General features: G+C 38.5%; 53 protein-coding genes and 1 riboswitch (2 of these 54 cut by a window edge). Of the genes, 22 read left to right on the top strand and 31 right to left on the bottom strand.

The window, feature by feature from the left end; genetic code table 11:
• A protein-coding gene (locus J2Y03_RS19660; RefSeq protein ID WP_310197140.1) for a 2-hydroxyacid dehydrogenase crosses the window boundary here: on the top strand, positions 1-742 show its 3' portion. The gene continues 221 nt to the left of window position 1, outside the view; the window shows 742 of its 963 coding nt (coding positions 222-963); its start codon lies off the left edge, out of view; it ends in the stop codon at positions 740-742.
• Between the two features lie 129 nt (positions 743-871).
• Here the strand turns inward: J2Y03_RS19660 and J2Y03_RS19655 are convergent, their stop codons facing one another.
• From J2Y03_RS19655 to J2Y03_RS19610, 10 genes are all read right to left on the bottom strand, one after another.
• Entirely contained in the window at positions 872-1,006 is a 135-nt protein-coding gene (locus tag J2Y03_RS19655; RefSeq protein WP_310197138.1) for a hypothetical protein, read from the bottom strand.
• A 78-nt stretch (positions 1,007-1,084) separates the two neighbouring features.
• Entirely contained in the window at positions 1,085-1,738 is a 654-nt protein-coding gene (locus tag J2Y03_RS19650) for an MOSC domain-containing protein (protein WP_132091529.1), read from the bottom strand.
• A gap of 90 nt (positions 1,739-1,828) precedes the next feature.
• Entirely contained in the window at positions 1,829-3,058 is a 1,230-nt protein-coding gene (locus tag J2Y03_RS19645; RefSeq protein WP_310197134.1) for an ATP-binding protein, read from the bottom strand.
• 151 nt (positions 3,059-3,209) lie between these two features.
• A complete protein-coding gene (locus J2Y03_RS19640; RefSeq protein ID WP_396954230.1) occupies positions 3,210-3,992 on the bottom strand; it encodes an SPOR domain-containing protein in 783 nt (260 codons plus the stop codon).
• 85 nt (positions 3,993-4,077) lie between these two features.
• Positions 4,078-4,986 (bottom strand): DMT family transporter, encoded by a 909-nt coding sequence (locus J2Y03_RS19635; protein WP_310197129.1) that lies wholly within the window; start codon positions 4,984-4,986, stop codon positions 4,078-4,080.
• Positions 4,987-5,153: 167 nt separating this feature from the next.
• Positions 5,154-6,362: an aminotransferase gene (locus tag J2Y03_RS19630; protein WP_310197342.1), complete on the bottom strand. Its 1,209-nt coding sequence runs from the start codon at positions 6,360-6,362 to the stop codon at positions 5,154-5,156.
• The gene (locus tag J2Y03_RS19625; RefSeq protein WP_132091518.1) at positions 6,362-6,865 is read right to left on the bottom strand and encodes an Lrp/AsnC family transcriptional regulator; all 504 of its coding nucleotides are present in this window, start codon (positions 6,863-6,865) and stop codon (positions 6,362-6,364) included. The genes J2Y03_RS19630 and J2Y03_RS19625 overlap by 1 nt, the downstream gene beginning before the upstream one ends.
• A gap of 30 nt (positions 6,866-6,895) precedes the next feature.
• Complete coding sequence (locus tag J2Y03_RS19620; protein ID WP_310197126.1) at positions 6,896-7,042, bottom strand: hypothetical protein; 147 nt, start codon at positions 7,040-7,042, stop codon at positions 6,896-6,898.
• A gap of 33 nt (positions 7,043-7,075) precedes the next feature.
• Positions 7,076-7,606, bottom strand: coding sequence for an NUDIX hydrolase (locus tag J2Y03_RS19615; RefSeq protein ID WP_310197124.1), 531 nt, complete (start codon positions 7,604-7,606; stop codon positions 7,076-7,078).
• Between the two features lie 97 nt (positions 7,607-7,703).
• Positions 7,704-8,120 carry a VanZ family protein gene (locus tag J2Y03_RS19610; RefSeq protein ID WP_310197121.1) on the bottom strand — a complete coding sequence of 139 codons (417 nt, stop codon included), beginning with the start codon at positions 8,118-8,120 and terminating at the stop codon, positions 7,704-7,706.
• A gap of 117 nt (positions 8,121-8,237) precedes the next feature.
• On the opposite strand from J2Y03_RS19610, the gene J2Y03_RS19605 reads away from it, so the two are divergent.
• The 3 genes from J2Y03_RS19605 to J2Y03_RS28965 all read left to right on the top strand — a co-directional run bounded on the left by J2Y03_RS19605 (position 8,238) and on the right by J2Y03_RS28965 (position 10,185).
• Positions 8,238-9,131, top strand: a complete 894-nt coding sequence (locus J2Y03_RS19605; RefSeq protein WP_310197118.1) for a GNAT family N-acetyltransferase — start codon at positions 8,238-8,240, stop codon at positions 9,129-9,131.
• A 110-nt stretch (positions 9,132-9,241) separates the two neighbouring features.
• The gene (locus J2Y03_RS19600) at positions 9,242-9,535 is read left to right on the top strand and encodes a hypothetical protein (protein WP_310197116.1); all 294 of its coding nucleotides are present in this window, start codon (positions 9,242-9,244) and stop codon (positions 9,533-9,535) included.
• Between the two features lie 278 nt (positions 9,536-9,813).
• Positions 9,814-10,185 (top strand): DUF5658 family protein, encoded by a 372-nt coding sequence (locus J2Y03_RS28965; RefSeq protein WP_396954232.1) that lies wholly within the window; start codon positions 9,814-9,816, stop codon positions 10,183-10,185.
• 47 nt (positions 10,186-10,232) lie between these two features.
• Here J2Y03_RS28965 and J2Y03_RS19595 read toward each other — a convergent pair whose 3' ends face one another.
• Entirely contained in the window at positions 10,233-10,715 is a 483-nt protein-coding gene (locus tag J2Y03_RS19595) for a sigma-70 family RNA polymerase sigma factor (protein ID WP_310197113.1), read from the bottom strand.
• A 382-nt stretch (positions 10,716-11,097) separates the two neighbouring features.
• On the opposite strand from J2Y03_RS19595, the gene J2Y03_RS19590 reads away from it, so the two are divergent.
• The 3 genes from J2Y03_RS19590 to J2Y03_RS19580 all read left to right on the top strand — a co-directional run bounded on the left by J2Y03_RS19590 (position 11,098) and on the right by J2Y03_RS19580 (position 13,403).
• On the top strand, positions 11,098-11,619 hold the full coding sequence (locus J2Y03_RS19590; protein ID WP_310197109.1) for a DUF6241 domain-containing protein: 522 nt from the start codon (positions 11,098-11,100) through the stop codon (positions 11,617-11,619).
• Between the two features lie 195 nt (positions 11,620-11,814).
• Positions 11,815-12,285, top strand: a complete 471-nt coding sequence (locus J2Y03_RS19585) for a hypothetical protein (protein ID WP_310197107.1) — start codon at positions 11,815-11,817, stop codon at positions 12,283-12,285.
• Positions 12,286-12,431: 146 nt separating this feature from the next.
• A complete protein-coding gene (locus J2Y03_RS19580) occupies positions 12,432-13,403 on the top strand; it encodes a ring-cleaving dioxygenase (protein ID WP_310197104.1) in 972 nt (323 codons plus the stop codon).
• 182 nt (positions 13,404-13,585) lie between these two features.
• On the opposite strand, the gene J2Y03_RS19575 is transcribed toward J2Y03_RS19580, so the two are convergent.
• Positions 13,586-15,625, bottom strand: coding sequence for a molybdopterin oxidoreductase family protein (locus J2Y03_RS19575; RefSeq protein ID WP_310197101.1), 2,040 nt, complete (start codon positions 15,623-15,625; stop codon positions 13,586-13,588).
• A 456-nt stretch (positions 15,626-16,081) separates the two neighbouring features.
• Between J2Y03_RS19575 and J2Y03_RS19570 the strand changes: the two genes are divergently transcribed.
• Positions 16,082-16,684 (top strand): energy-coupling factor transporter transmembrane component T family protein, encoded by a 603-nt coding sequence (locus tag J2Y03_RS19570; protein WP_396954231.1) that lies wholly within the window; start codon positions 16,082-16,084, stop codon positions 16,682-16,684.
• A gap of 23 nt (positions 16,685-16,707) precedes the next feature.
• Here J2Y03_RS19570 and J2Y03_RS19565 read toward each other — a convergent pair whose 3' ends face one another.
• Positions 16,708-17,457 carry a C39 family peptidase gene (locus tag J2Y03_RS19565; RefSeq protein WP_396954229.1) on the bottom strand — a complete coding sequence of 250 codons (750 nt, stop codon included), beginning with the start codon at positions 17,455-17,457 and terminating at the stop codon, positions 16,708-16,710.
• A gap of 256 nt (positions 17,458-17,713) precedes the next feature.
• Here J2Y03_RS19565 and J2Y03_RS19560 point away from each other — a divergent pair, with 256 nt between their 5' ends.
• Genes J2Y03_RS19560 through J2Y03_RS19550 form a run of 3 tightly spaced genes read left to right on the top strand, consistent with a single transcriptional unit; the run spans position 17,714 to position 20,600 of the window.
• Positions 17,714-18,730, top strand: a complete 1,017-nt coding sequence (locus tag J2Y03_RS19560) for an efflux RND transporter periplasmic adaptor subunit (RefSeq protein ID WP_310197098.1) — start codon at positions 17,714-17,716, stop codon at positions 18,728-18,730.
• On the top strand, positions 18,727-19,428 hold the full coding sequence (locus J2Y03_RS19555; protein ID WP_310197096.1) for an ABC transporter ATP-binding protein: 702 nt from the start codon (positions 18,727-18,729) through the stop codon (positions 19,426-19,428). Before J2Y03_RS19560 ends, J2Y03_RS19555 begins: the two co-directional genes overlap by 4 nt.
• Complete coding sequence (locus J2Y03_RS19550; protein WP_310197094.1) at positions 19,425-20,600, top strand: ABC transporter permease; 1,176 nt, start codon at positions 19,425-19,427, stop codon at positions 20,598-20,600. The genes J2Y03_RS19555 and J2Y03_RS19550 overlap by 4 nt, the downstream gene beginning before the upstream one ends.
• Before the next feature lie 18 nt (positions 20,601-20,618).
• Here J2Y03_RS19550 and J2Y03_RS19545 read toward each other — a convergent pair whose 3' ends face one another.
• The 3 genes from J2Y03_RS19545 to J2Y03_RS19535 all read right to left on the bottom strand — a co-directional run bounded on the left by J2Y03_RS19545 (position 20,619) and on the right by J2Y03_RS19535 (position 21,931).
• Complete coding sequence (locus tag J2Y03_RS19545) at positions 20,619-20,792, bottom strand: DUF3221 domain-containing protein (RefSeq protein WP_396954228.1); 174 nt, start codon at positions 20,790-20,792, stop codon at positions 20,619-20,621.
• Positions 20,793-20,958: 166 nt separating this feature from the next.
• Complete coding sequence (locus J2Y03_RS19540; protein WP_310197088.1) at positions 20,959-21,384, bottom strand: DUF6376 family protein; 426 nt, start codon at positions 21,382-21,384, stop codon at positions 20,959-20,961.
• A gap of 106 nt (positions 21,385-21,490) precedes the next feature.
• The gene (locus J2Y03_RS19535; RefSeq protein ID WP_132091457.1) at positions 21,491-21,931 is read right to left on the bottom strand and encodes a helix-turn-helix domain-containing protein; all 441 of its coding nucleotides are present in this window, start codon (positions 21,929-21,931) and stop codon (positions 21,491-21,493) included.
• 193 nt (positions 21,932-22,124) lie between these two features.
• Between J2Y03_RS19535 and J2Y03_RS19530 the strand changes: the two genes are divergently transcribed.
• Genes J2Y03_RS19530 through J2Y03_RS19520 form a run of 3 tightly spaced genes read left to right on the top strand, consistent with a single transcriptional unit; the run spans position 22,125 to position 24,211 of the window.
• Positions 22,125-22,739 (top strand): transposase, encoded by a 615-nt coding sequence (locus tag J2Y03_RS19530; protein WP_310197083.1) that lies wholly within the window; start codon positions 22,125-22,127, stop codon positions 22,737-22,739.
• Positions 22,724-23,917: a YifB family Mg chelatase-like AAA ATPase gene (locus J2Y03_RS19525; RefSeq protein ID WP_310197080.1), complete on the top strand. Its 1,194-nt coding sequence runs from the start codon at positions 22,724-22,726 to the stop codon at positions 23,915-23,917. Before J2Y03_RS19530 ends, J2Y03_RS19525 begins: the two co-directional genes overlap by 16 nt.
• Before the next feature lie 9 nt (positions 23,918-23,926).
• Positions 23,927-24,211, top strand: a complete 285-nt coding sequence (locus J2Y03_RS19520) for a magnesium chelatase subunit ChlI family protein (protein WP_310197331.1) — start codon at positions 23,927-23,929, stop codon at positions 24,209-24,211.
• A gap of 114 nt (positions 24,212-24,325) precedes the next feature.
• Here J2Y03_RS19520 and J2Y03_RS19515 read toward each other — a convergent pair whose 3' ends face one another.
• The 6 genes from J2Y03_RS19515 to J2Y03_RS19490 form a co-directional block, all read right to left on the bottom strand.
• Positions 24,326-25,930: an aminotransferase class V-fold PLP-dependent enzyme gene (locus J2Y03_RS19515; protein WP_310197078.1), complete on the bottom strand. Its 1,605-nt coding sequence runs from the start codon at positions 25,928-25,930 to the stop codon at positions 24,326-24,328.
• Positions 25,923-26,489 (bottom strand): glycerol-3-phosphate acyltransferase, encoded by a 567-nt coding sequence (locus tag J2Y03_RS19510; RefSeq protein ID WP_310197075.1) that lies wholly within the window; start codon positions 26,487-26,489, stop codon positions 25,923-25,925. The genes J2Y03_RS19515 and J2Y03_RS19510 overlap by 8 nt, the downstream gene beginning before the upstream one ends.
• A gap of 191 nt (positions 26,490-26,680) precedes the next feature.
• Complete coding sequence (locus tag J2Y03_RS19505) at positions 26,681-26,914, bottom strand: hypothetical protein (protein WP_310197072.1); 234 nt, start codon at positions 26,912-26,914, stop codon at positions 26,681-26,683.
• Positions 26,915-27,059: 145 nt separating this feature from the next.
• The gene (locus J2Y03_RS19500) at positions 27,060-28,433 is read right to left on the bottom strand and encodes a S1C family serine protease (RefSeq protein WP_310197328.1); all 1,374 of its coding nucleotides are present in this window, start codon (positions 28,431-28,433) and stop codon (positions 27,060-27,062) included.
• A gap of 179 nt (positions 28,434-28,612) precedes the next feature.
• Positions 28,613-29,425, bottom strand: coding sequence for a zinc transporter ZupT (gene zupT / locus J2Y03_RS19495; RefSeq protein WP_310197069.1), 813 nt, complete (start codon positions 29,423-29,425; stop codon positions 28,613-28,615).
• A gap of 195 nt (positions 29,426-29,620) precedes the next feature.
• On the bottom strand, positions 29,621-30,124 hold the full coding sequence (locus J2Y03_RS19490; protein WP_310197066.1) for a hypothetical protein: 504 nt from the start codon (positions 30,122-30,124) through the stop codon (positions 29,621-29,623).
• 385 nt (positions 30,125-30,509) lie between these two features.
• Between J2Y03_RS19490 and J2Y03_RS19485 the strand changes: the two genes are divergently transcribed.
• Together J2Y03_RS19485 and J2Y03_RS19480 are read left to right on the top strand one after the other, a co-directional pair.
• Complete coding sequence (locus tag J2Y03_RS19485; protein ID WP_310197063.1) at positions 30,510-31,166, top strand: 5-bromo-4-chloroindolyl phosphate hydrolysis family protein; 657 nt, start codon at positions 30,510-30,512, stop codon at positions 31,164-31,166.
• On the top strand, positions 31,163-32,350 hold the full coding sequence (locus J2Y03_RS19480; RefSeq protein ID WP_132091430.1) for a toxic anion resistance protein: 1,188 nt from the start codon (positions 31,163-31,165) through the stop codon (positions 32,348-32,350). Before J2Y03_RS19485 ends, J2Y03_RS19480 begins: the two co-directional genes overlap by 4 nt.
• 46 nt (positions 32,351-32,396) lie before the next feature.
• On the opposite strand, the gene J2Y03_RS19475 is transcribed toward J2Y03_RS19480, so the two are convergent.
• Positions 32,397-33,224 carry a M15 family metallopeptidase gene (locus J2Y03_RS19475; protein ID WP_310197326.1) on the bottom strand — a complete coding sequence of 276 codons (828 nt, stop codon included), beginning with the start codon at positions 33,222-33,224 and terminating at the stop codon, positions 32,397-32,399.
• A gap of 261 nt (positions 33,225-33,485) precedes the next feature.
• Positions 33,486-33,570: riboswitch (cyclic di-GMP riboswitch) on the top strand.
• Positions 33,571-34,090: 520 nt separating this feature from the next.
• Positions 34,091-35,140 (bottom strand): multicopper oxidase domain-containing protein, encoded by a 1,050-nt coding sequence (locus J2Y03_RS19470; RefSeq protein WP_310197056.1) that lies wholly within the window; start codon positions 35,138-35,140, stop codon positions 34,091-34,093.
• A 212-nt stretch (positions 35,141-35,352) separates the two neighbouring features.
• On the opposite strand from J2Y03_RS19470, the gene J2Y03_RS19465 reads away from it, so the two are divergent.
• Both J2Y03_RS19465 and J2Y03_RS19460 read left to right on the top strand, forming a co-directional pair.
• Positions 35,353-36,027 carry a copper homeostasis protein CutC gene (locus tag J2Y03_RS19465; protein WP_310197054.1) on the top strand — a complete coding sequence of 225 codons (675 nt, stop codon included), beginning with the start codon at positions 35,353-35,355 and terminating at the stop codon, positions 36,025-36,027.
• 39 nt (positions 36,028-36,066) lie between these two features.
• Positions 36,067-36,204: a hypothetical protein gene (locus J2Y03_RS19460; protein WP_310197051.1), complete on the top strand. Its 138-nt coding sequence runs from the start codon at positions 36,067-36,069 to the stop codon at positions 36,202-36,204.
• A 99-nt stretch (positions 36,205-36,303) separates the two neighbouring features.
• Here the strand turns inward: J2Y03_RS19460 and J2Y03_RS19455 are convergent, their stop codons facing one another.
• From J2Y03_RS19455 to J2Y03_RS19435, 5 genes are all read right to left on the bottom strand, one after another.
• Positions 36,304-37,236, bottom strand: coding sequence for a RecB family exonuclease (locus J2Y03_RS19455; RefSeq protein ID WP_310197048.1), 933 nt, complete (start codon positions 37,234-37,236; stop codon positions 36,304-36,306).
• A 149-nt stretch (positions 37,237-37,385) separates the two neighbouring features.
• Entirely contained in the window at positions 37,386-39,227 is a 1,842-nt protein-coding gene (locus J2Y03_RS19450; protein ID WP_310197045.1) for a bifunctional diguanylate cyclase/phosphohydrolase, read from the bottom strand.
• 177 nt (positions 39,228-39,404) lie between these two features.
• Complete coding sequence (locus J2Y03_RS19445; RefSeq protein ID WP_310197042.1) at positions 39,405-40,001, bottom strand: DUF5317 domain-containing protein; 597 nt, start codon at positions 39,999-40,001, stop codon at positions 39,405-39,407.
• A gap of 308 nt (positions 40,002-40,309) precedes the next feature.
• A complete protein-coding gene (locus J2Y03_RS19440; RefSeq protein ID WP_310197039.1) occupies positions 40,310-42,055 on the bottom strand; it encodes a hypothetical protein in 1,746 nt (581 codons plus the stop codon).
• A gap of 123 nt (positions 42,056-42,178) precedes the next feature.
• Positions 42,179-42,481, bottom strand: a complete 303-nt coding sequence (locus J2Y03_RS19435) for a hypothetical protein (RefSeq protein WP_132091409.1) — start codon at positions 42,479-42,481, stop codon at positions 42,179-42,181.
• A gap of 303 nt (positions 42,482-42,784) precedes the next feature.
• On the opposite strand from J2Y03_RS19435, the gene J2Y03_RS19430 reads away from it, so the two are divergent.
• The 4 genes from J2Y03_RS19430 to J2Y03_RS19415 all read left to right on the top strand — a co-directional run bounded on the left by J2Y03_RS19430 (position 42,785) and on the right by J2Y03_RS19415 (position 53,949).
• Positions 42,785-43,687 carry a CPBP family intramembrane glutamic endopeptidase gene (locus J2Y03_RS19430; protein WP_310197323.1) on the top strand — a complete coding sequence of 301 codons (903 nt, stop codon included), beginning with the start codon at positions 42,785-42,787 and terminating at the stop codon, positions 43,685-43,687.
• Positions 43,688-43,756: 69 nt separating this feature from the next.
• Entirely contained in the window at positions 43,757-44,902 is a 1,146-nt protein-coding gene (gene wecB / locus J2Y03_RS19425; RefSeq protein WP_310197035.1) for a non-hydrolyzing UDP-N-acetylglucosamine 2-epimerase, read from the top strand.
• Positions 44,903-45,259: 357 nt separating this feature from the next.
• On the top strand, positions 45,260-46,129 hold the full coding sequence (gene galU, locus J2Y03_RS19420) for a UTP--glucose-1-phosphate uridylyltransferase GalU (RefSeq protein WP_310197032.1): 870 nt from the start codon (positions 45,260-45,262) through the stop codon (positions 46,127-46,129).
• A gap of 488 nt (positions 46,130-46,617) precedes the next feature.
• Positions 46,618-53,949 (top strand): Ig-like domain-containing protein, encoded by a 7,332-nt coding sequence (locus tag J2Y03_RS19415; RefSeq protein ID WP_310197029.1) that lies wholly within the window; start codon positions 46,618-46,620, stop codon positions 53,947-53,949.
• 112 nt (positions 53,950-54,061) lie between these two features.
• On the opposite strand, the gene J2Y03_RS19410 is transcribed toward J2Y03_RS19415, so the two are convergent.
• A complete protein-coding gene (locus tag J2Y03_RS19410) occupies positions 54,062-56,407 on the bottom strand; it encodes an Ig-like domain-containing protein (protein ID WP_310197027.1) in 2,346 nt (781 codons plus the stop codon).
• Between the two features lie 120 nt (positions 56,408-56,527).
• A protein-coding gene (locus tag J2Y03_RS19405; protein WP_310197024.1) for an Ig-like domain-containing protein crosses the window boundary here: on the bottom strand, positions 56,528-57,671 show its 3' portion. It continues 191 nt past the right edge of the window; only the last 1,144 of its 1,335 coding nucleotides appear in the window; its start codon lies off the right edge, out of view; it ends in the stop codon at positions 56,528-56,530.

Below are 57,671 nucleotides of genomic sequence, written 5' to 3'. Positions count from 1 at the left end.
TATGGCCGTCGGCTATAACAATATCGATGTAGCAGCAGCAACGGAAAAAGGGATTAAGGTGACCAATACACCTGGGGTATTAACAGAAACAACGGCAGATTTAACCTTTGCTTTGTTAATGGCCACGGCAAGGAGATTGGTAGAATCCTCTGATTACCTGCGCGCGGGAAAATGGCAAACATGGTCACCGATGCAATTAACTGGGCAGGATATCTATGGAGCTACATTGGGAATCTTCGGGTTAGGCAGAATCGGTGAGGCTGTAGTGAAAAGAGCAAGAGGATTTGATATGAAAATTTACTATCATAATCGCTCACGAAAGTTAAACGCCGAGGAAGAGTTGGGGATTGAGTACGTAGACAAAAACAGATTGCTTCGTGAATCAGATTTTGTTTGTGTATTGACACCCTATACAACTGAAACGAGAAATTATATCGGGGCAGCGGAGTTATCACTCATGAAACCAACAGCTGTCCTGATTAATACAGCTCGTGGTGGAATTGTGGATGAAGAAGCACTCTATCAGGCATTGAAAAATGGGGAATTATGGGGTGCGGGATTAGATGTTTATGAAGAGGAGCCGGTGAGAACAGACCACCCGCTCCTTAGCCTCCCGAATGTAGTCGCCCTGCCTCATATTGGCAGTGCCAGTAAAAATACTAGACTAAAAATGGCGTTATTGGCTGCGGAAAACTTATTGGATGGACTACGGGGAGAAATACCAAAAAACTTAGTCAATTAACTTTTTATTTGCAGCAAGAGTTTTATTGTAGAGATTTGTAGTTCACCTGGAAGCTATTCTCGACAAAAATTTCCTGGAAAATATGAAATAAGTCGAAACGGTTAGGAAATTTCCTAACCTTTTTTCGACTTATTTTTCTAAAAGCCATTGAGAAACAGTTTTCGCCTCTTCCTCCGATAAAAGTCCGCCGGGCATCATACCGATTCCATCGTTTAGTAGATTCAATATTTCTTCTTCTGAATATTTAGCTTTCATGTTCGTCACTGGGGGACCTGCTAAGGTTATGGACAGTTTCTAAAGTTGCATACATGATAAAACTCCCAGGTTTCCCTAGGAGTTTTATTACTTCTGATGTTTCTCTATTAAATCAAGGAGATACTTTCGCCATGGAGCAGCTAACTCCTCCACAGCCATTATTTTTTCAATCCTTTCCATGGATGGTGAAGCTTCATGGAAGTATAGGTGATGGATGGAGGAAACGGTAATTTGATCAGGATGAGAGATCAGTTTTTTTATTTGAGAATTAGCTGTTATTTTTCCTTCCTCCAGCACTCTGAAAAAATACCCCGTATAGCCAGTTTGGATAATTCTTTTTAAAAGAAGGTGGTTGTTATTGCGTTTATTGATGGTGGAGCAGGGATATCGACCTTGTGATACTTGGAGGACAGCCTCACCTATCTGAAAAACATCACCAATACAAACTTGGTCTTCCTTCATGCCAGCGACTGTCAGATTTTCTCCGAAAGCTGAAGGAGTTAATGTATGACCGAATATACTTTCCCAATGTGCATAATGTTCAAAAGGATATACGCAGACCACTCGATCTGAACCGCCATGGTACTCAGGGTGCGCAACCTGATCGCCATTTATCTGGTCAAAGCCGACAAAAAGCTCATCAGATTGTTCTTTCCAGATTCCAGAAACATAGGCTTCATCCTTATAAACGCTGCTTTTAGGCAATCCCTTGCTTAAATAAATAATTTCACTTGAATTCAATTGTTTCTTCCCCTCCTAGATGGTTATGTTACTACAAGTTGTTGGAAAAATAGAAGAAACCCTCGGTTAGAAGAGGGTTGCCTCTATTTTTTAGGTAAGGCTAAATACTGGCTGGGTGATGGTCGGCAAAATGATTTCAATCGTGGTGCCCTCATTTATTTCACTAGAAATCGTTAATAGACCATTATGGCTTTCAATAATTTTATAACAGGTCATGAGGCCGAGACCTGTGCCCTTTTCCTTTGTTGTATAAAAGGGTTCACCGAGTGTTGGAATTCTTTCCTTTGGAATCCCAATTCCCTGGTCGATAATCTGGATGGAAATTTTACCTTCTTCTTTTACCTTAACCTTAACATCAATAGAACCGCCACTAGGCATCGCTTCTATAGCGTTCTTTAGCAAATTTATAAAAACCTGTTTCAATTGGTTTTCCTCACAGCTGATCTTAGGCAAATCGCATTCAAATTCTACAAAAATTTGCACGTTATTTAAAATAGATTGGGTATTAATCAGAGTCACGACGTCTTTTATTAATTCCTTAATATCCTTTTCTGTAAAAACCGCGGCAGTTGGTTTGGCAAGTACGAGGAATTCCCCTACGATATTGTTGATTCGATCAAGCTCTGATAGCACAATATCATAGTATTCATCTTGATGTTTCTCTGTTTTGAACAATTGAACGAAGCCTTTAATAGAGGTAAGCGGATTACGAATCTCATGGGCTATGCCGGCAGCCATTTGACCAAGCAGCGCTAATTTTTCCGACTTTTGCAGTAGTTGCTCTGTTTGTTCTTTTCTTTCCGTGATGTCTTTTCCGATTGACAATATTGCTTCTTTCCCACCAAATGTTATGTACATAGAAGAGCCTTCAAAGAAAAATACAGAACCATCCACCCGAATTAATTTGTATTCAATATTGTTTAAAGGAAGTTTTTCCTTTTTTACTTGTTTAATACGCTCAATCAGTCGGTCCTTATATTCTGGAAAAAGATAATTAGTAAAAGAGGTTCCAATTAATTCTTCCTTCTGTTTTGCACCAATCATCGTTACAGCTTCCTTATTTACATAGATTACCTTGTTATCTAGGTGAATAATAACAGCATTGGGCAATGAATCTATCAATTGCTTATAACTTTCTTCACTCGCACGTGCTTGTTTTCCATAATATCGTGTTCTGTCGTATTGCCAGCCAACCACCCAAGCAATAGTAGTAAAAATAACAAAGTCTATAGTAAAAAAACGGTCATGCTCTACAATGGTTTGAAAAGTCGAAAATAATACCGATATTAATACCAGAGAAATTTGTCCCGATTTATTCATCCGTTTTCCCTCATAATTTTCAAAATTTGCTTTTATCATAACACGAAATTAATAGAATTTAGTGGAAAATTGGAATAATAATCATGTATTATTATTTAACTATGTAAAAAGCAAAAAGCGCTATGCCCTTTGCTTTACTAACGACTGTCATTCAAGATTCAACCATTCTTTTATATAAATTTAAGATAGATTGACCATAGGTGGTACCTGGCACAGCCCATTTTCCGTTTAAAGCGGTCCATGTGACGGCAGATCCTCTATTTACAAGATGAAAGCGGGGGTCTACCAGCGGATATTGGTTTGGTAAGGGTGCTGTTGTTGCATAAGCATATAAATGCTGGAGATGGGCAAGCACTCCTTCTTCGGGTGTAGGGAAACTTGCTCCCCTTACCCCACCACCTGTTGCTCCAATTCCAGCAAAATTGTTTTGTCCATTCCTTACATCCCCTGTAAACCGAAAATAGCCTGTTTCTTGCATGGCTTGTGCAAAGGCAATGTCTCCTCTAATCCCATAGTACTCTCCCAAATTTTTATAATACTCCCCTAGCAAGGGTGCATTAGGGTTTATCGTTCTCACGTATGCGTTCATTTTTTCGGCAGAGAGTTGGCTAGGACCTAAAATTGAGGATGGGTTTAGGTCAATGGAGCGGGGAGCGGTACTTGGAATTGAGCTTGTGCTGCTCTCGTTTTCTGTTGTAATGAAAGCATTTATCCCTGTCTTTTCCTTGATTTCAGTTACTCGTTGGTCTGCGTTTTCCCTGCTAGAAAAGGCACCAGCCTGTACTCGAAACCAGTTTTCACCTTGGATGGTCGAGGCAACGATAAAGGATTGAAAACCTTTTGAACGCAGGAAGGCTACTCGTTCCTGTGCATTTTCCCTTGACTTGAACGATCCGGAAAATACTTTGTACATTTCATCTCCTCCATTCGTCATTTTTCTCTTTATGTTATGAAAAGAAGACGGGGGGTGTTCGATAGCTTGTAAAAAGGAAAAGAAAACCCCCAGATGGAGGTTTTCATTATGTCCCAGTTTTAACAGCGCTCTTTAAAAGAATCCTTTTTTGCTGCTGCATTAAAAAGAAGAAGACACCGAGAAGGACGAGCATTCCACCGGCGATTTGCCAACTGACAAGGTGCTCATTAAGTAAGATAACGGCCAATATGGTTGCACCAACCGGTTCTCCTAAAATACTCATCGATATGGTGGTAGCATTCACATAGTTTAAAAGCCAGTTATTGATGATATGACTAATCGTCGGAACGGTTGCAAGCAAAAGGAAAATCCCCCATTCCTTGGCTGGGTAGCCGCTAAACACAACCGAGGTGCTTAGGTTATAGATTGATAGAACAATAGTAGCAATGAAAAACACACAAAAGCTATAAATCCAGTGGGATACTTTTTTCACAATACTTTGACCAATAAGTAAATAGCCTACGACGGCTATCACACTTAAGAATGATAGAATATCGCCAAGAATCGCATCCTGGCTTAAAGCAAAGTCACCCCAGCCAATCATCACCGCGCCAATAATGGCGATTCCCATTGTCATCAAAGCCGAAGCCGTTGTTCGTTCCTTAAATAGGAAGTAACCGCCCACCAATGAGACAATCGGCTGCAGAGCAAGAATGATGGTCGAGCTGGCAACGGTTGTTAATTTTAATGAAGAGAACCAAAGGACAAAATGTAAGGCTAAAAACAGACCGGAGAAAAATAAAAATAGCCAATCTGTGCTTGTTATTTTTTTAAATTCTTCCCGGTTTTTCCAGACGATTGGCAGCATTAAAATGCTCGCAAACATCATCCGATACATACTTAAAATGGAAGCAGGTGCATCGGACCATTTTACAAAAATTGCTGAAAACGATATTGCTATTATTGAAATGGTAAGCGGTAAGACAATAGATTTGGAATGATCTTGATGGTTCATTTCTTTCCTCTTTTCTTGATATATGAGATGGTGCCTATTCATTTGAAATAAATATAAATGAATCTTAACATAAATGTGGTTTAGGTGTTATTAACAAAACTATCCAGAAACAAAAAAACGCCAAGCCCTTAATCGAGAAGAGGGGTTGACGTTTTTTATCTATACTTTTAGTTGTTTGTGTATAGCTCTTCTGTTTGACTTTTCTTCATTTCCAATGAGTCAACGAACCGTTTGATGCGTTTCATCGCTTCTTGGAGTTGTTCCAGAGAAGTGGCATAGGAGCATCTTACATAGCCTTCGCCGCTCTCACCAAAAGCACTTCCAGGTACAACTGCTACTTTTTCAGCAAGTAGAAGCTGTTCCGCAAATTGTTCGGAGGTCAGGCCTGTTTTTTTAATTGAAGGGAAGACATAGAATGCGCCGCCTGGAGTGTGGCAGTCCAAGCCAATGTTATTTAATGATTGAACAATGAAGTTCCGTCTTCTTCGGTAACTTCTTCGCATGCTTTCCACTTCATGATAGGTATTTCGCAATGCCTCGATGGCACCGTGCTGCAGCATATGCGGTGCACACATGGTCGTATATTGTAGAATTTTCACCATTTGTTCTGTGAATGATGGCGGGGCTGCTAAGAAACCTAATCGCCAGCCAGTCATCGCAAACCCTTTGGAGAAACCGTTAATTAAGATGGTTCGTTCGTACATGCCTTCGATAGAGGCAAAGCTGGTATATTCATCATCATAAGTTAATTCTGCATAGATTTCATCGGAAACAACAAGCAGGTCGTGTTTCTCAACCACAGCTGCAATGTTTGTAAGCTCTTCTTTGTTTAAATAGGTTCCCGTTGGGTTATTTGGTGAACACAACAAAATTGCTTTTGTCCGGCTGGAAATGGCATTTTCAATTTGTTCAGCTGTAAGCTTAAAGCCATTACTAGGGTGTGTGGAGACTGGAATTGGCACACCACCGGCTAAAGTGACTAACGGTGCATAGGAAACGAAAGCAGGTTCAATAATTAATACTTCGTCACCCGGGTTTAGAATCGCACGGAAGGATAGGTCAATCGCTTGGCTCGCACCAGCCGTCACAATCACTTGATCAACCGGATTATACTGGACTCCAAATCGCTTATTTAAGTAGGTTGTAATTTCCTGTCGTAATTCAAGCAAACCAGGATTTGCAGTATAAGATGTAAAGCCCTCTTCTAATGATAGAATCGCTGCTTCCCGAATGCTCCAAGGGGTGACAAAGTCAGGCTCACCGACACCAAGGGAAATGACTCCCTTCATGGAGGCTGCTAGGTCAAAAAACTTCCTTATTCCAGATGGTTTTAGTTCTTTCACCATTTCAGATAAATAGTGTTGGTGTTCCTTCATCATGGAGAAACCACCATCCGATGATCTCGCTCATTGTTTTCGCCAAAAATGACGCCATCATGTTTATATTTTTTTAACATGAAATGAGTAGTTGTGGAAATGACATTATCGATGGTAGACAGCTTTTCCGACACAAATCTTGCGATCTCCGACATCGTTTTTCCTTCAATGGTGATCGATAAGTCATAGGCACCAGACATGAGATACAGGGAGGTAACCTCAGGAAAGCGATAAATTCTCTCAGCCACTTCGTCAAAACCAACCCCGCGTTTCGGTGTCACCTTGACATCAATCATCGCAACAATATTTTCCTTGCCAGCCACCTTGCTCCAATCAATTAAAGCTGGATAACTAACAATTACCTTCTCATCCTCTAACTTCTTAATCACCGCATTAACATCCTCAACACTCGAATTCACCATCAAAGCAATATCCTCAACAGGAATCCTGTGATTCTCCTCAAGAATCGAAAGAACCTCTAGCTCCTCACTTGACAACTTCATCATCCATCCACCTCAATCTTTTAACTAATATTAAATATAATACATCATTAATTGAATAAATAAAATATAGTAAATGGTGCCTGTCACCGCTCGTGGACAAATCATTACTTTTGTCCGCGTGGTATGGACAGTTGGTGCAGGAGTTCTCTGTTCTTGTATAAAAAAGGGTTTTTTCATGTGATGAGCGGAAAACCCTTTTTTCTATTTTTATTATTGTTGTTTTTTTATTCGATATCTTAGGATAGCGGCGAGGCCAGCTCCGTGTTTGAATTGTCCGCTATTTATTAGCTGGTTTAGCTCGCTCATTTCAATGGTATGTAGGTCAATTTGTTCTGTGGCTTCTAGCAGCTGCTCTTTTTCAATCAGGTCGGTTGCAGCAAAAAGAAAAATTTGTTCACTCGTTGAGCCGGGTGAAGGGAAAACACTGCCTAGGTCTATCCAGTTTTTTGCCTGGAAGCCTGTTTCTTCCTCTAGTTCTCTTTTCGCTGCGGAGAGAGGCTCTTTATCCTCAGGGTCAATGGCTCCAGCAGGTAATTCCCATTGCCATTCCTTCACAGCATGGCGATATTGCCGAATACAAATAACCTTTCCATCCTCTGTGATGGGTAAAATACAAACGCCTTTTGAAAAATTCACAAAGGAAAAATGCATATCTGTATTATTTGGCAAGGTTACATCTTCTTGTATTATTTCAAATCGATCAACTTGGTCCTTCTGAACTTTGTTAATTTTCCACTCCACTACCAGCACCTCATTTAAATGTTCTGTTTTTTCTATTTTTGCCTAAGTATGGAGGAAACTCAAGGGAAAATGAGAGGAAGTTGGTTTTTTATTAGTCCTATTTTTTCAAATTGATGGGTTCGGATTGATCTGGCCTGAAAAGACTTACTATGGATAATGCTATAAAAACACCTATTAAATCAAAGCCGATATCAAAAATTCTACCACCTCGGGTAAAATATAGTTGAAGAATTTCGGTTAGAGTGGCAAACGAGGCCGATATTATCAGAGCGACAAATTTAGCTTTGAATTTCATTAACAAAAGTAGAGTTAGAAATTGAAAAACTACTATATGCCCAAATTTTTGTAACAGCAAGCTTTCGCTAAGATTATAGGGTAATAAAAACTCAGTAAACGATGGATGACCATCCCATTGAAAGCTCACCACACCATAAAACATCAACTCATGGAAACTGGCAGTACAAGTAAAAATGAAAATAGCAACCATCCATAAGAAAATTAACATACTCCGCATCCTTCATCCCACCCCTTCTAAACCAAGTCTGAACGGTTAAGAGTGGTTTCATGCATAAATGGGTGAATAAATGGTACAATTTGCATAAATGGTGACAGGCACCGAAAGGGAGTAATTATGAAAGTTATGTCGTTAGAAAAAGAGAGAGTAAGTGACTTTGTTGCTTATTGTAAGAAGCATCGAAGGGAGATTGATGATTCCTATTTATATGATAGTGATTTAGAGGAGTTTGAGGTTAAGGATGAAAATCCTACTTATATTCTTACAAATGAGAAGGATGAAATCGTTGGAGCGGCCTCTCTTATCCTAGATGATTATCATAAACGCGGAAGAAGGGCACGTTTTCGGATTTTTCACTCAGAAATTGATGATATTCAACACTATCAAATTTTGCTCCAGGCACTTATAAAACATACATCCGATCTGGATAAGATTTTTTTGTTTATACCAGTTGTAAATAAAAAACTGACAGAGATGATTGAAGGATTGAAGTTTTCTGTAGAAAGATTCTCTTTCGTCCTTGTAAGAGAAGATTTAGAAGTACCTGAGGTTCATTTTCCTGAGGGTTATGAGCTTAGACCTTTTCTCTCGGGAGAGGATGAAGAAAATTGGCGACAGGTTCGAAATGCAGCTTTTTCAAAACTTAAAGGCAGTGAAACACCGATTACAACCGAAGGTGTCGCAGAATTGTTGACCCATCAAGATTACATAGAAGGCGGCATGATGATCCTTTTCCATCAGGGAAATCCTGTAGGAGTGATTAGAGGTGCCGATGATGAATATGAGAATGCTCCTATTATGAATATTGGACCGGTTGCAATTATACCTGAGTATCAAGGTCGCGGCTTAGGAGGAACATTGCTAAGAGCATCCTTGCAGTTTGCCCGAAAAAAGGGCTATAAACGAACCATCCTTTGTGTGAATGGGGAGAATGACCGGGCAAAGGCACTCTATATACAGGAAGGCTTTAAACAGGTAGAGGCAGTTGCCTGTTATCAATATTTTTTATAACTGCCCAGTTTTCATTGATAACCAGTTTATTCTTCATTATATTTATTTATTTTATTACGTTCCATATACCCTAAAGTTCCATATGCTTTATAAATAAGGGGTGAAATGTAATGAAAAAAGATCAATTTGATGAAGATACGCTTAAGCATATTAGAAACCGACTAGATTATATTTATTCCATTGCTAAAAAAAATTACAATGACAACCCTGCATTGATGGACACGATTGAGAGTTTAGCTCAAGTAGCTCTTATGTTTACAAATATTAAACTTCAAGAGGTAAACGATCAGGAAGAGACAAAAAGCCCACAGGGGTACATCCTATCGAAGCTTTCAAACTCATACTCTAGAATGACGGAGTATGAAAAACGAAATGAAAAAGACTTTCCAACCTGGAAACTATAAGAATACAGACCAGTTGCTAAATGGAAACATCAATTGCCGGTTCATGAGAAGAGAAGTGCTACTTCAGCACTTCTCTTCTTTTTTTGAATCTCGTTTTGTGTCCACCTATGCGCTCATTTGTGTTTTCGTGGTGCCCTCTATAGTGTTTTCTCTATTTCTTCTTGACTTAGTTTGCACCAATTTCAACGCTGTGCCAGTTCTTAAGGAAGTATATTTTCTTGATAAGCAGTTAATAAGTAGATTAGTGGGGGAATTTGTCAAACGATTCTCTATCTATCATGCAGGATATAACACCCTTAAAAAGGAATTTTATTAATTGTTCTTTATTAGGAACACATGAAGGTGGTGGTGCAGTGATTTTGCTCTTTCATTATTTATCTCTCTTAAATATTTTCGATGCTTTCATTACCTACTTTGGATTGGAAAACTCGTTTATACAAGAGATGAATCCATTAATGAGTAGGATATATGGGACCGATCCCTTATTGTTTATTTTTACAAAGCTGGCATTTTCGCTGTGCATTTATTTGTTTATTGTATTTAAAAAAGTACCAACATCTTCCCTTATTCGAGGATTAACTGTCTTTGCCACAAGCTTTTATACCATAGTATTCTTTCTCCATTGCTACTGGCTCATTGTCCTTATTTAAAGGTGCCTTTTAAAGCAAAGGCACCTTTTCTTTGGGCTTCCCTACTATTATTTTTCCATAGCAACTTTTAATCTTTCTCGAGCACCTTTTTGCCAGCTTTTTACAGCTGATACTGATACCTTTTCCATTTTAGCAATTTCATTGACACTCAAGCCCTCTAAAGTTGAAAGTAGAAACCACTTTTTCTGATGGGGTGTCAGGTTATGACAATAGGAAAAAAGAATCTCCTTTTCCAACAGGCTCTCCGAATACGGATCCACTGCATTTTCCCAAAAAACTCCCTTAGGATAAATACTTCTTTCCGATTCTTTTGTTGCCTTACTCAATTCCATAAGAAGGTAGCCCTTTATATAGGCATATGCAAAGGTGGATAATTGTCCTTTTTTAGAGTCAAAATGTTTGCTTGCCTCCCAGAGGGCGATAAGTCCGTGCTGGTGAAATTCATCTTTATTTTTATAAATGTGCAGTGTGTTTATAATCCGGTGAATCATGGGTTCATATTGGCTGGCTAACTGTTCAAAGCTTTCCAAGGATAGTCCCTTTCAGAAAGCGCGCTTTTCTTTTTATTCCCGGGTACCTCTACCATATAGGGAAATTTAGAACGCAGCGAACAGGCTAAAATCCATTAACCAAAGGAAAATTGTCAGAACAATCACGTTTTGTGCGATTAATTGAGTTTTATTAGGGGATTTTGCCTTTTTGGCTTATTATCAGTCAATTTGCGATTTTTGCTTTTTTAAAAAAAGTAGACCCTAAGTTCGCAGGGACATCTCCATTAAAAAGGCTGGAGTATTTGTATTCTTACAATAAAAGTACAAGTAACTGGCATAATTTTGTATAATTAATAGAAATTAGGTTTTTCATAGTGCGAGATGAATAGATACCAAAATATAAGTAAGGGGAGAGAGCACCATGAAGAAGTTTAGAGCGGCCGGTTCTATCATTGGAATTCTAGCTTGTATCGTAGGAGTCTATTTTTATTTAAGTGATGATGGCGGGCTGAAATTGAGTTTGAAGAAAAACGATCCTGTTTCGACGAAAGAGGCTGAAACAAAAATAGAAAAGAGCTTTGAGACGCCCGTATCAAGCAAAGTCACAGCAGATTATGAGACTATGAATGATGAAGAATTAATCCAAGAAGTACATAATATGAGCCACCAAAAGGTCGAGGCGGATAAAAAATGGGGATCTTCGGAAATAACCGCTGATAAAGTCCAGAAACTATATGAAGTGATAAAAAACAAAGACTTTAAAAAACGTAGTAACAAACAAATGCTGCTAGACATCCTAGAACCTTGGACAAAAAAAGACTTCACCAATTCCGTAAGCGCTCACAACCGAGTATGGTCCCACCAAAAAGGAAACATCGGAAAAGCAACCCGACTCCTCACCCCACAAGAGGAACTAGAGTACATCGAAAAAGAATTTAGGTAAAATGGTGATGTTGTGGTGATAGTGACAGTAACGGTGAAGTAACGGTGAAGTAACGGTGAAGTAACGGTGACAGGCACCGCTCGTGGACACTTTCCACCTGAGACGGACAGTCCCTAAGACAGAGCAAGTTAATACTATTCGTCCGTAGTGGGACATATCCTTTAGTATAGGAAGTCTGTATTAAAGGAGATGTCCATGTCTAGAAAATCTGCGTCGTTTAAGGGACTTGTCATGGGAATGGTGCTTCTTGTATGTATCGTTACTGTTTTTATGTTAATTATGGGTGCGATGTCTTCGCCAGAGAAGCAGGCTGTTGCTGTGGTGGGGGAGTTCTATCGCTATGAACAAGAAGGTGAATTCTCTGCGTCGTGGCAGCTTTTCCATTCGGCCATGAAGGGGAAATTCAGCAAAGGCTCTTATATCCAGGATCGTGCACATGTATTTATGAATCACTTCGGCGTTGAGACCTTTGACTATTCTATGAGTGAACCAGAACATATCGAACAATGGAAAATGTCCAAAACAGGACCAACCATAAAAAACGTCTACAAAATCCTAGTCACCCAAACCTACAAAGGAAAGTATGGCAACTTTGACCTTGAACAGGAAGTCTTTGCAGTGGAAGAAAAAGAGGAATGGAAGATCATTTGGGATTATAATCAGTAAATTACGGTGGAAATTAACGGTGACAGGCACCGCCCGTGGACACTTTCCACCTGTGGTGGACAGTTGACGGGCGCTGGCTATTTTGTTTATAATTATCTTGAATTCGAGATAAATATCAAAGTGCAGTTCGTTTAGGGGGTCATTTAATGAAGCTGTTAGGTTTACATCATGTTTCGATCTTAACGGGTAAGGCAGAGAGGAACTTTCAATTTTATACAAAGGTTTTGGGCTTAAGGTTGGTTAAGAAAACGGTGAACCAGGATAATACAGAATCTTATCATTTATTTTATGGGGATGCGAAGGGAAGTCCAGGTACGGAGATTACCTTCTTTGATATCCCTGGCTTGGGGCATACCTATCCTGGCGTTGGGAGTATTTCATCTACCTCACTTCGAGTAAGAGATACGAATGCCCTCCATTATTGGGAGGAGCGTTTTAAGCAATTTAGGATTCAACATGACTCAATTGAAAAACGAAATAATCGCGATTCTCTAGAATTTCAGGATTTTGAGGGCACACGATTAATCTTAGTTGCTGATAACGGAGAACAGGGAGTTCGTCCAGGTGTCCCTTGGGGTGGAAGTGATGTCCCAGTAGAACATGCTATTTTAGGTTTGGGCCCTGTCACATTAACGGTTGCTGTCCCAGAAAAAACCATCTCTGTTTTAACTGAAATTATGGGTTTTACCAAGGTTGGAAGCTATCCTCCACTTGCAGGAGATTTCCCAGCCATTCAAGTTTTTGCTACTGGAGAGGGCGGAGCTGGTGCTGAGGTACACATCGAGACAAGACCAGAATTACCAAGGGTTCGAGCGGGTCGAGGCAGTGTCCATCATGTTGCTTTTCGCGTTCCTAACGAAGAAGAATATGAATATTGGGCGGAGAGAATTGCCACTTCTGGACTAATGAATTCTGGAAAAGTGGAGCGTTATTACTTTAAAGCTCTTTATTTCAGAGAACCAAATCATATCCTTTTCGAATTATCGACCGACACACCAGGATTTGATGTAGACGAGCCCATTGAAACCTTAGGGGAAACTTTAGCGCTCCCACCTTTCTTGGAACCTCGTCGAAAAGAAATTGAAGAAAAATTAAGACCATTAGATTTAGACATATAAGAAAGACAAGGAACTAGTCCTTGTCTTTTGGGTTAAGTAATTGAAAAAGGTAAAGAAGAAACTGAAGTCACACTAAAAAATGTAGGTGAACTCTCACTTTAATACACAGGCACCGCCGATGGCGGTGCCTGTCACCATTTATGCATTTTTCTCGGTTTATGCATATTTCAATGTATATTTATTTATATAGCACTGTATATTTTCTCTACGCTGACCCTGCCCGAGAAGAAGGTGGCGCCCCCGCCCATATCTGCGATTCGGTCTGGTGTGAGGGTGTTTACGAGTTGTTTGGTGCCTTCTATATCTGCCCATAATCCTTGGGTGACGACTACTCCTGGGAGGGCATTCTCTCCTACACTTACTTTTAACAGGCATTCCCCACGCTGATTCCAAACACGGACTAAATCTCCGTCCTCAATATCACACGCCCCGGCATCCTTGCTATTCATATGCAATCGGGGTTCTTTTTCAAGACTAATGTGCTTTTGATTATTTGAAAACGTAGAATTTAAGAAATTATGATTTGGTGCCGGAATAAAATGATAGGGATGATCCCCATGATGAACGATTGGGATATAGGTTGGTAACGGTGGATGTCCATTTGCCTTCATCCGTTTTGAGTAGAGTTCTATTTTCCCGCTTGGTGTTCGGAGCTTACCAGGGAACAAGGGCTTTACCTTTGCTTTTACATACTGCTTTTTTATTAAAGTTTCATAATCGATTCCATCCAAATAAGGATTGGGCACTTGATTGATTGCTTGCTTAATCATTTCGACTTCTGTCTCTTCAAATGCTGCTTCTTCAAATCCCATTCCTTTTGCCAACAGACGGAAAACACTAACATTGGATTTTGACTCACCATATGGTTCGATTACTGGCTGCTGAATCTGAAGATAATGATGCCAGTAAGATGTGTATACATCCGTATTCTCAAAAGATGATGTTGCAGGCAACACGATATCAGCGTATTTAGCACTTTCGGTTAAAAATAAATCGTGAACAACGACGAATAAATCCTCACGCTCAAGGCCTTTTCTTACTTTATTACCTTCTGGAGCCACAACAGCAGGGTTACTGCTGTAAACAAAAAGTGATTTTACAGGTGGATTTAATGTTAGTAAAGCTTCCCCAAGCTGGTTCATGTTAATCACTCGCGTCTGTTTATTTTTCAATAATCTTGGAAGCTGCAGTTTTGACGAGTTAAGAGCAAGATATCCTGAGTTTCCCTTAATGGCACCGCCGCCTTTGATGAGCCATTGACCTGTTAATGCTGGAAGACAAGAAATTGTGCGGACAAACATTCCGCCATTATCATGGTGCTGCGGTCCGTTACCGATACGAATAAAAGACGGTGAAGTTTTACCATACATTCTCGCAAGCTTATAGATATCCTCAACTGGGACCCCAGTTATTTCTGAAACGATTGTTGGATCGTATTGGATTACATGCTCACGTAGTTCATCATAGCCAATGGTATATTGCTGTAAGAAGGAAGCATCCACCATGTTTTCAGCAAATAATATATGCATAATTCCAAGTGCAAGCGCACTATCGGTTCCTGGTAAAATAGGAATAAACCAATCTGCTAATCGCCCAGTTTGGTTTTTATGAACGTCAATGACGACAATTTTGGCGCCATTTTCTTTGCGTGCTTTTTGAGCTAGTACCACTTGATGCATATTGGTGCTTGCTGCGTTAATCCCCCAAAAAATAATGAGTTTTGAATGAATCGTATCCTCCGGATCGGTTCCGAAGCTGCCGCCCATGGTATATCTGTAGCCAGCCGTGCCGGCAGAGTTACAAATACTCCTCTCAAGCTGAGACGCACCCAAGCGGTTAAAGAATCGCCGGTCCATACCCTCGGCATTCAGCCGGCCCATGTTTCCATAAAAGCTATAAGGAAGAATACTTTCAGGTCCGTCAGTTTGGATAAGTGATTTCCATCTAGAAGTAATGGTGTCAATGGCTTCCGACCAGCTGATTCGCTCAAATCGTCCTTCTCCCTTAGCACCAACCCGCTTCAAGGGATATTTTAAGCGATTTTCATCATAAATCCGCTCTGTCATATTTCGAACCTTATTACAAATATTCCCCTTTGTCACCGGGTGCTCTGAATCGCCCTCCACTTTTACCACTTTTCCATCAACCTTATGTAAAAGCAAACCGCACTGATCCGGACAATCAAGTGGGCAGACTGATTTGAATATTCCATGTTGGTCCATAAAAGCTCCTTTCGCGGTGCCTGTCACCATTTATACATCATTGTATATTTTTTTAATCATATGACAGCTTAGTAGGTTAGGCAAGGGAATATAAACATGAATAGAAATATATAGGACTACAGTGTTATGGACAAATAAATATCAGCCGAACAAAATGATAAAAATAATTTGTCCGGCTTCTTAATGGAAAAATTACCAGTAATATATCAAATCATTATTTTACGACTCTATAAGCTCTCCGTTCAGCATACTCCGAACAAGGAATACAAACTTTAATAACCTTCCCATTATCATCCATATAACTCCTTAAAGGTCTAACCCTCCGCTTACAGAACACACACCTATGAAAAAATATATCCCAAAAAGCCATCTATCTACCCCCAATATAAATAGTTATACCCTATATTATTCTAGCGGAGTGTCGGAAGTGTCCACGGGCGGTGCCTGTCACCGTTTATACATCAATGCATAAACGGTGACAGGCACCGTATCACTCTATTTCCACGGCTTCAAGAAGGGGACCAAGTCATCTGGCAATGGGGATTTTTGACGATGACAGCAGAAGGCTTTCAAAGGGGAGCTTCGCTTGGTCTGAGAGTGTTAAGCTTTGCAACGTTATCGATTATGTTTACGTTAACGACAAAGCCAACCGACTTTCTACTAAGTTTAATGCAGCAATGTAAGCTGTCGCCAAAGCTTGCCTATGGGATCATGGCTGGATACCGTTTCCTGCCATTAATCAAGGAGGAGTTTCAGACACTGCAAAATGCCCATCGAGTCAGGGGAGTCGCAAGGGCTCGGACCATTTCGGAAAAACTGCAACAGTTGAAAAGATATGTGATTCCACTCCTTGCGGGAGCGATTCGCAAAGCAGAACGAACGGCACTCGCCATGGAATCAAAGGGCTTCACCGGAGCAAAAAATCGGATATTCTACCGTGAAATCACAGTTTCCTGGCTCGACTGGCTCTTCTTCTTTTTCATGATTAGCGCTGTCATTCTCAGCGCCTTTATCTCTTGGAAACTAGGATTCTTACAATTTTATAATGGAGAACTTTAAAAATAGGGTGCCACAGCTGGCGCCTATTTTTTATAGACCACTACAGCTTGCTTCCCCATTTGTTCCCACGCTTTGATAAAGCTTTCCCGGTCCACTTTTTGATTTTTCGTTCCATAAGGATTGTTAATGTAAATATTCGCAGAATCATAGCCAGTTATCACTACGCTGTGCATTTTATACGTGATATCAACTGTTCCTTCTGGAGTCTGCCATGTTTCAAAATCAGAAACAGGTGCAAACGTGGAGGTTGTGATGACCCAAACGGGGTTTCCGTTTGCTACTTCTTTTAACAGTTGATTGAACGATGAGTTTGTTAGGTCGGCAGCATTCAAGTATTTCTGAGCTAATTCAAAAATAGGTTCATGGAACACACCTAACCCTGGTCCAACTTCCATATTGCCCACAAAACCTGTGTTTGGATTTCCATTTCCTCCATTATTATATTGCAGTGGAACTCTTTCAATCTCCTGAGCTAGTTGATTTTTTGTCACGGGTATCCCTTTATAATTTAAGATCATCGCGAGACTGGTAACTTCACAGCCATTATACAATTGAGGAGCGTCCATTTGATTAAGCAAGGGTACGTCCAGCAGCATTTCCTCTACGATTTTATTATCTTCCGAAACATTGACTTTTTCTGATAGAATCTTTTCTTCTACTACTCCTGTATTACCCCTTTTTTCGGAAGATATTGTTTCCTTATTATTTGAAAAAAAGACAACACCTGTTATGACCATAATCCCAATCAAGCTAAGGTTCATTATTTTTATCATCAAAATACCTCCTTTATTTCGTTTAGAAGGGAGCAGAGGCATTCTATTAAATCAAGGTTAAGGGATAGATATGAACAAATTATGAAGGGGAATGGAAGATTCTATTAACCCATTCGGCTAAATGTTAAAAAATTAAGACCGACATATTCCTGACATATTGGGAACCTATGATAGGCAATGTGGAAGGGAAGCAGAAGCATATACCAAGACAAGCTTCATAAGGGGCTTGATTTTAAAAAAGGGAAGGAAGAATAGAATGAAAAAATGGTTGATTAGTATTGTGGTTTTGATTGTAGTAATTAGTTCAGGAATTGGAGGTTACAACTATTTTACGAATAAAAGTCAGGCGGCAGCTGCCCCTCAAGTTCAGACGTTAACGACAGCAGCTAAGGTTGGAAATATCCATGTCAGCGTTAGTGGGACGGGTAATATTTCCGTAATTAATGAAGAAATGATTACGGCTGAAGCTAACGCGACCGTCGAGGAAGTGTTGGTGGCAGCGGGTGACACCGTTGAAGCAGGAGCAGAGCTCATCACATTTGAGGACGATGAATTAGATCCGATTGTGGCTCCATTTTCAGGTGAAATCACGGCGTTAAATGTTGAAGCAGAGATGGATGTACAAACGAAAACAGAATTGGTAGAAGTAACAGATTATACGAATCTGGAAATGGTCGTAAATATTGATGAATTAGATGTTTCAAAAATACAGGTAGGACAAACTGCAACTATCGATGTGAATGCCCTCCCAGAGAAAAAATTTACTGGGACGGTAACAAGTGTTTCAAAGGAGGCAACAGAAGATTCAAGCAGTACAGTTGCTAAGTTTGCTGTGAACATTCAGATTAATGAGCCCATGGATATTAAGGTAGGAATGACAGCCGAAGCAAACATAATTACGGAGAAAAAGGAAAGCGTTGTGATGGTTCCAGTAGCGGCCATCCAAAAACAAAATGACAGTTATTATGTACTTGTTCCTTCACAGGACCAAACGGCAGCTGCAGGTGAATCAGAGGAAAAAAGCGAAGAATCTACCATAAAAACCACTCAGCAGCCTGTTGAAATTGGGTTGCAAAATAGTACTTTCGTGGAAATCATCAGTGGGTTAACAGCCGGTGATGAGGTAGTCTTACCTTCACTTAACACTGAAAACAGCAGCCAGAGTGGAAATAGTTTGTTTCCAGGTGGCGATTTCAGGGGTGGTAACGTTGGACAAAGGCCAGAAGGCGGTATGCCTCCAGGAGACAGAGGACAAGGAGGTACACAACAATGATAGAGGAACAGCCTATTGTAGAGATCAAACACTTAAGCAAATTTTATAAAATGGGCGGGGAAACGTTGAAGGCATTAGATGATGTGAGTTTCTCTGTTCACCACGGTGATTTTGTTGCGATTATTGGCCCTTCAGGTTCTGGTAAGTCTACCTTAATGAATATGATTGGCTGCCTCGATGTTCCTGATACTGGCGACTACCACCTTGATGGAAAAGATGTTTTTTCCTTGAAAAATAAACAACTGGCAGATGTCCGCAATCAAAAAATCGGATTTATTTTTCAATCGTTTAATCTCTTACCGAAGCAAACAGCCTTTGAAAATGTGGAATTGCCGCTTATCTACCGGGGGTTAAGTGGAAATGAGCGGAAGGAAATCGTGATGAGTTCGCTAAAAAAAGTAGGGTTAGAGGACCGGGCACATCACCGTCCTACAGAATTATCCGGTGGACAGCAGCAACGGGTGGCGATTGCCCGTGCGCTAGCTGGCAACCCGCCGATTTTATTAGCAGATGAACCGACCGGTGCATTAGATAGTAAAACCGGTGCAGAAGTCATGAACTTGATGAAAGAGCTCAATAAGCAAGGACATACGATTATCCTTATTACGCATGATTTGGATATTGCGAAACTAGCGAAGCAGATTATCCGGATTCATGATGGCAGGATACTAGCTGAGAAGGAGGCTGTTCTTCTGTGAAATTTGGACAAGCGATTAAAATCGCCTTTAAAAATATACTCACTAACAAGCTTCGTTCGTTTTTAACGATGCTGGGAATTATTATTGGAATTTCTGCTGTTATCGCATTAGTTTCTTTAGGACAGGGGGCTTCGCAATCCGTTTCAGATGATATTTCAGGTTTAGGAACGACGATGGTGTCAGTCTCACTTTCGGGAAATTCGGAAGAAGAAGTAATGACCTATGATAATATTATGGAATTTGAAGAATTATCGGAGGTGGAAGCTGTTTCGCCGACTGTTTCAGGAAGTGGTACCGTGACATATGGAACAACGAGCTCGGATAGTATCACGGTTGAAGGTGTCATACCATCTTATGAAACGGTCGAGGATACTTCGGTCCGGAATGGCCGGTTTATTTTAGATATCGATCAGGACAATCGTAATAAAGTAGTGCTTTTGGGTGCAAGTGTAGCGACTGAATTATTTGGATTTACCAATCCAGTTGATAAAGAAGTTAAGATTGATGGAACTACTTTTAAAGTGGCTGGAGTCTTGGCAGAACAAGGGGATGAATTGCAAGGTTCTGTGGATGATAAAGTGCTGATTCCATTTACAACGGCTCAGAGATTTTTGGGACAAACGGTTGTGACTTCTGCTGATGTAAAAATGACATCGGAAGAAACAGTTGATATCGGGATGGCAAAGATAGAGCGTACCTTATATATCGAATTTGGCGGTGATGACTCGAGTTATAATGTGCGGAATCAGTCCGATATTGCCGAAGCATTAACATCCGTTACGGATACCATGACGATGCTCCTTGCTGGGATTGCTGGTATCTCGCTTATTGTTGGCGGGATTGGAATCATGAACATCATGCTTGTTTCTGTTACGGAGAGGACACGAGAAATTGGGATTCGCAAAGCCATCGGTGCGAAAAAGAAGGACATTCTCGGGCAGTTTTTAATTGAAGCGATTGTCTTGAGCGGAATCGGAGGAATTCTTGGTGTATTGATTGGTGTTGGAAGTGCCGAGGTTCTGTCCGTGGCTTTGGAGATGGAGGTTGCTATTTCTTGGTGGGCAGTTGGAATTGCTGTTTCCTTTTCGATTTTCATTGGGGTTGTGTTTGGAATATTCCCTGCCAATAAAGCAGCCAACCTTAGCCCGCTTGAAGCATTACGATATCAATAGAAAAACAGGCTGAATTAATCAATCAGCCTGTTTTATAATTTCAATGTTTAAAGCAGTACCTTGTAATGGATAGGATTCTCTAATTTTTCCGTCTGTCCAAACGGCAACTGTCTGACCTTTTTCGAAGGTTTTTATGTCGCTTCCTTCAGGGAGCGAGAGCCAGATTAATCCCAATTTCTCATCCTCAACCAAAATTCCACGACCATCCTTGCTTACATCGATAACAGTTCCCTTAATATCAAATTCTCCTTTTACGTCGCTCTTTTGCGTGCAGCCTGTAAGAAGAAAGAAAGATAAGATGATAGCAAAAATAATATATTTTTTTATGTCGCTCTACCTCCTTGTGATGGAGAACGAACTATTCACCGAGCTGTTGAATCTGGTCGATAATGCTGGTGGTGTCTTGTACGGACTGAAACAGCTCTGTATTTTCTAGAATAGCAGGGTCGAGCAGACCGTCTTTGAAATTGTTCAAGTATGTTTCGATTTCAGTAATAACGGCGCTGTTTTGTTCGATGATTTGCTGGTGGAGCTCAGCGGCAATATCGGGTGCTTGAAGATCACTAAACGATTCTACCGTTTGCTGCATATCTTGATGCATGGTTTGAAGATCTTCAGCTGCTTGAATGTCACCAATGGCTTGTTGCGCAAGAGCCGGAGCATCATTAGCAAAATCAGTAGCCGCGGATAAATAATCTGTTGCTTCATTTACATATGTTATTGTATCCTGTGCGTCATTAAGGAACGAACATCCGCCAAGCAGCAATAACATGCTGGCAGACAATAAAGTCAGTAATTTTTTTAAATTAAAACCTCCTTTTAATGGTGCCTGTCACTACGCGTGGACAAATAGTACCTTTTGTCCGTGTGGAATGGACACAAATCTCTCCTCAGAAAATCTCATATACTTTATTAAGTTCCTTAATGAGGGTTGTTGGTCTATTATTAGTAGTGATTATTTTATTTTTAAAATGAAGTTTTGTACGTTTATTTTTGAAGTTATGTGTTATTTTCTTTTGTAGAACTAATTTTCTTTGTGTATCTCTCTGTTTTATTTCTTTATATCGGCTACGCCGATATGTCAAAATCCTATTAACATAATCTATATTTTCTAAGGAAATTTCTTTAACTAATTCATGGGGTTCCATTTCAAATACTTTAGCTAAACGATAATAGATTCCAATTGTTATATCTGGGTACATCTCTTCTTCAAGTTCTTGAATAAATTTGACGTCTTCGTCAATAAGTTCAGCAACATCTTCAATTGAAAGCTGTCTTTCCATTCTTAATCTACGTATTACTTTGCCATGTTCTAATTTTCCTAAATACATCTTTTTTCCACCTTTCAAAGTTAATTATATAATTAATTTCATTTAATTAGAAATGAATGACCTTTCTTCTATTAAGTGAGGAGGATTTTGGGGGATGTTGTCGAATGGTATAATTTAATGTAATCTGTTCTCTTCGCTTTTCAACTCACCAACTTTTCATCAACCAAAATCCAACTAAATAGGAGTGACCGCTATGGGTCGAAAACGCCGTGCTTGGTTTCAAGGTGCAAAATACCATATTACGAGTAGAGGTAATCGGAAATCTTCACTTTTTTATGATGACGATGACCACACAAAGTACCTAAGTCTTTTAAAAGAAACAAAGGCCACATTTTCCTTTACCCTTCATGCTTTCTGCTTAATGACCAATCACACACATCTCCAGCTCGAAACTTCAGACACTTCACCATCCATAATCATGAGCCACCTCAATACCAAATACGCCAAATACTTTAATAAAAAATATGATTATAGCGGTCATGTATTTGAAAAACGTTACGGAGCTGAATTACTAGATTCCCTTGATTACGAATTTGATGTCAGCAAGTATATCCATCAAAATCCCTTGAAGGCTGGACTTGTCGATGAGCTGGAGGACTACCCTTGGAGCAGTTATAACGCTTATGTTAATGGGGAGGCATCCCAGCTCGTTTACACCAAACATCTGCTTTCCTATTTTCCCTCCCCCGCAGCTAAGCATTATGAGGAATATGTTAAGACTCCTCTAATGGACCTTTTTTTACTCGATGATGGAAAAGTCATGATGATTCCAAGAAAGGCGGAGGAAAATCCATGTGTGCAAAAGTAACAAGTATCGGTCTTAAAGGTATGGAAGGTTATCGTGTAAATGTTGAGGTGAAGACGTTTGTTGGAAATGATTCGATTCGTATAGTTGGCCTCCCAGATGCAGCGGTGAAAGAATCGAAAGAAAGAATTATTGCCGCACTTAGGTCGTTAGGATATACCGTAAATGGTCAAAAAATAATCATTAACCTTTCACCATCTGAACAAAAGAAAAGTGGTCCAATGTTTGATCTGCCTATGGCGATTGGTGTGCTAGTAAGTCTGAATGAGCTGGCCATCTCGATTCCTGAGAACTCTGGATTCATTGGAGCGCTATCGTTAGACGGAGCAATTGTGCCAGTTGCAGGAATGCTGCCTGCCGTTTTAGCTGCAAAAAGGTTAGGCTTACAAAGGCTGTATATGCCTTATGACGAAAAGTTGCCGGTCCTAGATTTTGATGAGTTGGAAATTATTTATGTCTCTACGTTGAATGATGTTATAGCAAAACTAGAAGGAAGAGAAGGAGATACTTTTAACACCCCAAAAACTGAAAAAATTGAACTACATATTAATAGCTTTGTTGACTTTAACCAGATAGTTGGACATAGAAATATCAAAAGGGCATTAGAAGTGGCAGCAGCAGGGGAACATCATGTCTTGATGACGGGACCTCCCGGATGTGGGAAGAGTATGCTTGCTGAAAGTTTTCCTTCGATTTTACCTGCAATGTCCAAAGAAGCCCAGCTCGAAATAATTTCTCTACATCAATTAAGTGGCATCAGCTACCCAAATGCAAAAATGCCCCCATTTCGAAATCCTCATCATTCTGCATCTGGAATCTCCATTATTGGTGGTGGCACTTATCCAAAACCAGGAGAGATTTCCTTAGCCCATCGCGGGGTTTTATTCCTGGATGAAATTGCTGAATTTCCGAAAAAAACACTTGATATGTTACGTCAGCCATTTGAAAATGGAAAAATTACTATCAGCCGTACGCATGCTACACTCACCTATCCTGCATCCTTTATCTTAATCGCTGCAATGAATCCATGTCCTTGTGGTTATGCAGGTTCCAATACACATTATTGTACGTGCACACCAAGGCAGACCCTAAATTATCAAAATAAAATCTCTGGTCCGCTTCGTGACCGATTTGATATTCATCTCACCGTAAATCATGTGGATTTAGAACGGAAGTCATAAGGAAGTGAGATTTCTTCAAAAGAAGTTCAAAGTAGAGTAGAGGCTGCTAGGAATCTACAATATAAGCGGTATGGAAAAGAGCAAAGCAATGGTAGAGTCAGTTATGACACACTACAAAAAACAAGCCCATTAACACAAAAGCAGCAAAGAATACTCCAACAACTTGCTGGAAAGAAAAACTGGAGCAACCGTACCCAAATCAAAATCATCCGACTTGCTCGTACCATCTCTGACCTAGAGGGAAAAACCACAATAACCGATCAAAGTATTTGGGAAGCTGCAAAACTTCAGTGATAGTATGGGTGACAGTATGGGTGACAGGCACCGCTCGTGGACACTGTCCACCTCAGGAGGACACTTTAAAAGAAAAACTCACTACCAAGTGATACGGTAGTGAGTTTTGCTTTTTTATTTTAGTAGTTTTTTTGTTGTGTGGCTGTTTTTCTCATAGGATATGACACGGTTTAGGAGATTGGCCATTTTTTCTAGATCTGCGTTTTCATAATTGTCGATGCAAGCGATCTGAATCCAGTTTCTCTGCTGTAGATAGTCACTTTCGTAGTGAAGCTGGTAGCCATGATTATAGATAATATCTCCAATTACAGCGGAAGAAATGGTATCTGGTATCTCAATCGTGAGAATGATTGGTGAACTGTTCTCATCACTAATGATGGTAAAGCCAAATTGTTTAAGCAGATTTTTCAAGAAAGAGTGTGTTTTCACCACTTTTTGGAAGGTTTCTATATTAATATCCTCTAATGCTGCCAGAAGAGCTTCTAATAGATTAGATGATTGCGAAAAAGGAATACTATCCTTTGCCATGTATGTTCCTAAATCAAGGTATTTCGGTAGTGCTAATGACGGCTGTACCTCGTGGTGATGGAAAACGAACGATAGCCCTGTCAGAGCACGGATTGCTTTCCCACTAACACCCGTTGCTAAAAATACCCCATCTAAATCTACTTCTATTGCCCCTAGAGAGCTAATACAATCAAGACAAAGCTTCAGGTGGTGCTGTTCCGAAATATCCTTTAATAGTCCAAGATTGTTGAGCATTCCAGAAGATGTTTCACTGTGAACTGCCCAAATCCAGGTAGTTTCGTTCGATAGTCTCGATATTATTTCATCCCGCGTAAAAAACTCTCCCCAGTCTTTTTGAAACACATCGAAATGGAGACCAAATCTATTAGCCTGTTCTACTAAGCGGCTGCCAAATTCACCATTGGCTAAAATAAGCCCCCGGCCTCTTTCTAAGGAAAGCTGAGCAGCCACTACATCATTGGCAAGTGTCCCAGAACCTAGGAATATATGAACATATTTACTGTTCACTAACTGACCAAGTAAAATCTTAGCTTTCTTGAGCTTTTCCTTATACTGGTCTGACCGGTGAGAAATGGGAGTTTTGCTTAAAGCAGCCATGACTTTTTCAGAAATTTGAACAGGTCCCGGCAAGAATGGAATGGTCGGCGGAAGGATTCTGCCAGCAATTGATTCGTCAAATGTTTTCTTTGTTAAATACATGGGTTGGAAGAGTGCTTCATCTGTCCCCGTTAATTGCGCAAACGGCTGAAATCCTAACTGACCGTAAAGCTTCAATTGGCGAACTGTCCCTGATATTAAAGCGATGTCGTAGCCCTTTTTTATGCAATATTTTATTAGAAATTGTGCGAGGCCTAAAAAGACTCGTCCATTACGATATTCCTTTTTGACAGATAATAGTCTAACTTCACATGGTGAATTAATTGAAAATGGGAGTGCCTGTTCTACAGGGCCAATTTTTTTATCCAGTGAAAAAGGTCGGTTATTACGAACTGCAGCCATACCAATGACTTCATTTTCTTTTATACAAATAATATATGTATTTTCAGCATGGAATTGGTCCACTAATTTTTGCTCTTCATTTTTTTGATGCTGTGGAATTTCCTCTGAAAAGGTTAGATAATTTAAGCGATGAATTTGTTCAAATTCATCAGGAGAGGTTGCAATTTTGAAAAAAAACTCGTGCTTACTCATTAGGTTTCAGCCTTTCCTTGAGATTTTCTGCATGTGCTGCGTAAAGTATAGCGATAATACCTAATGCTACAATGCAACTTAGCCAATCGTTATTTATTAAAAAAAGAACCACCGGGATAAAAAGAAATGTCCCCAATCCAGCTAAAGTAAAACTTTTCAAAAAAGGGTAGAGAATGCCGAAACCCAAGATAATTACTGGTACAAGGACGGGCTCAAAGGTAATAATTCCACCGATGAAGGTTGAAATCCCTTTTCCCCCCTTAAATTTCAATGTAATCGGCTTTATATGACCCAAAATTGCTAAGGCTAGACCGATTAGTTGAATAGTTTCAGAGAATTGCAGGTAACGGGCAGCTAAAATCACTAGGGCTCCTTTTAGTGCATCCCCGAGGAATATTAGTACAAAGGCCGTTTTACCATGAAGGCGGCCGGCATTTCTAGCGCCGACATTCCCACTTCCCCGAACGCGAATATCCTTACGAAAAAAAATCTTCGTGATTAGAAAGCCAAACATGATACTGCCAATTAAATAGGAGGAAATAAAGTATAACCAAATCATCAAAACACAACCTTTATAAGTACTGGGCCATGATGGAAAAAAGAATTTATTACCATTATAATATGATTTTTAAATTATTCACATACTTTGTGAAAACATCCTACAAAAAGAAAACATGTAAGGCTGTCGCTCCTATATATCATTTTCTGGATGAAAATAAAACATCCTCAAATTTTGAGAATGTTTTTCAACTAGTCACTGCCGCCTCCGCCGCCTGAGTCCCCTCCACCTGAATCACTGTCAGAGCTGTAGGTGTAATCATTACTATAGTCGTTGTCGTAGTTATAATGGTGGCTTTTGATGCCACTACGGTTTGGGAAAATTAAAAAGGCTAATATGATGGATAAAACTCCAAAAAATATCTGTTCAGCAAATATCAGATAAACTCCGAAAATAAAAATGAGGAAACCAACCAATCGTAACAATCCTCTCAGATGACATACCCCCTCAAAAAGCAACATTTATAAATAGATATTATCTCCTATGGCTTTTTATACGTTTTAATTTGAGGGGTGCCTGTCACCATTTATTCATTTTCCTCCGTTTATACATGGATTTATGCAGACATGATTATTCATCGTCCTTTTTCTGTTGTTTCTTTTGCTGTTCTTGGAGCGCGAGTATGATATCTTGGACATCAATTTTTCCATCATTGTTTAAGTCTGGGATTGTGTTTTCTGGTGTTGATGGCGGGGCTGGTGTTGTCTGCGGTGTTGCCATAGCTGCCGCTGCAGGTCTTTTTGGTTTAAAGGCGAATGTAAAGACTACTAGTAGAATAATCAGTAATGCCGCAACGCCATCCACGATAAAGAAGAGTGTTTTATAATCAGACCACAACGTTTTGCTGTCTCCAGTTCTTTGTTCAGAATTGGTGATAAACTTTTTAATTTCGGAATGGCTTGGATACAGTCTCTGAACAGCTTCAAATTTTTCAAGTGCGTTTTCATAGTAACCGCCCCAATATAGCTCCAGCCCTTCCTTATAAAGCTTATCTGTACTGCTAAAAGTATTCTTTGTTCCTGCTTGATTTGTAAATTCCTTTACGGTATTAACCGGTACGGAAAAGTTAAATCCTTGTACTTCTTGACCATTGACCGTATCGCCTCTAAAGGTTAGTAAGCCAATGATTTCACCTTTTTCGTTGATAACTGGACCACCACTATTACCATGTGTGGCCGCAGCGTTAATTTGAATAACGGGGCTTCCTTGCTCTGTTTTCTTATCAGTAGCAGAAATTTGCCCTGCATTCATGGAAGATACAAGAGAGGAATCCGGTGATAACAAATCAGAATCTGCGGCAGCTGGATAGCCGCTTATCCAAATATTATCCTGGTTCTGGATGTTATCGGAATTTCCAAGCTTTAACGTAGGAAGGTTTTTCCCTTCAATCTTAAGTACCGCCACATCTTTACCTTCATTGATTGGTGCACCATAGCTTTTCACTTCACCATCAAGTGTGTCTCCGCCTGGTAGAATGACTTTGATCAACTTTTGAATCTCCGTATATTGCGTATAAGTCAACATATATTCATACACGCTGTCATAGTCTACCTGAAAATAATCTGCCATAATTGTAACAAGCTGATCAAATGCTGCATTGGCAATATCTTCGTCTTCCATCTGAGCGGCTTCCACCACATGGGCATTGGTGACAATGTAGCCGTCAGAGCTAATAATTGCCCCAGACCCAGAGCCCCCTATAACAGATTGATAGTTTAATTGACTAAGTATGGCTTCTACCTCAGGGTCATTCGGATTGTTAAACTGCCATCCGACAACAGAGTAGCCAAGAATCCGAACCACCGCAGGCTTCGAGTATTCTGCTAGCTTCTGAGCTTGAGAAATATTCGAAGAGCTTGGTTTAATACCCATCAGAACAAAAGAAGCAACAATTACCCCAATAAGTATCAAACAAAGCGGAATTGTAAACAGGGCCCTTTTCATCAAATAAAATCACCCTTTCCATGATTTTGGAAATATCTATCTAATATATGCCCTCATTAATTGTTGGTGCCTGTCACCGCTCGTGGACACTTTCCACCTGAGGCGGACAGTTGATGGCCAGATATAATAAAAAAGCCAGCAAATGCTGACTTTTTGTTAGTGATGTGATGTGATGTGGATTAGATGAACAGTAAAAGGCTGAGTGCCATGACGGCCATACCTGCAATAAGTCCATAGATTGATAGGTGAGTTTCGTCGTATCTTTTTGCTGCAGGTAATAATTCATCAAGGGAAATGAACACCATAATTCCTGCAACTGCTGCGAAGATAATCCCAAACATAACATCATTCAGGAAAGGCATTAAGAAGAGATAAGCCACTAGTGCACCAATTGGTTCAGCTAAACCGGACAAGAATGATAGTTTAAATGCCTTTTTCTTATCTCCAGTTGCAAAGTAAACAGGTACAGATACTGCAATACCTTCCGGAATGTTATGAATAGCTACCGCGACGGCAATAGCAATCCCGAGTGCAGGGTCCTGTAAAGCAGAAGTGAAGGTAGCGATTCCTTCTGGAAAGTTATGGATACCAATGGCGAGTGCAGTAAATGTACCCATTTTTAATAGGTCAGGCTTCTTTCCGTCGGTAATACTTGGTTGATTCATGTCCTCAACCGTTTTCAATTCATGCGGGTTTGATTGTTTTGGGATAAATTTATCAATTAAGGCAATCAGAAGCATACCACCGAAAAATCCTCCAACCGTTAACCAGTTCCCTGGAACAACACCCAAGGAGTCCACAAGCGCGATTTTTGCTTTTACAAAGATTTCTACCATGGATACATAAATCATTACACCGGCCGAAAATCCAAGGGTAACTGATAAAAATTTTGTATTTGTATGTGATGTAAAAAACGCGAGCAGACTACCAATGCCTGTTGCAAGTCCAGCAAATAAGGTTAGCCCAAATGCTAATAACAGATTCTCCGTCATAGTTTCTTCTCCCTTTATATAATCTTAGTTTGAATGTTTAGAATAATAGTATATATGTGCGAACACAGAAATGTTTCCTTTGAGAAACATTTTACACCTACCGAAACAAAAAAACAGTAAAAATGTTTATAAAGGGAAAAAAGCATGAAGGTTCTTGAATGTTCATCAAGTCCTTCACGCTTTGCTCATTTATTATTAGTAACCAGGGCCGTAGCCGCCGCCATACCCGCCTCCGTAACTACCCTTGCCAGGTCCATACCCGGGTCCATACATGCCATACCCAGAACCATACCCAGGTCCATATCCAGGATAGCTACCAGGGTAACCAGGTCCATAACCACCATATCCAGGACTATATCCACCAAGACTAGATCCTAAGTAACCTAAACCAAGACCTAGTAGTCCAGCCCCGACATTACCTAAATTAAAGCCACCGTGTTGCCCACCACCGTGTTGCCCACCGCCATGATGTCCGCCACCATGATGTCCGCCACCATGATGTCCGCCACCATGATGTCCGCCACCATGATGTCCGCCACCATGGTGCCCACCGCCATGATGTCCACCACCATTATGTCCGCCGCCATGGTGCCCACCGCCATGATGTCCACCACCGTGTTGCCCACCACCGTGTTGTCCTCCTTGATGTTGTTGATGTCCAAATCGAAAATCACCGGGCATTCCAAATGGTTGATACATTCGCTCATCTCGCTCCTCTATCTATAAATTATAATCATCGTACCTTGATATCCTATGTATAACTGGGTATTCCTCTTGGACTAAAGCCAAGCTAGCATAAAGCAGCAGAAACAGGAAGAGACGACTGTCCGCCTGAGGGGTGGAAGTGTCCACCCTAGGTGGAAAGTGTCCACGAGCGGTGCCTGTCACCATCAATGTCACCATCAAAAATACATCTTAGGTCTTAGTCTTTTTTACGCTTGTGGTCTATGGAATGCAGGAGTTTTATGGTGTATTGTTGAAGTAATGAAAGGTTCATGCATTTCAGGGTATTTTGTATTGGGTGAAACATTTCCATTGATCATTCGTATGTATATAAAGGATTTTTAGTCAGGAGTCGATTATGATGAACCGATTTTTATCGTTTCTTGTTCAGAGTGTAGTGACCGTTCCATCCGCAACTATAATTTGGTTTTCAAGCTATTTTGCTTTCGATCAGACATTTTTGATTTCATCTGCCATTTCTTTAGGAGGCGGGGTTATTGTATACAATCTTACATCCGCCGTCATGACATCCCGCTTTTTGAAAAAACATCAGCTTACGAGAAAAGAATATCGTTATATAAAGAAGAATTTAGATGAAGCCAAGCAAAAAATTAGTCGTCTAAACAAATCGTTATTTACCATTCGTGATCTTCCAACATTAAAGCAGCGAATGGACATTCTTCGCATTACAAGGAAAATACAAAGTATGACGAAAACAGAGCCGAAACGCTTTTATAAAGCTGAGAAATTTTATTTTTCTCATTTAGATTCAGTGGTTGAACTAACAGAGAAATACCGTTTCTTATCCCAACAGCCTAAGAAAAACCACGAGATTGATGTTTCTTTATATGAAACGCGTCAAACCCTAACCGACCTAACAAAGGCATTGGAAGAGGATCTCTATTATGTCATTTCAGACGATGTGGATTCCTTGAATTTTGAAATTGATGTAGCGAAACATTCCATCAAAAAACTTAATGATACGAAAACTATAGATGAAAGCAGGAGGCTAAAATGAGCGAAAATAACTCTCCAAATTTAAATAAGGCTGGAAATTTATTAGATGATATACTAGCCAACCCGTTTGGTGACAACGAGCTTGCACCGCAAGCGCAAGCACAGCCGGCACCTCAACTACAGGAGGCAAAGCCCACTAAGCTGATTGATGTTATCCCTGAAGAAAACCGTGCAAAAGCATACCAGCTTGCAGAACAAATCGACCCGAGAAATCACCAGGCGATGATTACGTACGGTACCCAAGCACAAGGGAAGCTTTTAAGCTTTTCGCACACTATGCTCGAGCATGTTCAGAAACAGGATATCGGTGAGGTTGGCGAAATCATTAGTGATTTAATGAAGAGACTCGATGAGGTCAATCCGGATGAACTAAAGGATGGGAAGCCATCCTTTTTCGGGCGTATGTTTGGAAAAATTTCAAATTCGGTACAAGAAGTGCTCTCTAAATATCAAAAAACAGGTGCTCAAATCGACCGCATTAGTGTGAAGCTAGATCGCAGCAAGAACGTGCTCTTATCAGATATTAAATTACTCGAACAACTTTATGAAACAAATAAAGAATATTTCCATGCATTAAATGTCTATATCGCTGCAGGTGAAATTAAGCTGGAAGAGCTTCATCAAAAAACGATCCCAGAAATGAAAAAGGCTGCAGAGGCAACAAGCGATCAAATGAAGTTCCAGGAAGTGAACGATATGATTCAGTTTGCAGACCGCTTGGATAAACGATTATACGATTTGAAATTGAGCCGTGAAATTACCATTCAGAGCGCTCCGCAAATTCGTTTGATTCAAAACACGAACCAAGCACTTGTGGAAAAAATACAATCGTCGATCATGACGGCAATCCCGCTTTGGAAAAATCAAGTCGCGATTGCACTTACCCTCATTCGTCAGCGTCATGCCGTAGAAGCTCAGAAAAAGGTATCGCAGACCACAAATGAGCTGTTATTGAAAAACGCAGAAATGCTAAAAACAAATACGATTGAAACCGCTAAAGAAAATGAGCGCGGTCTGGTTGATATCGAAACACTTAAGAAGACACAGGAAAACTTAATCACCACTCTAGAGGAAACCATGCGAATTCAAGAAGAAGGGCGCCACAAACGCCGTCTTGCAGAACAAGAGCTAGCGAACATGGAAAACGATTTGAGAATAAAGCTATTAGAAATTAAGGGTAAATAGAAAAAGAGTCAAGTTCCATCAACAACGGAACTTGACTCTTTTTCTATTATTTATTCATAGGTATGTCATTAAAGTATTCTTCGAGTGTTATCCTATTGCTCATGATTTCAAGAGCGATTTCTTTTCCAACATAGCGAAGATGCCAGGGCTCGTATTGATAGCCTGTTATGCGTTCTTTTCCTTGTGGATAACGAATAATAAACCCGTATTCTGCTGCATGTGCTTGGAGCCAATGGGCTTCTGGTGTTCCCCCAAAGCAATCTTCAGCCGCACACTTCCCATTTCCACCAGTCACATCAATTGAAAGACCTGTTTCATGCTCACTTGTGCCCGGCAGTGCACTATATGTTCTTGCCTTATCAAAACCATCTCTGCTTACATAATTGTTAAATAATGTTGTTTGGGTTGTGTGAGACCGATAAGCTGAAACTCCTAAAAGTGAAATTCCTTGTGCTTTAGCACCGGTAAATAATTGATTAATAGCAGTTGCAGATTCTTTCCGCATATGACGTTTTTCATTTGTAGCTCCAGAAATAAAGGGGATATCGGTTAAAACAAGATCATGTGGATTATAACTATCAGGCAGCTTATTTTGTTTATTTACCAGCACAGGTATACTTGCGGGATTTGAAATCACCTGGATACTATCTTCATTATTTTTTGCAGGAGGTACATCAGCACTTTGATTTTGGGTGTTGGAGTTATCCACAGGTGTATCCACAATAGGTTGCTCTGATTTATCGACCACATTCGGATTTTCACCAGTTGGGCTTTTATCTTTATCTAGTTGTACATCAGATGAAACTTCAGATTTTTCCGGATTCGTTTTGGCAAACAGAATCTTTTCGGAGCATCCAGAGAGTAGTAAGGTCATCAATACTATACTTCCGATGATTAAAGGATATTTTTTCACACTAAAACTTCCTTACTTAATAAATAGTATATAAAAATTACTTCTAACTTTATAAGTCGTCAATATAATACATTATGTTACAACTTTCGATATCCAACAACGCTTTTTAAAAAAAATAGGCAGAGTAGCCTACGTAAAACATTCGAAAGCGCAACCAAGGCAGGACCTAGGACTCTTTTTTAGATTTAAGTTATATAATATAGTTCTATTAACAACATAAATCGTACGAAACGGCAAAACTATTGAAAAATGGTGACGCAAAACTACAGGGGCTAATGTTTTAGAACGATGCCAGCCAGTTACCGAACACGATCCTCTGCGATTTATGTAAATCAATAGAGGAGGTTTTCTTTGTGTTGTTAAAAAATGTGTTATTAAGAGGCAAATATTTTTATCATCTATTTCAATATCGTCATATTGAGATGATGCAAAACGATTGTTTATGTGATGAGCTTAAATGTGAATTAAAGGTGAAATCGTTATATCATAATAGTAAAGCCATTGAAATTGGCGCAAGAATATAAATAATAAGCCTGGGGGACTCCCAGGCTTACTTTTGTTTCTAGCTACTGTTAGTTGTGGATATAATGGTGGAAAATGTGGATAAGTGAATAACTATTGTGTATAACTATTTTTAATTTGGGGATATTTTTAATTTTCATGTGGATATCTTCTACAAGTCTAGGAACCAAATGCTATCACCTGTGTATAAACACTGTGAACCTGTTGATGATTTTCGAACTATAAGCGCTTAAAAAACTTTATTATACATATAGCTGTCGCATGCATCTAAAAAGCATCGGGAATCCCCCGATGCTTTTTGTCCGTTAGTGTGACATAGCTTGACTGCCATCGTCAAGGCCGTCTTTGGTTACTTTTATTGTCCCAACGGCACCCTTGGTTGCATGGTTAAATTGATGAGTGACAATTGGGTAACTGCCCTCTTTTGTAACAGTAAACTCAACGACAGCCCCTCCGCTTGCTGGTAACATAACCGTTTGTAGACCTTTCATTAGGTTAAATGGATTACCATCAATATATACGTTATCAAAAACGGTGCCGACTACATGAAAGCTGCTAACCTCATTTGGACCCACATTGTTAACGTAAATCCTGACTTTGTCGCCAACCTTAGCAAGAAGAGGAGTATCGACAAGTGCACCAACTGTACCGTTCGTATTCACATCGCCCTCTTTTAAGGCTTTAGCGGAAAAGACCACATTACTAGGTACACCATTGGTAAAATCCTCAAGGTCGTTGTATTTATACCATTCATTTTGGACAATAACAAATTCGCGATCGACTTCACCATCGGTCGGGTAACCATTTTTTGGCTTAACGATAATGGTGCCATGCATTCCGTTAGCAATATGAGCTAAAACTGGTTTTGTTCCACAGTGGTACATGAATACACCGGGATTGTTAGCAGGATAGGTAAAGGTCCCAGATTCATTTGGCATAATGTCAGCAAAATCCTTTGAAGGGGCTGCATGGACTGCATGAAAGTCCATGCTATGCGGGATGGCCGGATCCATGTTTTTTAACGTAAAATTAATGGTATCGCCTTCTTTCACGACAATTACTGGTCCTGGAGCTTCACCGTTAAATGTCCATGCTTTGTACATATTGTCTTTGGAAATTTCGATATCGGTAATTTGTGCGGTCATTTCAACATTGACTTCGTGTTCACCAACACGTTCAATGATGGGTGGAATGGGTTGTTGATTGAGATTTTTATGAGGTTCAATTATTTGTGAGGATGTATTCGTTTTTGCATTCACCACTTGTTTTTCTACTGAGACATTGGCTGCATTACAAGCACCTAAAACGAGAAAAGAACTGATAATAATGGTTGCAAACTTCACTTGTTTACTCATTTAGATCCTACCCCTTTTATATAAAATGTTTACACTTTCATTGTAAATTTTGTAAAAATTATCCTAGTGATTTCAATCACTTATTTTTCTGAATATAGTGAACATTTTGTGAAATGTTGAACAATTTAGAATATTAATACGTTCTTTAAGTGAATTAGGTAATTAAAGGACATCTTTGCTAAAATTAGATAATAAACAGGAGGGATTACATGATGATTGAATACATAGCAGTAACAGTGAAAGATGCAAAATTAATTGAGAAATCGGGGGCAGATCGAATTGAACTGGTTTCCGGATTAACAGAGGGAGGGTTAACGCCAAGCTATGGGTTAATCGACAAGGTGGTCAAAAGTGTCAGGATACCAGTAAACATTATGGTGAGACCACATGGACAATCGTTTTGTTATTCAAAAGATGACATTGAAATTATGAAAAATGATATCCGTATGATTCGGTCATTAGGGGCAAATGGTGTTGTCTTCGGTATGTTAGATATGGAAGGGAATGTCGACTTCAGTCAGCTTGAAGAGTTATTAACGGAGGTAGGTACAATGGAAGTAACCTTTCACAGAGCCATTGACAGTTCCATTAATATGCTAGATAATGCTGAGAAATTGGATCAATACAAAGAGATTACTACCATCTTAACTTCAGGCGGTCATGGTGAGTGGGAATCTCGGATGGAAACCTTGTTAAAAATGAAAGACATATGCAAGGACACGGAAATTCTTATAGGCAGCGGGCTTTCAAAAGAAAATATCCGAGAGGTTCATGAGCAAGTAGGAACGAATGCTTACCACTTTGGCACAGCTATTAGAGATGACCAAAGCATTCTAAAGAGCGTTTCCTTAGAAAAAGCGCTTGAAATCGTTCATACCTTGAAATAATGGGGCATATTAAAATCAACCTATTATTTGGAGGACAACATGGAAAATGAAAAAGATCAAACAAGCGAAGGCCTTAACCAAATCTTCGAAATCATCAATGCCAAAGGAGACGAAGGCGAACTAAAGCAAATCGTCGACAAAAACGAGAGCGAGCAACATATCAACAAAAATGAATAAAAAAATGAATAATAAAGAATAAATGAATAAATGGTGCCTGTCACCGCTCGTGGACAGTGTCCACGAGCGGTGACAGGCACCAAAAGAGGCACCAAAAGATTAATACATTTCGCATAGTTCTTTGTAGTTGCAGCGGTCGCATTTTGTGATGGTGTTGGTTTTGGGGAATGTGTTGAAATTCAAAGGCTGGTTGGCACTGATATCTTCCAGGTAACGTTGCATTTGGAGGACGCTCATGCCAAATAGTTCATGGACTTTTTCGAGATCGGTTTCTGTTAATTGATAGGTTTTGTGTGTACCGGTTAAGAGGTATTCATTCCGGATGACAATTTCTTCAATGGATGTTACCTTTAACACCCTCTTCAAATAAAGGGCATACAGTGCTAGTTGGTGCCGATCCTCAAAGGATTCTTTTCCAGTCTTCCAATCGACGATTATCCACTTTCCCGCTTCCATATCACGATACAGAAAATCCATGACGATAAAGATCTTAACTCCGTCAATAAACATAAACCGAAAACGCTCGGCCTCCACAAATTGCATTTCCTTCTTCTCTTTCACATCCGTAAAGGTTTTACTTGTTAAAAAATTCCCCATACTGACGTTTAGTCGTTTCTGAATTTCATCTACTTTATCTTGAGGCAGCTCGCCATTGTAGTAAATTTCATGAAGCATTTGGAAATGGTTTGGCCTTTCGCGCCAAAGATCAGCCCGGACCTTGGAATCCTTAAAAGCAGAATTAAGCGTGCTTCGGAGGCGCTGATTCAATTCGGCTTCTCCAGGAATAAAACCTGTGTTTATATAGTTTCCAATTACAGATAGAATGAGGTCATGGACGGCGCTTCCAAAGAGAATCTCTAAATTTGTCATTTTCTTAAAGCGATAGGCATCTCTTGCGAGAATATTGGAATCCCTAAGCCAGCCATTATGGCTGATATAGTATTCGTAAGCGTACTTTCTCGGACACTCCATAAGCGTTTTGTGGCGCGAAAGTGACCAGGAAAATTCCGGATAGGGCTTTATTTCATACATATTAGTTATCCCCTATGAAAAATATATTTTGTGAATAAAAGGTATATTTATTATACAATATGGTTCGAAGTGCCCCCGAAGATATTAGTGTTATAGCTGTAATCGACAGAAAATCCCTCAATTTCATAAGAAAGAGGGATTAAGTCTTTTTAGCTATACACAACCATACCGTCATCTTCTAGTATAAAATTGGTATCATCAAGCTGATTAATCATGGCTATAAACGGTTCGACGAATTGGGGGTCAAATTGTTTTCCTGAACAGTCCCTTAACTCGACAATCGCTTCCTTGAATGTTTTGGTTTTTTGATACGGCCGTTCGGTGGTCATTGCATCAAATGAGTCAATGACACAAAGGATTCGTGCAAGTTTAGGAATTGATTTTCCTTTTAAACCATATGGATAGCCATTTCCGTCAAAGCGTTCATGATGAAGCTCAACTAATGGAATCAAGTCTTCTAATTTTTTATTGGTCGAAATGATTTCTTTGCCCCAAGTTACATGCTTTTTCATCATTTCCCATTCATGCGGCTCAAGCTTTCCCTTTTTATTTAAAATATCCCGAGGGATTTCAATTTTTCCAATGTCATGGATTAAGGCGCCAAGAATCAACGTCTTTCGTTCATAGTCACTTAAGGATAACAACCTTGAAAAATCTAAGGCATATTGATAAACACGCTTACTATGCCGGTATGTATAAACATCCTTTGAAAGAAAGATTCGCAATTGCTGTTCTGCCTCTTCCAATTCTTTCTCTAAGGAGAGAGAACGTTGTGCTGAGTATTCGGAATACTGATTATAAATTTGAACAAGGTTTTTTCCTTGATCTTTAGCAGCGTACATTGCTTGATCGGCCTTGTTTAGAAGTTCAGAGGTGTTATAGGTTTCTTTTTCGCATTCTGCAATACCTGCTGAAAAAGATAAGCAGCCATAGGGGAGACGTTCTACTCCTTTATAATAAGTGTCGTTAGTTTTCTTCCGTAATTCATTCATAAATAAATGGGCTTTCTGACGGGTTGTATTAGGCATGATAATCGAAAATTCTTCGCCGCCATAGCGGGCCACTATGAAATTTTCCGGTTCAGCTGCAGTTTTAATCAGTGATCCGAATTCCTGGAGAAGGTGATCACCTTGAATATGTCCATATAAATCGTTATATTTTTTAAAATCATCGATATCAAGAAGAACTACACAAAGTGGTTGATCGTTCTCTTTTGCAGCTGTAACTTCTTTTTCTAAGATTTCTTTAAAGTATCCATGATTATTTAGGCCGGTTAAAAAGTCTTTGTTTGCTTTTTCATAAATCTCCTTAAATAAATGAAAATGTTGCTTAAATGCTAGTGAAAGTAAAAAGGCTATACAGGTAAAAAGAAAAAGACCAAATAATCTTTCCGCTTTCATTAATATCACTAGTACTAATGAAAGCATGAGGGTACTCATATAAGGGGAAAGTGCTTCTTTAATAAGTTCTTTAAAAACACTTTCAAAGCTTTCAGCAGCTGCGAGTATAAAGAATAATCCGACAAAAATGACATTCATAGCAAAGTAAGTGATTAAGGAAATTAAATAAGGAATGAAGTTATTAATATCGATGCTGCCAATGGTACCACCAGTTAAATTGAATACATAATAAGAACTAACAATCATTAAGATATAGCTGGAGAAATTAAAAATATGTTTCCACCAGACTATTTTTCGTTGTGTAACCGCAAATAAAATTGAATTAATTAGCAGAACCGCCAATGTTATATCCAGCCCATATAAAAAAAGGCTTGCAAGGAATATTGATGAATCCATGGAAAGGGAGTTGCCCTTTGGGGGAAGAAGTATAGGATAATGATTTAATAGTAAGATGGCTCCAGCCAAAGCTATAATGATAACCCATTCGATATTTGAATGAATATTAAAATCATATAATGCAATGAAAGTTAAGAAACCTAACACTGATACGAGAAAAAGGTATTTATTGGTAATTGTCTTTGAAAACTGCATTATTTCATCACTCTCATAATAAGATTGGAGAAAGTGAAAAATTAACTTCCTCCATTTTAATACAACTTAATGATTATACTAGTCTAAATCCAGATGTTAATGCAACAATAACAGATCCAATAATAACTGCATTGTAAAGAATACCAGTTAATTTTAGGCCTTGTTTTTGGTCTTTTCTCATCTTTCTTCACCTCCCTTAAATGAAAGGGAAGCTACATCGCCATTTTTAGCCAAGGGGTGCTTAACCATTAAATATTGGATAAAAAAGAAGATTCCGATATTCATAATGATATCGCCGATACTTATGATTTGTGTACGCGGATAAGGATCAGAAATTGGAATCACGTCACCCAAAAATCCTAAATGTGTTGTAGAGGTTAACATTGCATGTTTTGCATATAAACTCTCTTTTAGAGCTTCGATATACCCAGGGTCTAAAACTGCCGCAGCCTCTACCGAAACAGGCATTCTTCCACCATTTAGTACCATGACTATAAAATTCAGAAAAACCCCCACAAATATAAGGATAAATCCAGGATTGCTGCGATTTAGAAATAAAAATAGAAGTCCAATGATATAAACAATGATGTAAATAGAACCGCTCAATTTTCCTAAAAATTCACTATCGTTTTGAAGCATAAAAACAGCTAATTGGACGATCAGTAACAGCGGGAACACCCAACCCCACTTTAGTTTCAACTGAGAGAAGGCCCTTAAGTTACCTTTCCTGAGTATTCCTACAATAAATGAAATGATTATGCCATCAAATACCATTAGTTGTACCTGCCTATGATAGAGTATAAATCTAATAAAAATGAAGATTTTGTAAAGGGTAAATATTTCCACAATATCAATAATATTGGTGAAATTTGTCGAAAGCAAGTATAAATTGTGAATTTATTTTGTATTTTTGCAAAAAGGAGGGGATTAATCAACAAATAAAAACGGAGAGCCTCTAATAGTAGAATGCTCTCCGTCACCATGTTAAAAAGTCTTATATAATAATTATTTGGTATTTACTTGCTGTGTCGTGGAACTGAAAAAGGTTCCAAACAATTAAATTCGTTTGAAACCTTTTTTCGTTATTGCTTCACAAATCCTTGATTACCATAGGCATATGTTTCAGATTGCCCGTTTTCGCCAAGGAAGGTTAACGTATTATCGACTAATTTAGCATCAGACATCCCTTTTATAGCTAGGTCTACCCGTAGACCTATACTTTCATTTTCGGAAGCCGGACTGTACACCCATACAAACGATTCAAAGGTTTCACTAAGTGCCATAATGACAATCTCTGAAGTACCATTCTTATCAAAATCGTACTCTACATGATATAGGGTAAACCCTTCTTTTAATACACCCTTATCATCAAATGGTGATACCACAGAATCAATCACCAAATCAATGGGGGTTTCAATATTTTGGCTGTCGGTTAAAACTAGGCTTTTACCTCCTGTTGGATTTGCTTGTCCAAAGCTCATTTGCTGTTGTTGTCCATTTACAGTGAAAACAAAAGCTTTTTCAGCTTCCCATCGTTTAAAAGGGTCTAATTGGGTACCCTCTTTTTCTACTACTGCAGTTGTACTAGATTTTGACGCAACCGCCTTTTCTTTTTTACCTGCGAGGAGGTCATACCCCAAATAAAGACCGCTTCCAACAACTAGGGTGATAAGCAGACCAATCGATAAATTTATTCCACGCCTTTTAAAGAACTTAACGACTGGACTGGATGTTTCATTTTGGACTTCTTTCACCAATTTTCTAAAGCTGTCAGATGAAATCTGTTGTAGTTCTTTTCTAGACGATTTATTTTTCCAAATCGATCTTGGATGAGATTTCAAATAAACCTTCATGGCACGATGGTAGTGATGATCCAATTGGAGGTTTTTGGCTGTCCACTTAATAAAAGATAACATCAGTTTTTCATCCACATTTTTACTCAAAAAAGCAAATAGTTGTGGATAATGATAACTTCCATCCTTATCTTCAAATGCAGCCAATAAATGCTGGAAATAGTCTTTAGAAAGATTACTACGTAACACATTTTTTAATACCTCACGAAGCTCTTCACGGATAGAAGGTGATAACTCCTGAAGAATCAATGCGGCAGAAACTCCTGGTGTGTGAAAAAGCTTATGAAGGGCCATCATGCTCTTGTATGTATTGATTAGTGATTTATCCTTAAGTTCTTTCTCGTTAAGCTTCCCTGTTGTGATCCTCCCGAATATCTCAATATCCTCGAGGGTAATTTTCTGTAAATCAAGCTTACCTAATAGTGCAATTTCCGAGTATACCATCATCATTGCTTGTAATTTTGTCGTATCAACTTCTGGGTTGGTCACCTTAAAGGACCTAACCGTGCTGGCTGCCTTAAAAGTATCAGAAGAATCGCCAACAGCATTTGCCGTCTTTTGGATCGCTAGTATCCGAAAACAGCGATTCTTGAGTAAATAAGGGGAAGTTTCAAGTAGTTTAGTAATCTCGTTTAGAATGTCCTCAACACTAGAGAAGTTGAACTTTTTATTAAGATATAACTTTAAAAAATCCGTGTAGTCTTGATTTTGATTAATAAACTTTACTACTGATTTGTAGGTAACAGGATTTTTCTCAATCATTTTCCATAATTCATGAAAGAAAGCATGATTCTGATAAAATTCGAGAGTGTTCACAATAAAAGCGAGTTCTTCTTCTTTAAGGTCAATCTGGTTAGATTCGGACACAGTTTTAAAAAATTCAATTCCATATTCATTTTTATTTTTCTGATAAAAATCATCAAATCCGCTAAGTTCTAGTGTATAAACCTGCTGGCCAATATTCTTCCCACTCACTTCTCATGTCTCCCTTGTCAGTTTCTACTATTAATATGGTTAATTTATGTATTCATCTTTTATGAGAAATTTACTAATGGAAATGGACACTGGACTAAAGAAAAAGACCCCATACCGGTCTTCTTATTTTTCATTTTTTGAAATTGGTATAAATTTATTGAAGAACCCAATGCAGGTAACTTGACCCAAGCCAATCTCGGAAAAATCGGTTTTATAGACTGAAAAAATGAAGTAATCTGATTCGGTTGTTCCCATATCAAAAACCTTTTCCCCTGCTAATGATAGAATCCCCTTTTCTACTATGTTGGAAGATTGATCCATTGCTTCGTGTGTAATCCATTCTATGTATGCTGAACGCCCAGGGTTTGTCTCTGATAATACAAATACAATAACTATCAAAAGAATAATAGAAATGATCCGTTTCAACTTTTCAACCCCTATTCTAAAAATTGTAAATGTTTACATAAATTAAGTATAAATGGCAGAGGTATGATTGTAAATACAAATTGGGGAGATAGTCCTTGGTGCTAATTCGCTGGCAATATGATAAGTTAGAACTAATTAACGTTAAGGGAGATAGGTCCGTGTCAAGAATATTGAAATGGGTTGTTGCCTGCTTATTTTTTCTACTGCTATTAAATGGATTTGGTATTTTTGCCGTACAGCTTTTAGGAAAGTAAGAGAATAATAGAGTTGCAGCAGTATTCAAAAGGGCAGGGAATGATTTTGATGACTACTAATTTAACAGAGCCTGTTTCGAAAAGGCTTTTGCTTGCATTACTGATTATTACTATAGGGGTTGAATTTGTCCTTTATTTAAGTGGATACAGCCAATTAGCTGGCACCGTATACGATGCGATTATGGTATCTTCTTTTTTTATCGGATTGAAACTTCACCGCAGATTAAGTAAAGGAATTCAAAAAACAAAGATACAGCTCATCCGCCAATTTATCAGTGCGTTCTTGTTCTTTATTCTTGGCAGTACCTTAATTAATATTTATTCGTCTTACGCTTTTAAGAACTTTAGTGATGATTATGAGCAATATGTCGATGATTATACGGAAGTGGTATCGTATGAAGAGGAAGTGTGGGTGCCTAGCGACCCCATTGAACCTGTAGACAAGGTCTGGGGAGTAATCGATAAAATTGATAGCGTGGGGTACGATATTTATACCGATATCCTTGCCGGTCTGGAAGAAGTTTGGCGACTTGCTTATATCATCCTAATCCTCCTTGTTTGTAAAAAAGCATTCCCGCGGCGTTGGGAAAAAGGGCAACGTGATAGTTTCGTGATGCTTGCGTTGTTTGTCACCTCCGTGCTGTTCGGTATTGATCATACCTTAAATTCAGTTCAATCATGGCAATATGAAATTGGAGCGATTGTCACCTTCGCTAATATGGGTTTATTATTTGGATTAATCTTATTGTGGACGAGAAATCTTTGGCTGACCGTCCTAGTTCATTCTATATATGATATTATGGCAACCATGTCCTGGTATTACTTTGAATATATTGTTGAAATTTCAGCATTAATCCTGTTGCCTATTTACCTATTGATCATGGCGATTGAAAAGAAACAACAGATGGAAAAGTCAATGGAGATTGTGGTGCCAGAAGAAATAGCCAAGTAATAGTGCTTTTAGAGATATATTTTGTTATTATGAAGATGTTTGCAATAGATCGTTCATTTGGAGGTTTTTATGAAGAACCAATTAAAGGTAATGACTGTATTTGGGACCAGACCAGAAGCTATCAAAATGGCTCCTCTTGTAAAAGAATTAGCGAAATATAATGAAAAAATCAATTCAATAGTGACCGTTACGGCGCAACATAGAGAAATGCTAGATCAAGTGTTGAAAATTTTCGAAATTGAACCAGATTACGATTTAAATATCATGAAAGACCGCCAATCCTTAATTGATGTAACTACCCGATGCTTAGAAGGTTTAAATAAAGTATTTCAGGAAGTAAAGCCTGATATCGTTTTAGTTCATGGTGATACATCTACTACGTTTGTAGCTAGCTTGGCTGCATTTTATAATTCTATTCCAATTGGGCATGTCGAAGCGGGTCTTCGGACAGGGAATAAATATTCTCCTTATCCCGAAGAGATGAACAGACAGCTGACAGGAGTATTAGCGGATTTGCATTTTTCGCCAACGAGCCAATCGAAAGAAAATCTTCTAATTGAAAATAAGAAGGAAGAATCAATATTTGTTACAGGAAACACTGCTATTGATGCACTAAAAACAACTGTTAAAACGCATTATTCTCACCCTGTATTGGATAAACTTGATAAAGACCGATTAGTGTTGATGACAGCACATCGTAGAGAAAATCTAGGAAAACCAATGGAGAATATGTTTAGCGCAATTAGAAGATTAGTGGAAAAACACGAGGATATCCAAGTAGTTTATCCCGTCCATATGAATCCGGTTGTTCGAGAGATTGCTAACCGAGTATTGGGAGACAATAATCGTATTCACTTAATTGAACCGTTAGATGTCATCGATTTTCACAATTTTGCCTCTAGAGCCTATTTGATTTTAACTGATTCTGGCGGTGTTCAAGAGGAAGCTCCGTCTTTAGGGGTTCCGGTACTTGTTTTAAGAGATACAACGGAGAGGCCTGAAGGAGTTACAGCCGGTACCTTAAAGCTTGCTGGAACAGATGAGGAAACAATTTACCAGCTTGCAGATGAACTTCTGTCGGATGGAGCGGCACATGATCTGATGGCGAAAGCATCCAACCCTTATGGGGATGGACTAGCTTCCAAGAGGATTGTTGAAGCTATTCTTTACCACTTTAATCGAACGGATGAAAAACCAATCAACTTTGGAGATTAGTAAAGAGTAATAATAATGTAAATAGGAACCCTTGTCTAAGTGCTAGTGGCAAGGGTTTTTCATACATAAATTGGCCTATACATTGTATTATATAAATAATTTTGAGTAATTGATGTATATTACTCTATATATGATTAAGAAATATTGTTAATAAAGAAATTTGTTTACTTATATTACCCTAAAAAGGAAACATTAAATAATAAACCAAGCGAGTTGGTCCCACATCTTAGTATTTTTAAAACTATGGAATAATTGTTTTGTGTTATTATTGGTTTGAAAATTAAAAGATATCCCGTTAGAAATAATTAATAACAACCTTTTGGATTGTTTCAAAAGGAGGAAAGGTTAGAATTAAATATGAAAACTGTAAAAAAGGCTATTATACCAGCAGCAGGACTTGGAACAAGATTTTTACCAGCTACAAAGGCAATGCCGAAAGAAATGTTACCAATAGTTGATAAACCAACCATTCAATATATTATTGAAGAGGCGATTGAATCAGGCATTGAAGACATAATTATTGTAACAGGAAAAGGGAAAAGGGCTATTGAGGATCATTTTGATAATGCATTTGAACTTGAACAAACGTTATTTAACAAAGAAAAATTCGAATTATTAGAAGAGGTTCAAAAAGCATCAAAAATGGTTGATATACACTATATTAGACAAAAAGAACCTAAAGGACTAGGGCACGCTGTCTGGTGTGCACGTAAGTTCATTGGAAATGAACCGTTTGCGGTTTTACTAGGTGACGATATCGTACAAGCAGAAACCCCTTGCTTGAAACAGCTAATTAATGAGTTTGACAGAACTCATTCTTCGGTAATTGGGGTAAAGCGGGTTCCTGAAGATGAAACACATAGGTACGGAATTATAGACCCATATGAGCAGTTTGGTCGCTCATTTCAGGTTCGGAATTTTATCGAAAAACCGGAAAAGGGCACAGCCCCATCTGAATTAGCGATTATTGGAAGGTATATTTTCACGCCAGAAATTTTCTTGTTTCTAGATAAACAAGAAATTGGGGCTGGTGGCGAGATTCAGCTAACAGATGCTATTCAAAAGTTAAACGAAATCCAGCGTGTTTTTGCCTATGAGTTTGAAGGAAAGAGATACGACGTAGGGGAAAAGCTAGGGTTTATTGAAACCACTATTGAATTTGCTCTTCAAAGGGAAGAGTTACGAGATGATTTACTAAAATTTATGGCACAGAAGTTAGAAAATTAATTATCCAAAAGGATTTATCATATTATTAAAACCAAACTAGAGGGAATTTGATCCTCCGTAATATTAATAACAGGCCTAAGTCGAATATTTTGCAAACATACATGAAGAGAAATTGTGTAAAACTTAGTATAGACAGCAGAAGAGAAAATTGAGGAAATGTGTCGCTACTCTTTGAAATGGCAAAATTAGAATCCCAATGGTATGAGGTTTAAAGAAAATAAATAAAAAACAGTATTAATAATGAATAACAGGCTACTAAATGGTGGCCTTTTTTTTTTCATAGAAAGTCAAAAACCTGCAAAATTCAAAAAAACATTCTAAACTTTGTAAAAAAATAGTATTATATGGATATGGTTGGGCCATCTATATTACATATTTATGTCTAATTAATAGGTACATTTTCGTAGAAATATAAGATTAAGAGGGAGGAAATAGTATTATCTATTAATTATTCAAGTGTAAAGATATATATTATATGGGGGAAATATATGATAACTCTTTGTAAGAAGTATTTAAGTATTTTTATAGTATTTTTACTTATCTTTTCAAATTTTAATGGAATCATAGTAAATGCAGCAGAGGAAGAAGTAATCGATAATGCCCCACCTGTGCTACATAATGTAGCCATTGATAAGGTGCAAGTCCAACCGAATGAACAGGTAACTGTAAGTTTAGATGTAACAGATGAAAACTCAGGTGTGAAAGAAGTAATTGTAACTTATCAACATGAAGAGATGGGAGTTATGACAGAAAATGCTGTCTATAATGAGGAAACTGGAACATATAATGCAAAGTTTCCGATAACTTTAGAGACAAGACCAGGGAAATGGCTAATACCTTATATTGTGGTTATTGACCAAAATGATAATTCAAATACCTATTATTACGCTGATAATCAGTATTTTGACAATGCTGTATTTACAGTCATTAATGATGCTTTTTTTGATGAAACAGCCCCCGAAGTAAATAGTATTTCCGTTGATAAACAGGAAGTAAAGTTCGGAGAGGAAGTAAAAATTCGATTAGATGTAACAGATAAAGGGTCTGGTGTGGATAGTGTTTCTGTTGAAATTCAAAATGAAAATTACGGGTATATGCAAAAAGAGGCAATCTACAATCCCGAAATAGAAAAATATGAAGTGAAAATTCCTATTGAATATACAATAGAGACTGGAAAATGGAGAGTATACTCAGTTTATGTAAGTGATAAGCAAAATAATTGGAATGGTTACAATGAGGGCTCTAGCCCCGAGTTAGATTTTAATAGCAGTGAATTTTTAGTATTAGCGGATGGAAAAGATGAAAGTGCACCATTAGTGAATAGTATTTCAGTAGATAAGCAAGAAGTAAACTTAGGTGAAGAAGTAACGGTTAGTTTGGATGTTTCCGATAATCAATCTGGGGTTGCTGAAGTGAAACTCACCTATCAAACTACAAATGGTAACTTTCAAGAGGTCGCAAATTTTAATCCTGTAACAGGAAAATATGAATCGAAAATTACAGTAACAGATAATACAAGACCTGGGATATGGGAGATTATAGAAATATATGTTCGAGATAAAGTGTACAATGACAAATGGCTTCATCAGGAGGAAGGAATAGACTTTAGCAGTGGGAATTTCACAGTTATCAACGAAAATGCTGACGTCGCTCCTCCAACCATTCAGGGAATTTCGGTTGATAAAACAGAAGCACACCCTGGTGATACAGTCTACGTTAGTATAGATGCTGTTGATGATCAATCAGGTATCGAAACCATAGAGGTTAATTACAATGGTGAAAAGGGCGGATATGAAGAGGTAAAAGTAAACTTTAATTCAGATACACAAAAATATGAAGGACATTTAACTATTAATGATGAAACCCGACCAGGATTGTGGGGTATATCTTCCATCTATGTTGTAGACAAGGAATATAACCGTACTTGGTACTATAACAATGAAGAAACTAATCTAAGTGGCGGTAATTTCACGGTTATTAATGAAAATGCTGATGTCTCACCCCCAACCATTCAGGGAGTTTCGGTTGATAAAACAAAAGCAAATCCAGGGGAAACTGTGACAGTTAGTATTGATGCCATAGACGATAATTCAGGCATTAATTATATTTCTGTGTACTTTAAAACAGGTGATAGGTATATGAATCAAGTAATTGTGCCTGTCTATAATCCTGTAACGGAAAAATATGAAGTCAAATTAGCCATTGATGATACCTCAAGACCTGGAATCTGGGGTATCTCATATATCTATATGAGGGATAATGATTATAATGGTACTAGTATTTATAGTGATGAGTTAAGTAGTGCGAATTTTACCGTTATTAATGAAAATGTAGATATAACACCACCAAAGGTCCAAATGGTTTCTGTAGACAATAAAGAAGCTATACCCGGTGATGAAGTTACGGTAACCATTGATGCAACGGATGAAAAGTCTGAGATAAACCGAGTCAGTGTGTCCTATAAAAACACCTATGGCGGAAACATGTCGACGGAAGCATTATTTAATGAAACATCCAAAAAATATGAAGCAAAATTGAATATTACCGATGCAACAAAACCGGGAACTTGGAGTATTGAAGGAATTTCCGTTCAAGATACAGAATGGAATAATAAATACTACCATAACGGTTCTGATGGTAATGACTTTAGTGATGCTAATTTTACCGTCATCAATGAAAGTGCAGATATAACCCCACCAACAGTCCAAATGGTTTCTATAAACAAGAAAGAAGCTATACCTGGTGATGAAGTTACGGTAACCATTGATGCAATAGATGAAAAGTCTGGGATAAATCAGGTTGAAGTGTATTACAGGAACTCTCTTGGCGGTTACATGTCTTCGGTTACTGAATTTAATGAAACGTCCCAAAAATATGAAGCAAAACTGAATATTACCAATACTACAAAACCGGGAACGTGGAGTATCGAAGGGATTTACGTTCAAGATACAGAGTGGAATAGTAAATACTACGATAACGGGTCTGATAGTAATGACTTTAGTAATGCTGATTTTACCGTCATCAATGAGAATGCAGATATAACCCCACCAACAGTCCAAATGGTTTCTGTAGACAAGAAAGAAGCTATACCTGGTGACAAAGTTACGGTAACTATTGATGCAGCCGATGAAAAGTCTGAGATAAACCGAGTCAGTGTGTATTATAAAAATGCCCATGGCGGATACATGTCGACGGATGCATCATTTAATGAAACGTCCCAAAAATATGAAGCAATATTGAATATTACCGATACTACAAAACCCGGATCGTGGAGTATCGATGGGATTTCTGTTCAAGATACAGCGTGGAATTATAAATACTACGATAACGGATCTGATAGTAATGACTTTAGTAATGCTAATTTTACCGTCATCAATGAGAATGCAGATATAGCCCCACCAAAAGTCAAAATGGTTTCTGTAGACAAGAAAGAAGCTATTCCAGGTGATGAAGTTACAGTAACCATTGCTGCAATAGATGAAAAGTCCGGGATAAACCGAGTTAATGTGGATTATAGAAACTCTTATGGCGGATACATGTCGACGGCTGCTGCATATAATGAAACGTCCCAAAAATATGAAGCAAAATTGAATATTACCGACACTACAAAACCGGGTTTATGGAGTATTGAAGGAATTTACGTTGAAGATTCAGAGTGGAATAGTAAATACTACAGTAAATGGTCTGATGGTAATGACTTTAGTTACGGAGATTTTACCGTCATCAATGAAAACGCAGATATAACTCCACCAACAATCCAAGTGGTTTCTGTAGATAAGAAAGAAGCTATTCCAGGTGATGAAGTTACAGTAACCATTGCTGCAATTGATGAAAAATCTGGGATAAACCGAGTTAATGTGGATTATAGAAACTCTTATGGCGGATACATGTCGACGGCTGCTGTATATAATGAAACGTTTCAAAAATATGAAGCAAAATTGAATATTACTGACACTACAAAGCCGGGTTTATGGAGTATCGAAGGGATTTACGTTCAAGATACAGAGTGGAACAGTAAATACTACAATAAATGGTCTGATGATAATGACTTTAGTAATGGGGATTTTTCCGTAATTAATGAAAAAATTGATATTACTCCACCAATTATAAAAAGCGTTACTGTGGATAAAAAAGAAGTTCAGCCAGGTGAAAAAGTAAAAGTGAGTTTTGAGGCTGAAGATGACAAATCTGAAATTCAGAACCTTGAACTGTACTACAGAATTCCTAATCAATCAGAGAAGCATGTTACGGCAAGCTTAAATCCAAGCACAGGAAGATATGAGGCCGAAATTACATTTGGAGAATTTTCTCAATCTGGAAACTGGAAAATAAGTTATATTCATATCAGTGACGTTATGGGCAATGAAAGATATTTATTAAATCAACTCTTTGGTTATCCAGGTGCTGAAATGATGAATTTAAGTGGTGGAGACTTTCATGTAACAAACATAAATGAGGATGTCACTGTGCCAGATGTAATAAGTGTAGAAGTTAATAAAAATCAGTTTGTACCTGGTGACATAGCAACGGTCGAATTAGGTGTCATTGATTCTCAGTCCGGAGTGGCATTTGTAGAGGTACATTTTTCGGGTTCTAACTCAGGGTATATAAGTGAAGAGGCTATTTATAATAGTTTAACCCAAAAATACGAGGCTAAAATACTAATAGATCAATATACAAGGCCAGGAACATGGAGTGTAGATGGTATTAGAGTAATTGATAAAGAAGAAAATCAGGAATATCTATCCAGTCAAGAGTTTGATTTTACTAGTGGTAAATTCACTGTAGTTAATGAAAACCCTGATTTTATGCCCCCAGTCTTCCATGCCATTTCAGTTGATAAAAAGGAAGTACAACCGGGTGGTGAAGTAACAATCAGTTTAGATGTAACAGATGAGCAATCATCAGTCAGTTATGTATATGTAAGATTAATTAATGAGTATGGAACTAGATTGTGGAAAGAGGCTGTCTTTAATACGCAAACGGATAAATTTGAGACCATGTTATCTATAACAGAAAAAACAAAACCAGGTATCTGGGAAGTAGAGTCCATTTCTGTATCAGATGATGATGGAAACAGCAAATACATTTACGATGGATTAGATACAAATTTATCAAATGGAAGTTTTAATGTTAACAACGATGAAGTTGATATAGCTGCACCAGTGTTCCATAGTATTTCAGTTGACAAGAAAGTGGTAAAGACCGGGGAAGAGGTTACAATCAGCGTGGAAGCCACAGACCAATCTGGAATAAGTGACCTTTTTATTGGACTCACAAATTCGGATGACAACTGGTATGCTGAATATAATCCAGACACCAAAAAGTACGAGATTAAATTTACTATTACTGAAGAGGATAAACCTGGAATTAGAAAGGTCCTTTTTCTAGGCATGACTGACCATGAAGACAACGAAGTTTTCTTTGTCAATGGAAAAGAAATAGATACAAGTAATGCAGATTTTACGGTAATTAATGATAGAGTTGACTATCAGTCACCAGTATTTAACGGTGTATCAGTTGATAAAAAGGTGGTCAAACCTGGTGAAAGTGTCACCCTTAGTCTAGATATTATCGATGCTCAATCCGATGTAAATTATGTTTATGTAGAAATGGAAGGGCAAAATGGAGAATATTTCAGACGAGGTGCAATCTTTAACGAAAAAACACGAAAGTATGAAGTAATGATGAAGGTTTCACCTCTGTTTAAACCTGGAGCCTGGAGGATTAGTTCCATCTTTATTTACAATAACGTAGGGGTTAGACAAATAGTAGTTAACGGGAACAAGTATGATTTAAGTAATGGTGAGTTTAGTGTAAATAACAATATTCTGGATTCAACTCCACCTAATAAGCCAATTGTAGATGATGTATCGGATCAGACTGTAAGTGTTACTGGTCGAAGTGAAGCTAAAGCAAAGGTGATTGTTAAATCTGGGGACAAAGAATTAGGAAGTGTTACAGCTGATTTTGAAGGCCGATTTAAGGTACCAATTACCGCTCAAAAAGCAGCTACCGTACTAAATGTTTTTGCGGTCGATAGCTCTGAAAATATTTCTGATGGGACTTCAATAACCGTCAAGGATGTAACTGCTCCTGATGCACCAAAAGTGAACCCGATTACAGATAAATCTACAGAAGTAACTGGAACAACTGAAGCGGGTGCGGAGGTTCTGGTTAGCATAGGTACAAGCAAATATACCGGTGAAGTAGATGAAAATGGAAACTTTAAAATAGATATTCCAGTTCAAAAGGAACATACCACCGTAACCGTTAATGCGAAAGATTCGAGTGGTAACATAAGTAAAAGTACAGTGCTAACAGTACAGGATGGAACTGCACCAGAGGCTCCAACAGTTAATATGGTGTCAGACCAATCAACGGTGGTAACCGGAAAAACCGAGGTAGGTGCAACGGTATCGGTAGCCACTGGAACAACAAAATATACATCCCAACCTGCTAACGGAGACGGGGATTACAGTGTAACCATTCCTAAGCAAAAAGCAGGAACAGAATTAACCTTAACAGCAAAGGATGCAGCAGACAATGTCAGCCTAGGGAAAACGGTTATTGTGGTTGATAAAACTGCACCGGCAGCACCTACGGTTAGCACCGTTTCAGATCAAACTACAGTAGTAACAGGAAAAACGGAAGTGGGAGCAACGGTAACGGTAGCTATTGGAACAACAAAATACACATCCCAACCTGCAGGAAGCGAAGGGAATTACAGTGTAATCATTCCTAAGCAAAAAGCTGGAACAAAATTAACCGTATCATCGAAGGATATTGCAGGAAATGTCAGCACTGCAATAGTAGCGACAGTTGTTGATAAGACAGCCCCTGCCGTACCGACGGTTAACACGGTATCAGACCAAACGACAGTAGTGACTGGAAAAACGGAGGCAGGAGCAACTGTAACGGTAGCCATTGGAACAACAAAATACACATCCAAACCTGCAGGAAGCGAAGGAAATTACAGTGTAACCATTCCTAAGCAAAAAGCGGGAACAAAATTAACCGTAACATCGAAGGATATTGCAGGAAATGTCAGCACAGCAAAATCGGTAACTATGGTCGATAAGACAGCACCTATAGTACCGACGGTTAATACAATATCAGATCAAACAACAGTAGTAACTGGAAAAACCGAGGCGGGAGCCACTGTAACGGTAGTGATTGGAACTTCCAAATACACATCCAAAGCTGATAGTTATGGGACTTTCAAAGTAACAATCCCTAAACAAAAAGTAGGAACGAAGCTAACCGTAACATCGAAGGATATTGCAGGAAATGTCAGCACAGCAAAAGTAGCAACAGTTGTTGATAAGACAGCGCCTGCCGTACCGACGGTTAACACAGTGTCAGACCAAACAACAGTAGTGACAGGAAAATCTGAGAAAGGAGCAACGGTAACAGTATCCATTGGAACTTCCAACTACTCATCTAAAGCTGATAGTTATGGAACTTACAAAGTAACCATACCGAAACAAAAAGCGGGGACGAAGCTAACCATAACAGCTAAAGATGTTGCTGGAAATATTAGTACTACTAAAATTTTAACGGTAATTGATAAAACGGCACCTCTGGCTCCTAAGGTAAACACTGTAAAAAGCACAACAACTGCTGTAACCGGTACAGCAGAGAAAAACTCAACCATTATTATTAAAGTTGGGTCCACTACAATAGGAACAGCGACTACTAATGTGTATGGAAACTTTAAAGTAACCATTAAAGCGCAAAAGAGAAATACTGTTTTAAGTGTAACCGCTACAGATGCAGCTAAGAATGTAAGTGCAGCAACAACCATTAAGGTACAATAAAGGAAAAGTCCCTTTTGAAGGGGCTTTTCTTCTATTATTATTAATTTAATAAAAATTAAGAAAAATAACCCCCTTCCAGTTTGAAATGGATGGGGGTTTATCACTTTTTTGTTTAGTATACCTTCACAGACACCAATTTACTTTGATTTCCTGCTTTGTCCAGTACAGAAACCTCTAATAGGGACCCAGCTTTTTGTACTATTATTGCTGCATTGAAATTTCCGTATTGATTTGCAACTTGCTTACCAATCAAAGTAACTCCTTTATAAATATATACTGTTGCACCAGCTTCTGCTTTTCCGGTTACAGTGGAAGATTTGTACGTTACCTTGTTAACAACAGGGGGAGAAGGTGGAGTTTTATCTACCACCTTCAACGTGGTATGACTTTGATTTCCAACTTTGTCGCTAGCGTAAAATGTTAAGGATGTCCCCGCTTTTTGAGGTGTGTTGATTTTAATTAAGAAATACCCTGTGCTGCTAGCGTATCCTAGTCCTAATACTATTGTACCTTTTTTAATGATTACTTTTGCACCTGGCTCAGTTTTTCCAGTAATAATTGTTTGATTATCCCCAACAAAACTAACTGTTGGTATTGCAGGTGGGGTTTTATCAATCACAGTGACAGTTCTACCACTACTTGTGTACCCAGCCTTATCTTTTGCATAAACTGTCAGTTTAGTTCCAGCCTTTTGCTTTGGAATTTTAACTGAAAATGAGCCTGTACTATAGGTTGTTGCTTGTCCAATAACTGTCGAACCAGATTTCACTATTACATTTGCTCCGATTTCGGCTTTACCCGTAACACTTGTTTGATTATCCCCAACTTGATTAACAGTCGGGATTGAAGGAGCAACTGTATCTTTAACTGAAAGCGAAGTTGTGTTGCTCCTATTTCCAGTTGCGTCTTCAGCGTAAACAAGAAGGATGGTTCCTCCAATCTGTTTAGGAATTGTTACAGTGAATGTACCAGTATCCCCAGCTGTTGCACTGCCGAGAAGGGTAGTACTACGCTTAACATAAACCTTTGCACCTCGTTCAGTCACACCTGAGACCATAATATCTTTGTCGCTTACTGGGTTTATGGAAAAAATAGCAGGAGGAGTAGAATCTAAATCATCTGATAAAAAATTATAAGTAATAGAAGAGCCTTTATCATTTGGCTCCATAAATCCGATTTGTGGATCAATTTGTTTGATAACAGCTCCTCCGCCGTGTAGTTGAAGCCCTGATCCATTGTATAGCTTAGGTTTAATTCCATCAAACATTGATTCACCTTTAAAACCATATAATCCTGTCGTTTGTTTTAATAATAATGCACCTCTAAAAGATGTCATAAAACTTCCAAATGACATGGAAGGGCTAATATATTTTTTAAGCACTGCTTCGACAGCCTGATAATCATTATGGGTATTCGTTAGTATTTCTTTAAATATTTTGTCGCCTTGATTTGCCTGCAGCTTCACATATTGACTGAATAAATAGGAAAGAGAATAGTTTGCTAACACATCACCGTAATCATCCCAATACAATAAAGAGTGTCCATTTGTAATCGACTCTGAATAATTATAATAATCAATTCGGTCAGATAATACCTGTCCCGAATAAATATGCTCAGCAGCCATTGATAATGCTTCATCTAACCAGGTATCCATAGAATTGGTACTGCCTTCAATAAATACAGTTCGGTTAAAGTTCACCATATGCTGGAATTCATGAGCTAAGGTGGTATAGGCAGCCGTCACGTCCTTGGTTGTACCCATACCCATTGAAGGATAGGTATCGATGTAAAAAGTTTCAGATTTATTGGAGTTGTACTGAGAATATAAATCCCCACCCCAAAAATATCCACCAATATAGCCGCCGTTTCCATTAAAACCATCCAGGATATCGTAGCACAGAATGTTCACTTTTCCATTTCCATCTACATCCGACGAATTACCAAAGTTGGTTGTTACAACAGGGTTAATTTTATTATCAAATTCTCTGCCTAGTTTTTCAGCATCTAATGAAGTAATTTGATTATTATAGACCCATATATTTGACTTGGTACCGCTATAGAGTAATTTGGCGGAAATTTGAGAATCAGTATTTGAAACAAAATTTGTCACCCAGAAATATTTATTATCTCCGACTATATAGGCAGGCGCGGGTAAAAAATTTTTTTCAATTTTAAGATCCTTATATTTCTCAATATTAATTGGTTTGTTAACATCCATTTTATATGCTTTAGTGTTTAATTTTTTATGATAAGTAAAATTTTGATTATTTATGGTAAAAGTTCCTGTATAATTCATCCCACTCCCATTCGTTGACTCGTTATTAATAACCACAAAACCTCCGTCATCACTAGCTAGGTTTAATAGATTTTGAGGAGGTTCTTGACCAAAGGCAATGGAAGGAATAAGAAGTAGGATAATAGATAGAGTAGAACAAAAGAATCTGTTGAGTTTTTTCATGACATCACCTTTAGAAATTAATTTAAAATTAAAATTAGTAATTAAATAATTATATAAGGTTAGAAAAAAACAAAAACAACAGCCTCTTTCATAGAAGAGGCTATCATTTTTCCATTTTTATTAATAAACTTTTGCCCAAGTTGATTTACTTTGATTCCAAGCCTTATCCATCGATATTATTTCCAATGATGAACCTTGAGCCTGCGTCTTAATACTAGCCTTAAAATTCCCATAACTATCGGTAGTTGTTTTACCGACTAATGTAGTCCCTTTAAAGATATAAACAGTTGAAAATTTTTCGGCTTTCCCAGACACAGTGGTTGAGGTATAAGTAACCTTGTTGACTGTTGGCGCTACTGGAGGAGTTTTGTCAACAACAGTAACATAGGTATATGAGCTTTTGTTACCTGCTGCATCCGTTGCATCTGCTGTTAAGCTCGTACCTGCTTTCTTGGCTGCTGTCATTTTAATAGTGAAGTAACCGGTACTAGTTGCAGTGCTTTGACCCAACGTTGTAGATCCTTGCTTAATAGTAACTTTAGAGCCCGCTTCTGCCTTTCCTGTTATTATTGTTTGATTGTCACCGACAGAGTTAATAGTTGGTTTTGCAGGAGGACTCTTATCAATAACTGTCACGGTTGTAGGAGTACTAGTATTTCCTGCATTATCTTTTGCATAAACTGATATTTTTGCACCTGCTGTGAGTTTCGGTACAGCTACACTATATGTTCCATCGGATAATACTGTACCTGTTCCAATTGTTGTGGTTCCGGATTTAATAATTAATGTTGAAAATGGTTCAGCTTTGCCCTTTACACTTGTAGTAATATTACTAACCGTATATACAGTTGGTTTTGCTGGAGCAGTTTTATCCACAACTGGCGGTGTATAGAAAGGGTTTACAACTTTAAATTGGATAACATCTGAATAATAATAGTCTGAAGCGTACTCTGAAACACCTACTCTTATGTAGATGTATTGTTGGTTTTGAAATAATGATTTACTTCCCAATGAATTTAATCGAAGATTAGTAAAACCATATGTATCAAATTCAGTTGCATCTATGTACTCTAGAGTACCCCCATTATTTTTAAGAAATTCTACATTAATAATAGAATCCTTAGAATAGCTATAATCTGAATCATATAGGATCTGAACATTTAAATCAGTTGATGAATAGCTTGATACGGTTTCAAAAGTAATATAATGGTACGAATACCAACTATCATATAAATAATCAACGTAAGAACCAGCTGTTTTTAGT

It is taken from the genome of Neobacillus niacini (assembly GCF_031457145.1).
GTDB classification, from domain to species: Bacteria; Bacillota; Bacilli; order Bacillales; family Cytobacillaceae; genus Neobacillus; species Neobacillus niacini_J.
Note: the sequence above shows the minus strand (reverse complement) of the source record. Positions and strands in the feature narration are given on the sequence as shown.

Excerpts from the sequence above, each read along its gene's own strand:
- J2Y03_RS19460 (WP_310197051.1), top strand. The coding sequence starts at position 36,067 with ATGGAAAATGAAAAAGATCAAACAAGCGAAGGCCTTAACCAAATCTTC.
- zupT (WP_310197069.1), bottom strand. The coding sequence starts at position 29,425 with ATGACGGAGAATCTGTTATTAGCATTTGGGCTAACCTTATTTGCTGGA.
- J2Y03_RS19605 (WP_310197118.1), top strand. The coding sequence starts at position 8,238 with ATGAAAGTTATGTCGTTAGAAAAAGAGAGAGTAAGTGACTTTGTTGCT.
- J2Y03_RS19575 (WP_310197101.1), bottom strand. The coding sequence starts at position 15,625 with ATGGACCAACATGGAATATTCAAATCAGTCTGCCCACTTGATTGTCCG.
- J2Y03_RS19580 (WP_310197104.1), top strand. The coding sequence starts at position 12,432 with ATGAAGCTGTTAGGTTTACATCATGTTTCGATCTTAACGGGTAAGGCA.
- J2Y03_RS19415 (WP_310197029.1), top strand. The coding sequence starts at position 46,618 with ATGATAACTCTTTGTAAGAAGTATTTAAGTATTTTTATAGTATTTTTA.
- J2Y03_RS19600 (WP_310197116.1), top strand. The coding sequence starts at position 9,242 with ATGAAAAAAGATCAATTTGATGAAGATACGCTTAAGCATATTAGAAAC.
- J2Y03_RS19555 (WP_310197096.1), top strand. The coding sequence starts at position 18,727 with ATGATAGAGGAACAGCCTATTGTAGAGATCAAACACTTAAGCAAATTT.
- J2Y03_RS19560 (WP_310197098.1), top strand. The coding sequence starts at position 17,714 with ATGAAAAAATGGTTGATTAGTATTGTGGTTTTGATTGTAGTAATTAGT.
- J2Y03_RS19565 (WP_396954229.1), bottom strand. The coding sequence starts at position 17,457 with ATGATAAAAATAATGAACCTTAGCTTGATTGGGATTATGGTCATAACA.
- J2Y03_RS19620 (WP_310197126.1), bottom strand. The coding sequence starts at position 7,042 with ATGAAAAAACCCTTTTTTATACAAGAACAGAGAACTCCTGCACCAACT.
- J2Y03_RS19465 (WP_310197054.1), top strand. The coding sequence starts at position 35,353 with ATGATTGAATACATAGCAGTAACAGTGAAAGATGCAAAATTAATTGAG.
- J2Y03_RS19470 (WP_310197056.1), bottom strand. The coding sequence starts at position 35,140 with ATGAGTAAACAAGTGAAGTTTGCAACCATTATTATCAGTTCTTTTCTC.
- J2Y03_RS19475 (WP_310197326.1), bottom strand. The coding sequence starts at position 33,224 with ATGACCTTACTACTCTCTGGATGCTCCGAAAAGATTCTGTTTGCCAAA.
- J2Y03_RS19450 (WP_310197045.1), bottom strand. The coding sequence starts at position 39,227 with ATGCAGTTTTCAAAGACAATTACCAATAAATACCTTTTTCTCGTATCA.
- J2Y03_RS19635 (WP_310197129.1), bottom strand. The coding sequence starts at position 4,986 with ATGAACCATCAAGATCATTCCAAATCTATTGTCTTACCGCTTACCATT.
- J2Y03_RS19525 (WP_310197080.1), top strand. The coding sequence starts at position 22,724 with ATGTGTGCAAAAGTAACAAGTATCGGTCTTAAAGGTATGGAAGGTTAT.
- J2Y03_RS19535 (WP_132091457.1), bottom strand. The coding sequence starts at position 21,931 with ATGTATTTAGGAAAATTAGAACATGGCAAAGTAATACGTAGATTAAGA.
- J2Y03_RS19485 (WP_310197063.1), top strand. The coding sequence starts at position 30,510 with ATGAACCGATTTTTATCGTTTCTTGTTCAGAGTGTAGTGACCGTTCCA.
- J2Y03_RS19645 (WP_310197134.1), bottom strand. The coding sequence starts at position 3,058 with ATGAATAAATCGGGACAAATTTCTCTGGTATTAATATCGGTATTATTT.
- J2Y03_RS19530 (WP_310197083.1), top strand. The coding sequence starts at position 22,125 with ATGGGTCGAAAACGCCGTGCTTGGTTTCAAGGTGCAAAATACCATATT.
- J2Y03_RS19445 (WP_310197042.1), bottom strand. The coding sequence starts at position 40,001 with ATGGTATTTGATGGCATAATCATTTCATTTATTGTAGGAATACTCAGG.
- J2Y03_RS19630 (WP_310197342.1), bottom strand. The coding sequence starts at position 6,362 with ATGAAGGAACACCAACACTATTTATCTGAAATGGTGAAAGAACTAAAA.
- J2Y03_RS19610 (WP_310197121.1), bottom strand. The coding sequence starts at position 8,120 with ATGCGGAGTATGTTAATTTTCTTATGGATGGTTGCTATTTTCATTTTT.
- J2Y03_RS28965 (WP_396954232.1), top strand. The coding sequence starts at position 9,814 with ATGCAGGATATAACACCCTTAAAAAGGAATTTTATTAATTGTTCTTTA.
- wecB (WP_310197035.1), top strand. The coding sequence starts at position 43,757 with ATGAAGAACCAATTAAAGGTAATGACTGTATTTGGGACCAGACCAGAA.
- J2Y03_RS19410 (WP_310197027.1), bottom strand. The coding sequence starts at position 56,407 with ATGAAAAAACTCAACAGATTCTTTTGTTCTACTCTATCTATTATCCTA.
- J2Y03_RS19480 (WP_132091430.1), top strand. The coding sequence starts at position 31,163 with ATGAGCGAAAATAACTCTCCAAATTTAAATAAGGCTGGAAATTTATTA.
- J2Y03_RS19430 (WP_310197323.1), top strand. The coding sequence starts at position 42,785 with ATGACTACTAATTTAACAGAGCCTGTTTCGAAAAGGCTTTTGCTTGCA.
- J2Y03_RS19590 (WP_310197109.1), top strand. The coding sequence starts at position 11,098 with ATGAAGAAGTTTAGAGCGGCCGGTTCTATCATTGGAATTCTAGCTTGT.
- J2Y03_RS19500 (WP_310197328.1), bottom strand. The coding sequence starts at position 28,433 with ATGAAAAGGGCCCTGTTTACAATTCCGCTTTGTTTGATACTTATTGGG.
- J2Y03_RS19515 (WP_310197078.1), bottom strand. The coding sequence starts at position 25,930 with ATGAGTAAGCACGAGTTTTTTTTCAAAATTGCAACCTCTCCTGATGAA.
- J2Y03_RS19625 (WP_132091518.1), bottom strand. The coding sequence starts at position 6,865 with ATGAAGTTGTCAAGTGAGGAGCTAGAGGTTCTTTCGATTCTTGAGGAG.
- J2Y03_RS19585 (WP_310197107.1), top strand. The coding sequence starts at position 11,815 with ATGTCTAGAAAATCTGCGTCGTTTAAGGGACTTGTCATGGGAATGGTG.
- J2Y03_RS19640 (WP_396954230.1), bottom strand. The coding sequence starts at position 3,992 with ATGACGAATGGAGGAGATGAAATGTACAAAGTATTTTCCGGATCGTTC.
- J2Y03_RS19510 (WP_310197075.1), bottom strand. The coding sequence starts at position 26,489 with ATGATTTGGTTATACTTTATTTCCTCCTATTTAATTGGCAGTATCATG.
- J2Y03_RS19490 (WP_310197066.1), bottom strand. The coding sequence starts at position 30,124 with ATGTATCAACCATTTGGAATGCCCGGTGATTTTCGATTTGGACATCAA.
- J2Y03_RS19455 (WP_310197048.1), bottom strand. The coding sequence starts at position 37,236 with ATGTATGAAATAAAGCCCTATCCGGAATTTTCCTGGTCACTTTCGCGC.
- galU (WP_310197032.1), top strand. The coding sequence starts at position 45,260 with ATGAAAACTGTAAAAAAGGCTATTATACCAGCAGCAGGACTTGGAACA.